Genomic DNA, 54,671 nt, shown 5'->3' with positions numbered 1-54,671 from the left:
ACGTGTCGCCGAAGGCGCATTCCAATCCCTTCCGGCGGCCTCTCAATGCCTCTTGTGGCACACGGAGGTGGAATCCGAGCCCATATCCGTACCGGCCGGTCTGCTGGGCGTGGACACCCCCACCGCGACGGCCGGACTGGAACAGGCCCGCGAACAATTCCGGACGCGCTGTCTGCGCGTCCACCTCGACCTCGCGCCGACTCCGGAATGCCGCTTCTACCACCGCCTGCTCGACATTCCCCTGCGCCGCGGCGGGAACCTGTTGCCCGATGTCCGCGACCATCTCGCCCGGTGCCGCCACTGCCGGCACACCGCCGAGCAACTCAGCCATTTCGACGACGCGTTGGGCATCCTGCTCGCCGAGGCCGTGCTCGGCTGGGGCGCCGGTCGCTACCTCGCCTCCCGCCCCGGCCGCACCGCAGCCGAGGGAGCCCCCGGCGCCCGCCCGACACCGCGCCCGGCCCCCGGTGGTCGCACGGCATGGCGCCCAACCCCCGGCGGCCGTAGGGCATGGCCACCGGCCCCCGGTGACCGCACGGCATCGCGCCCGACCCCCGGCCGCCACCGCGGCCTGCCCGGCACTCCGCTCGCCGTGCTGTCCGGTCGGCGCGGCACGGCCGTGCTCGTCGGCGTCGGACTGACCTCCCTCGCTCTCCTCGCCACCGTCCTCGTGGCTCGCGGTTGGTCCGATGACAACGGTGTCCCGGGACCCTCCGCCACCTGGGGCGCCCCCGTCGGCGGGACCGGCACCCCCGTCGGTTCCGCCACCTCCGCCGCCGCGCAGGGCGCCGACGTCGCCCACGGCAGGCTGCGCGCCACGGCCGACGGGCTGTGCCTCGACACCGAGGGCGGCCGCGCCGAGGCCGGTGCGCCCGCCGTGCTGGCGCAGTGCTCGGACGCCGGGTCGCAGCAGTGGTCGTACCAGGGCGACGGACTGCTGCGCAGCGCCGCCACGCCGACCCTGTGCCTGGCCGCCGACCCCGCCCGCCGCACCGTCGCCCTCGACGGCTGCGTGGTCCACTCGGGCGAGGTCTTCTACGACCTCGCCGTGCGCGGCGAACTGCTGCTGCGGCGCGACAGCGGGCTGGTGATCGCACCGGGGACCGGAGCGGCCCGCGCCCATGCCGTGCTGACGGAACGGGACGGCTCGGCGCAGCAGCGGTGGGCCTTGGACTCGGCACGGGCCGGGGACGGCACCGGCGGCGGTGCGGGAAGCGGGACGGGCGGTGGAGGTGGATCGCCGCAGCCGCGCGGGGCCGGTGCCGGGGCGGCGCCGGGCGGTGGGGGGCTGGTACCGCGCGATGAGGGGCGCGTACCGCGCGGCGCCCCGCGCCTGCCCGAGGCGACGGTTCCGCCGCCCGGTGGCGCGGTCCCGCCCTCCCTGGCCCCCGCGCGGCCCGAGCCGCGGTACAGCACGCGGGTGGCCCAGGTGGACTGCTGCGAGCAGCCTCCGCCGCCGGTCGCACCCGCCGAGGTGCTCGACCCCGTGATCGCGAAGGTGGGGTCGGTGCTCGCGGGCACTGTCCGGACCGCCCGGCAGTGAACCGACCGAGCGAAAAGGACGTCCCCTACAGCGGGTGCCCCGGGGCTACCGGGCGCCCCCCGGCCCGGGCCCGACGGCGGCCCCCGGCAACCCGGTAGGCTTTCCGGGTGCGCCGATCGACCCCGGTGGCGCACACCGGGCAGGGCAAGCGGAGCGACACGGGAGGAACCGGCGGTGCACGTCCAGGAGTGGCTCGACACGGTGCCTCCGGCCGCCGTCTACGCCGTGGTGGGGCTGGTCATCGGCCTGGAGAGCCTCGGTATCCCGCTGCCGGGCGAGATCGTCCTGGTCTCGGCGGCGCTCATGTCCTCGCAGCACTCCGGCGTCAACCCGATCGTCCTCGGCGCCTGCGCCACGGCCGGTGCCGTGATCGGCGACTCCATCGGCTACGCGATCGGCCGCAAGGGCGGCCGGCCACTGCTGGCCTGGCTCGGCAACAAGTTCCCGAAGCACTTCGGCGAGGGCCATGTGGCCACCGCGGAGCGGTCCTTCGAGAAGTGGGGCATGTGGGCGGTCTTCTTCGGCCGGTTCATCGCCCTGCTGCGCATCTTCGCGGGCCCGCTCGCCGGCGTCCTGCACATGCCGTACTGGAAGTTCCTGATCGCCAACTTCCTCGGCGGCGTCTGCTGGGCGGGCGGCACGACGGCCGTCATCTACTACGTGGGCGTCGTCGCCGAGGACTGGCTGAAGAAGTTCTCGTACGTCGGCCTGGGCGTGGCGGTCCTGATCGGCGTCGCGTCGATGCTGATCGTGAAGCGCAGGGCGAAGAAGATGCAGACGACGCCCGAGAAGGACCCCGAGCCCGCGATCGCCGCGGACTGAGCGCGCCCCTGAAGCCGGGGACTGAGCGCGCCCCGGAAAGGGGCGCGCGGAACTGCGCGACCGGCCGAGGACGGCCCTACTCGTGAACGTCCCGATGGGCCTTCGCCAGGTCCGCGTACATCGTCCCGTTCAGCGTGATCCCCTGCCGCTCCTCCTCGCTCAGCTCCCGACGCACCTTGGCGGGAACCCCGGCGACCAGCGATCCCGGCGGCACCACCATCCCCTGAGGCACCAGCGCCTGCGCGGCGACCAGCGAACCCGCCCCGATCACGGCCCCGTTCAGCACGGTCGCGCCCATTCCGATCAGGCAGTCGTCCTCGACGGTCGCCCCGTGCACCACCGCGTTGTGCCCCACGGACACGCGCTCGCCGATGGTCACGGGAAAGCCCGGGTCCGCGTGCAGCGTGCAGCAGTCCTGGATGTTGCTCCGCGCCCCCACCGAGATCCGCTCGACGTCACCGCGCACCACGGCTCCGTACCAGACGCTCGCCCCGGCCCCCAGGGTCACGTCCCCGATCACGGAGGCGTTCGGCGCGACGAACGCGTCCTCGTCGATCCTCGGCTCCTTGCCGCCGATGCCCATGATCAGTGCCCGCTGCGTCATCACCGTCTCCTGTCCGTCCGGGGGTGTCTCCCGCACCGTACGCCACCCGGTAGGGCGAAGATCACAGGGTTTCGGCGTCATGGTCGCCGCGCCCGCTGAGTACGGTGAGCGGGTGCCGAAGCGCAAGAACACGTTCTCATCCTGGCGCCGTCGTCTGGCGCAGCGTGCCGTCCACGCGGGCTGGGCCTGGGTGCAGCGCACGGGTTCCGTGACCGCCGAACGCCCCGGCCGCCTCCGCTTCGGCTCGATCGGCGAGGCCACCCGGCTGGCCTTCCCGCTCGGCACGGTCTTCGGCGAGCCGTGGATCCACCTCGGCTCGTACTGCATCATCGCCGAACAGGTCACCCTGACCGCCGGCCTCATGCCCGACCTGGACCTCGGCCCCGACCCGATCCTGCGCATCGGCGACGGCGTCGTCCTGGGCCGCGGCAGCCACGTCATCGCCGACACGACGGTCACCATCGGCAACGACTGCTACTTCGGGCCCTACGTCTACGTCACGTCCACCAACCACTCCTACGACGATCCGCACCAGCCCATAGGCAAGCAGTGGCCGCGCATGGAGCCCGTGGAGATCGGGCCGGGCTGCTGGATCGGAACCGGTGCGGTGATCCTGCCGGGCGCCCGGATCGGCCGGAACGTGGTCGTGGCCGCCGGGGCCGTGGTGCGGGGGACCGTGCCCGACCATGCGGTGGTCGCGGGCGCGCCCGCGAAGGTCGTACGGCGCTGGACACCCGAGGAGGGCTGGCAGCCGCCGCTGCGCACCCCGGCGCCGGTGCCGATACCGGACGGCGTCACCTCCGATCAGCTGGTCGCGCTCTCGGAGTTGGACGACGAGGCGGTGGCCCGGCTGGCGGAGCTGGGCTGACTCAGCCCGTCGCCAGCAGTACGGTCCCGACCAGCGCCAGGCCCGCCCCCGCCGCCTGCACCGCCCGCAGCCGCTCCCGCAGGAATCCGCGCGCGGCCAGCGCGGTCACCACCGGGTACAGCGAGGCGAGCACCGCGGCCACGGTGACCGGGCCGTGCTGCGCGGCCACCGCGTAGGTGCCGTTCGCCGCCACGTCGGCCAGCCCCACGAAGCCCAGCGCGGGCAGCGAGGCCCACGGGAATCCGCTCTCGGGCAGTACCGCCGTGCCCCGCCGCACGGAGACCAACAGGGCGGTGCCACCCGCGAGCAGGTTCACCGCGCGCTGGACGAACAGGGCCAGGAAGAGACCCGTGACCGTACTGGACGCCTCGGTGACCAGGACGAACACCGTGCCGAAGCCGAGCGCCGCGACCAGGGTGAGCAGGATGGCCCGCCGCTGCACCGGAGCACCGCGCAGCTGGGGCCCGCCCGCGAGGACGACACCGCCGACGGCGACCGCGATCCCGGCGACCTGGACCAGCCCCGGCCGTTCGCCGAGGAACAGCCCGACGCCCACCGGTACGGCCACGCTGAGGGTGGCCAGCGGGGAGACCACGCCCATGGGGCCGAGCGCCAGCGCCTCGTAGAAGCAGAGCAGGGCGACCGGGCCCACCAGGCCCGCCGCGACCGCGAACCACAGGCGCGGTCCCGCCTCGCTCCAGCCGCCGGTCGCCACCACGATCGCGCCGAGCACCACGGCGGCGATGCCCTGGGAGACCACCACCACGGTGAGGGCCGGGACGCGTCGGGTCAGCAGGCCGCCGCCGAAGTCGGCGAGGCCCCAGAGCAGGCTGGTGGCCAGGGCGAAGAATGCTGTCACGGCTCGCCTCGCAGTACAGTTCGGTGCACGATCAGGTGCACCCCACCGTAGTTCAGGACGCTGAACTCTGTCATCCAGAATATTGGACTCCGGAATTGGACGAATCGTGTCGGACCTCGACCTGCTGACCCAGTCCCTGGCGCGCAACGTCAAGCACTGGCGGGCGGTGCGCGGTTTCACGCTGGACGTGCTCGCCACCCGTGCCGGCGTCAGCCGCGGCATGCTCATCCAGATCGAACAGGCCCGGACGAACCCGAGCATCGGCACGATCGTGAAGATCGGCGACGCCCTCGGCGTCAGCATCACCACGCTCCTCGACTACGAGCAGGAGGCGCGGGTCCGGATCGTCACCGACGAGCAGGCCGTCCGGCTGTGGCACACGGACGCCGGCAGCTACAGCAGGCTCCTCGCGGGCGCCGAGGCCCCCAGCCCGCTGGAGATGTGGGACTGGCGGCTGATGCCGGGCGACCGCAGCCCCTCCGACCCCCACCCGGCCGGCACGGTCGAGATCGTGCACGTCCTCTCGGGGGAGCTGACCCTCACCGTCGACGGGACGGACCACCGCGTCCCCGCCGGAGCGAGCGCCTCCTTCGAGGCCAACACCCCGCACGTCTACGGCAATGAGGTCGACGAGCCGATGGCGATGGTCATGGCGGTCTCGGTCCCGCCGGTGCGCTGAGACGCCCCGACCCGGGCCGCCCCACGGCTGTTACGGTGCGGCCATGCGCGCACCGATCGGAGCATTCGACACCGCCACCCCCGCCCCCGACTGCCTCGACGAGCTGACCGCCCCGGTCGCCGACGCCGTCCGCCGCTGGAGCGGCAGCGTCCCCGTCGACCAGATCCTCTACGTCGACACCGACCCGCTGTGGGCCGACACGGCCGTCTTCGTGGAGCACTACGGCCGGGACCTGCTGGAGCGCTCCGCGAACTGCGTGGTCGTGGCCGGCAAGCGGGGCGGCGGGGCCACGCTCGCCGCCTGTCTGGTGCTGTCCACCACGCGTGTCGACGTCAACGGTGTCGTACGGCGCCAACTCGGAGCGCGCAAGGCGTCGTTCGCCCCGATGGACACGGCGACCGGGGAGAGCGGCATGGAGTACGGCGGCATCACCCCGATCGGACTGCCCGAGTCCTGGCCGCTGTTGGTCGACTCGGCGGTCGTCGACCTGCCCTGGGTACTGATCGGCAGCGGGCGCAGGCGCGGCAAACTGCTGGTGCCGGGCAAGGCGTTCGCCGAACTGCCCGGCGCCGTGGTGCTGGAGGGGCTCGGCACGGCCTGAGCCCCGGACGGCGGTTCTACGGGGTGCTGTGGTGCGCCAGCGCCAGGTGCGGGTCCGCCTCGCCCGGTGCGGGCGCCGGATCCGCGTGCACCAGGGCGGCCGTCAGCCGGGGCACGGCGTGCAGCAGGGCGTGCTCGGCGTCCACCGTGATGGCGTGGGCCTGCCGGACCGTCGCCTCGCCGTCCACCACGACCGCCACCTCGGCGCGCAGCCGGTGCCCGATCCAGCGCAGCCGCAACTCGCCCACCGCGCACACCCCTTCGACCTCGCGCACCGCCCGCTCGGCGCGCTCGGTGAGCTCCGGGTCGACGGCGTCCATCAGCCGCCGGACGACCTCGCGCGCCGCGTCCCGCAGCACCAGGGCGATCGCCGCCGTGATCGCCAGACCGACGAGCGGGTCGGCGAGGTGGAAGCCCAGCGCCGACCCCGCGGCGCCCAGCAGCACCGCCAGCGAGGTGAACCCGTCGGTGCGGGCGTGCAGTCCGTCCGCGACCAGTGCGGCCGAGCCGATCTCCCGGCCGACGCGGATACGGTGGCGGGCCACCCACTCGTTGCCGGCGAACCCGACCACGGCGGCCACCGCGACCACCGGAACGTGTTCGACCGGGCGCGGGTCCAGCAGCCGTACCGCCGCCGTCCAGCCCGCGAAGGCCGCGGACGCGGCGATCGTCAGCACGATCGCGATCCCCGCCAGGTCCTCCGCCCGCCCGTAGCCGTAGGTGAAGCGGCGCGTGGCCGCCCGCCGGCCCAGCACGAAGGCGATCCCCAGGGGGACGGCGGTCAGCGCGTCCGCCGCGTTGTGCACCGTGTCGCCGAGCAGCGCCACCGACCCGGACAGGACCACGACCGCCGCCTGCGCGAGCGCGGTCCCGCCCAGCACGGCCAGCGACACCCAGAGCGCCCGCATGCCCCGCGCCGAGGACTCCAGCGCGGAGTCGAGCTTGTCGGCGCTCTCGTGGGAATGCGGGGTGAGGAGGTGCGCGAGCCGGCGACGCGGGCTGAGGGGTTCGTGGGGGTGGCGGTGGTGCGGGTGGGGGTGTGAGTGGTCGTGGTGCGGGTCGGCGGGCTGGTGGGGGTGCCGGTGATCGTCGTGCGGGTCGGCGGGTTCGTCGGGGTGTCGGCGGCCGAGGCGTTGGTCGGCGGGTCCGTGTCGGTACGGGTGATCGTGACGACCGTGGTGGTGCTCGCTCACTGCGCTCCCCTTCCGGTGGGCCCCGGTGGACGTGTTCCCGTCCGCGGCGCCATTATGTGCGTATGAGCGCACGCATGCACCTATCACCTGCGCACGATGCGCACCCGCGCACCCCCGGCGAGGAGCAGCTCGCCCTCGCGGCCGAGATCCTCGCCCTCCTCGGCGACCGCACCCGGCTCGCCCTGCTGCACGCGCTGATGACGGACGAGGCCGACGTGGGCACCCTGACCGAGGCGTGCGGGGCGGCACGCCCGGCGGTCAGCCAGCACCTGGCGCGGCTGCGGCTGGCCGGACTGGTGAGCACCCGCAAGGAGGGACGCCGGGTGATCTACGCCCTGCGCGACGGGCATCTGCGCCGCCTGGTCGACGAGGCGCTGAACGTGGCCGACCACCGCCTCGCCGACCGCCCGGTCCACGACTGAGCCGGGTCGAGGGCGCCGCGGTCAGGGCAGCAGGGGGATCTCGATCGCCGGGCAGCGGTTCATCACCATCTCCAGGCCGGCGGCACGCGTGCGGTCGTAGGCCTCCTCGTCGATCACGCCGAGCTGGAACCACACCGCCTTCGCGCCCTGGGCGACCGCCTCGTCGGCCACGGCCCCGGCGAGGCGGCTGTTCACGAACACGTCGACGACGTCCACGTCGAAGGGGATGTCCGCGAGGGAGGCGTAGCCCTTCTCGCCGTGCACCGACTCCGCCTTGGGGTGGACCGGGACGATCCGCTTGCCGTAGCGCTGGAGCACCTGGGCGACGCCGTACGCCGCCCGGGCGCGGTTCGACGACAGGCCCACCACGGCCCATGTGTCGCCGAGGTCGGTGAGGATCCTGCGGACCGTCGCGTCGTCGCCGTGCACCGGGTGCCTCCTGGGGGCCTTCGTGAAGCGTGCGCTGTCCTCAGGCACAACAGCGGACGGGGGGCCCTTCTTCCGGCGCCGCCGCCTCCCGGCGCGCCGGGGCCGGAAGGGGCGACACGCCCGGACGTGTCCGGAAAACTCGCCGCCCGCCTGCGCCCGGGCCGCCGCGCGCCTACGCTCGGGCCGTGCTCCGCATCACCGATGCCCGAACCGGCGAGACCGTCGCCGCCGCACCCGTCCGCCGGGGCCTCACCCGGGTCGAGGCCCACGCCCCGGCGTACGACACGGGTGCCCTGCGTGTCCTGCTCGTCGCCGACGTCCTCGTCCGCGCCCTGGAACTCGGCGGCACGCCCGTCTGGGCCCTGCTGACCGCGAAACACCATCAGACGGAGCTGCGCGCGGCGGCCGCCGCCCTGGGCATCCGCCCCTTCGAGGACGGCCGGGACGTCGGGAGCGGCCTGGGCGAGGCCCAGTTCGTCCATGTGGCGGCGGAGGGTACGGAGATCCCCGGAGGGACCCTGCTCGCCGTGGCGCCGGTGCTGCCGGGCGAGGGCTCGGCGGCGGGCTCGGCCGAGGGCGATGTGAGGGGCGGCGACGGCTCGGCGTCGGGTGAGGCGTCGGGTGAGGCGAGGCACGACGGTGGCTCGGCGGCCGCCGGCGTCGGCCCGGATGACGTCGGGCGTGGCGGCCGCCCCGGGTCGCTGGTGGTGGTGCCCGACTCCGATCCCTCCGTTCTGCGGCTCGCGCTGCTGGCTCGGCGGCGGGACGTGCCCGTCGTCCTGGACGCCGGCGCCCTGGGCGAGGCGCACGACACCCTTCTACGCTGGCGGGAGGCCGTGGCCGGATGGGCGCGCGAGCCGTCGCGGCCGGTGCCCGACGAGGTGCGCGGGCGGCTGCGCGCCGCCTGGGAGGACGATCTGAACGTGCCGGAGGTGCTGAGCGTGCTGCGTTGGGTGGGGGAGGCGGATGTGCCGCCCGGCGCCCGCTTCGAGACGTACGCCTACGCCGACCGGCTGCTCGGCCTCGACCTGACCAGGGATCTGGGGATGCCGCGATGAGGCCGCCGGGAGTCGGCCGGAGGGGGTCGACGTGGCCGGTGCGGCGGGTTCCGGGGAGGACCACGTGACCGCACGCACGCGTGGGGAGGCCGGGCGATCGGTACGCGCGCGTGGGGAGGCCGGGCGATCGGTACGCGCGCGTGGGGAGGCCGGGCGATCGGTACGCGCGCGTGGGGAGGCCGGGCTGTCGGTACGCGTGCGTGAGGGGGCCGGGTCGTCGCGGCGGCTCGTGGTGCTGCGGCACGCCAAGTCGGCCTGGCCGGAGGGCGTCGCCGACCACGAGCGGCCCCTCGCGGCCCGCGGCCGCCGGGACGCCCCCGCCGCCGGGCGAGCCCTCGCCGCGGCCGGCGCTCTGCCCGACCTCGCCCTGTGCTCCACCGCCGTCCGCGCCCGCCAGACCTGGGAGCTGGCCTCCGCCGAGTGGGACAGCCCGCCTCCGGTACGGCACGACGAGCGGCTCTACGCGGCCGGCGTACCCCAGCTGCTGCGGGTGATCCGCGAGACGCCGCCCGAGGTCGGGACGCTGCTGCTCGTCGGGCACAACCCGGGGCTGGAGGAGCTGGTTCTGGCCCTCGCCGGGGACGGCGTCGGCGACGCACTGGAGGCGGTCCGCGCCAAGTTCCCGACCTGCGCGATCGCCGTCCTCGCCGGGCACGCCCGGACCTGGCCGGAGCTGTCCCCGGGCACGGCCCTGCTGACGTCCCTGACGGTGCCGCGCGGCGGGAAGACGGCGGGGTGAGAGCCCGGCGGCGCACCGCATAGGCTGGCCGGATGCAGGACGAGTACCGCACCGTGGCCCGCGCGGGTGTGCACGAGACCGAGGTCAATCGCTCGCGCTTCCTGTGCGCGCTCGCCCCGGCCGCCACCGAGCAGGAGGCCCAGGACTTCATCGCCTCGGTGCGCAAGGAGCACGCCGACGCCACCCACAACTGCTGGGCCTACGTCATCGGCGCCGACGCGTCCGTGCAGAAGGCCAGTGACGACGGGGAGCCGGGCGGCACCGCCGGCCTGCCCATGCTCCAGATGCTGACGCGCCGCGACATGCGGTACGTCGTCGCCGTCGTCACCCGCTACTTCGGCGGGGTCAAGCTCGGCGCGGGCGGCCTCATCCGGGCCTACGGCGGCGCCGTGGGCGAGGCCATCGACACCCTCGGCACCATCACCCGGCGCCGCTTCCGCCTGGCCACGGTGACCGTCGACCACCAGCGCGCGGGCAAGGTGCAGAACGACCTGCGCGCCACCGGCCGCGAGGTGCGGGACGTGCGCTACGGCGACGAGGTCACCATCGAGATCGGCCTGCCGGACGCCGACGTCGACGCCTTCCGCGCGTGGCTCGCCGACGCCACGGCGGGCACGGCCGGCTTCGAGCTGGGCGGGGAGGCGTACGGCGACGCCCGATAGGCCGGATGAAATGTCCGTAATTCACGCTTTCCGTATGGTTCGTGACGGGGCGATACGGGAGTAACCGCCCGTGCTGTCAGACCCGGCCGTTAGTCTCGGGGATCATGAGGCTGCTGCACACTTCCGACTGGCATCTGGGCCGGGCGTTCCACCGGGTGAACATGCTCGGCGCCCAGGCCGAGTTCATCGGGCACCTCGTCACCACCGCGCGTGAGCGCGAGGTCGACGCGGTGCTCGTGTCGGGAGACGTGTACGACCGGGCGGTGCCGCCGCTCGCCGCGGTCGAGCTGTTCGACGACGCCCTGCACCGCCTCGCCGCCCTCGGCGTGCCTACGGTGATGATCTCCGGCAACCACGACTCGGCCCGCCGCCTCGGCGTCGGTGCCGGACTCATCGACCGCGCGGGCATCCATCTGCGCACCGAGCCGGCCGCCGCGGGCACCCCCGTCGTCCTGGCGGACGAGCACGGCGACGTCGCCTTCTACGGCCTGCCCTATCTCGAACCCGCCCTGGTCAAGGACGAGTTCGGCGTCGACCGGCCGAGCCACGAGGCCGTGCTCGGCGCCGCCATGGAGCGCGTCCGCGCCGACCTCGCCACGCGCGCGCGGGGCACGCGCTCCGTCGTCCTCGCCCACGCCTTCGTCACCGGCGGCGAGCCCAGCGACAGCGAACGGGACATCACGGTGGGCGGGGTGGCCGCCGTGCCCGCCGGCGTCTTCCACGGCGTCGACTATGTGGCGCTCGGCCACCTCCACGGCTGCCAGACCATCAGCGAGCGCGTGCGCTACTCCGGCTCCCCGCTGCCGTACTCCTTCTCGGAGGCCGACCACCGCAAGAGCATGTGGCTCATCGACCTCGACGCCGACGGCTCGGTCGCCGCCGAGCGGATCGACACTCCCGTGCTCCGCCCGCTGGCCCGGCTGCGCGGCACCCTCCAGGACCTCCTCGACGACCCGGACCTGGAGCGGCACACGGACGCGTGGGTCGAGGCCACTCTCACCGACGCCGTCCGCCCGGCCGAGCCCATGGCCCGCCTCGCCGAGCGCTTCCCGCACACCCTCAGCCTCGTGTTCGCGCCCGAGCGCGGCTCCGACGACCCCGAGGCGACCTATGCGAGCCGTCTGGCCGGGCGCAGCGAGCAGCAGATCGCCGAGGACTTCGTCGCGCATGTGCGCGGCGCCGGACCCGACCCGCACGAGCGGGACGTCCTGCGGGACGCCTTCGACGCGGTGCGCGCCGACGAGACGGTCCGGGAGGTGGCGCGGTGAGGCTGCACCGGCTCGACATCACCGCCTTCGGACCCTTCGGCGGCGCCCAGTCCGTCGACTTCGACGAACTGTCCGCCGCCGGGCTGTTCCTGCTGCACGGGCCGACGGGCGCGGGCAAGACATCGGTGCTCGACGCCGTGTGCTACGCGCTCTACGGCGCCGTCCCCGGCGCCCGCCAGAGCGGCCAGGGCCTCACCCTGCGCAGCGACCACGCCGCGCCCGGCACCCGCACCGAGGTCACCCTCCACCTCACCGTGGCGGGCCGCCGCCTGGAGATCACCCGGCAGCCGCCCTGGGAGCGGCCCAAGAAGCGCGGCGCGGGCACCACCCTGGACAAGGCCCAGTCCTGGCTGCGCGAGTACGACCCCGCGCGCGGCGCCTGGAAGGACCTCAGCCGCTCCCACCAGGAGATCGGCGAGGAGATCACCCAGCTGCTCGGCATGAGCCGCGAGCAGTTCTGCCAGGTGGTCCTGCTGCCCCAGGGCGACTTCGCCCGCTTCCTGCGCTCCGACGCCGAGGCGCGCGGCCGGCTGCTGGGCCGCCTCTTCGACACCCAGCGCTTCGCCGAGGTCGAGAAGCGCCTCGCCGAGCGCCGCCGTACCACCGAGTCGCGGGTCAAGGAGGGCGACGCCGCACTGCTGGCCGACGCCCACCGCATGCAGCAGGCCGCCGGCGACGCCATGGAGCTGCCCGAGCTGACCCCGGGTGAGCCCGGCCTCGCCGAGGCGGTCCTCACCGCGGCCGCCGTCGCCCGGGCCACCGCGCGCGAACAGGCCACGATCGCCCACTGCCGCCGCCTCGCCGCCGAGTCCGCCCAGAGCGCCGCCGAGCGCGCCCTGGCCGAGACCCGTGAACTGGCGCGGCTGCAACGCCGGTTCGCCGAGGCGCGGGAGCGGGCCGCGCTGCTCCAGGAGCGGGCCGGGGCCCACCAGGAGGAGCAGGCGCGGATGGACCGGGCCCGCAAGGCCGAGGCGGTGGCACCCGCACTGGAGCTGCGTGAGGCCGCCGACGCCGAACAGCGCCGGGCCGCGGCCGCCGAGGCAGACGCGCGTGCCCGGCTGCCCGAGCGGTTCGCCAACGCCGGGGCCCCGGGGCTCGCCGCCGCCGCCCGCCGGGCCGCCGAGGAACTGGGCGGACTGGAGGCGGCACGGCGCGCCGAGCAGCGACTGGCCGGGCTCGTCGCCGAGCGCGCCGACCTGGACCGCCAGGAGCGCGCCGACGAGGAGATCCTGACCGAGACGGAGAGCTGGCTCGCCGAGTGGGACGCGACCCGCGCCGGCCTCCAGGCCCGCATCGAGACCGCCCAGGAGGCCGCCACCCGGGCCGAGCAGCTCGCCGTGCGGCGCGAGCCCGCCCAGCAGCGCCTGAAGGCGGCCGAACTGCGCGACCGGCTCGCCGTCGACCTCGACGCGGCCCAGCGCCGGGCCCTCGCCTCCGGCGAACAGGCCCTCGCCGCCCGCGCGCACTGGCTCGACCTCAAGGAACAGCGGCTGAACGGCATCGCCGCCGAACTCGCCGCGCACCTCGTCGCCGGCGAGCCCTGCGCGGTCTGCGGCGCCACCGAGCATCCGGCGCCCGCCCGCAAGGTCGCCGGACACGTCGACCGCGAGGCCGAGGAACACGCCCTGGCCGCTCACCAGAGGGCGGACGAGCGGCGCGCCGAGGACGAACGGCGCCTGGGCCTCGTACGGGAGCAGCTGGCCGCCGCCACCGCCGAGGCCGGCGACACCCCCACGGACCGGCTCGCCGCCGAGGCCGAGGAGCTGGAGCAGCGGTACGCGCGCGCCCGGCGGGACGCCTCCGCGCTGCACCCGGCGCACGAGGAGCTGCGGCGCGCCGAGCAGGAGCACGAGCGGCGCACCGCCGTCCAGCGCGAGGCGGCCGTCCGGGTTGCCTCCAGGGTCGGCCACCGAGAGCGGCTCGACCGCGAACGGGCCGCGCTGGAGGAGGAGTTGTCGCAGGCCCGGGGCGAGCTGGACAGCGTGGCCGCGCGAGCCGTCCAGCTGGAGCGGCAGGCCGCGCTGCTCACCGAGGCCGCCGAGGCCGCGCGTCTGGCCGAGGAGAGCGCCGAGCGCCTCAAGGCCGCCGACGGCCGCCTCCACGAAGCGGCCTTCCGGGCCGGCTTCGACACCCCGGAGGCAGCCGCCGAGGCCCTCCTCGACGACGCCGCCCACCGCGAGCTGCAACGGCGCCTGGACGCCTGGCAGACGGAGGAGGCCGCCGTGCGGGCCGTCCTCGCCGAGGCGGACACCGCGGCCGCCGCGCAGCGACCGGCCGCCGACGTCACCGGCGCCGAGGAGGTAGCGCGGGCGGCGGCCGACCGGCTGCGCCGGGCCGCCTCCGCCCAGGACGCCGCCGCCCGCCGTTGCTCCGAACTCGACCGGCTGTCCGCGCGCGCGGAGAGCGGCGTACGACGGCTGGCGCCGCTGCGCGAGGAGTACGACCGGGTGGCCCGCCTGGCCGCCCTCACCGCGGGCACCTCGGCCGACAACGAGCGCAAGATGCGGCTGGAGTCCTATGTGCTGGCCGCCCGCCTGGAACAGGTGGCCGCCGCCGCGACCGTCCGGCTCCGGCGCATGTCCTCCGGCCGCTACACCCTCGTCCACTCCGACGACCGCACCGGACGCGGCCGCAGCGGCCTCGGCCTGCATGTCGTCGACGCCTGGACCGGCCGGGAGCGCGACACGGCGACCCTGTCGGGCGGCGAGACCTTCTTCGCGTCGCTCGCCCTCGCGTTGGGCCTCGCCGACGTCGTCACCGACGAGGCGGGCGGGGTGCGGCTGGACACCCTCTTCATCGACGAGGGGTTCGGCAGCCTCGACGACCAGACCCTGGACGAGGTCCTCGACGTCCTCGACTCACTGCGCGAACGCGACCGCAGCGTCGGCATCGTCAGCCATGTCGCCGATCTGCGCCGCCGCATCCACGCCCAGCTGGAGGTGGTGAAGGACAGAACGGGGTCGGTCGTGCGGCAGCGCGGTCACTGACCGAGCGGGCGCCGGGGGAGGGGCGAGGAGTAGACGACGCTGGTCGTCACCGAGCCCAGGGCGCCGATCTTCCCCGACACCTCCTCCAGGTGGCGCATCGAACGGGCGGCGACCTTGATGACGAAGCAGTCGTCGCCGGTGACGTGATGGGCCTCCAGGATCTCGGGCGTGACGGCGACCAGGTCGTGGAACGGCTTGTAGTTGCCGGTCGGGTAGCGCAGCCGGACGAACGCGAGGATCGGCATGCCGAGGCGCTCGGGGTCCACGACCGCCGCGTAGCCCTGGATCACCCCCGCCTCCTCCAGCCGGCGCACCCGCTCGGTGACCGCGCTCGGCGACATCGACACGGCCCGCGCGAGCTCCGCGAAACTGGCGCGTCCCTCCCGCTGGAGGACATCGAGAATGCGCCAGTCGGTGGCGTCCGGGGAAAACGTGGTCATGGGGCAGGGATAGCAGGGGAATCCCCGGCGCATCAAGGTCCAGACCGTGGAACGGCCCTTCTGGAAGATGATCAACGGCCGTAGATTTCTCGACGTCAGCAAGCGCGTCGTTCGGAAGCAGCGACGATCAGCATCGAAACGAAAGGCCCCGCGATGACCGCCACCGCCACCACGGCCGCCGCCAACCCCGTCCTGCGCGTCGCCCCCGCCTCACCCGCCGACGCCGCCGCCTACTTCCGCGCTAGCCTCGTCTTCCACGCCGACGTGTCCGATGTCGCCGCCGCGCTCGCCGCCGACGGGGACCCGGGCTTCGTCGTCCTCGACTCCCGCTCCACCGCGTCCTGGGACCAGGGCCACATTCCCGGCGCGGTCCACCTGCCGACCGCCCTCATCCCCGAGCAGGCCGAGCAACTGCTCGACAAGTCGGTGCCCGTCGTCACCTACTGCTGGGGTCCGGGCTGCAACGGCGCCACGCGCGCGGCGCTCGCCCTCGCCGAACTCGGCTACCAGGTCAAGGAGATGCTCGGTGGCTTCGAGTACTGGGCCCGGGAGGGCTTCGCGTACGAGACGTGGGAGGGCGGCGCGCAGAAGCAGGCCGATCCGCTGACGGCACCGGTGGACGCGGAGGACTGCGGCTGCTGAACGCTGGGCGGGCCGGCCCGACCCGGCCGAGGGGACAGCACAGAGTGGCCGTCCCCCCGGCCCCTCGTCAGAGCTGCGCCAACTCGTCCACCAAATCATCCAGCCCCAGGGACCCCTGCGACAGAGCCGCCATGTGCCACGCCTTCAGGTCAAAGGCATCGCCGTGCCGCGCACGAGCCTTCTCCCGTCCCAGCAGCCACGCCCGTTCGCCGAGCTTGTAGCCGATCGCCTGGCCCGGGATGGTCAGATAGCGGGTCAGCTCGCTGACGACGAAGTCGGCCGGGCGGCTGCTGTGGGAGCCGAAGAACTCCTGGGCGAGCTCCGGCGTCCAGCGCTCACCCGGATGGAACGGCGAGTCCCCCGGGATCTCCAGCTCCAGGTGCATACCGATGTCGATGATCACGCGGACCGCCCGCATCATCTGCGCGTCCAGATACCCCAGCCGCTGCTCGGGATCGGTGAGGAAGCCCAGCTCGTCCATCAGCCGTTCCGCGTACAGCGCCCAGCCCTCCGCGTTGGCGCTGACCATGCCGATCGACGCCTGGTAGCGGGAGAGGTTCCCGGCGACGTGCGCCCACTGCGCGAGCTGGAGGTGGTGACCCGGGACTCCCTCGTGGTACCAGGTCGAGACGAGCTCGTAGAGCGGGAAGCGGGTGGCCCCCATCGTCGGCAGCCAGGTGCGGCCCGGCCGGGAGAAGTCCTCCGACGGCGGCGTGTAGTAGGGGGCGGCCGCGCTGCCGGGCGGCGCGATGCAGGACTCCACCTTCCGTACCCGCTCGGCGAGTTCGAAGTGCGTGCCGTCGAGCTTGTCGATCGCCTCGTCCATCAGGCCCTGCAGCCACGCCCGGACCTCGTCGACGCCCTCGATGTGCCGGCCGTGCTCGGCGAGGTGCGCGAGCGCCACCCACGGCGTCTCCGCGCCGGGCAGGATCTTCTCGGCCTCCTTCCTCATCTCGCCGAGCAGCCGGTGGTACTCGGCCCAGCCGTAGGCGTACGCCTCGTCCAGGTCGAGATCGGTGCCGTTGAAGTAGCGCGAGGACCGGGCGTACCGCTCGCGGCCCACCGTGTTCGGCGCGCCCTGGATCGTCGGCGCGTACACGTCCCGCATCCAGTCGCGCAGCTCGACGACCGCCGCCGTCGCCGCGCGGGCCGCCTCGTCGAGCTCGGCGCGCAGGGCGTCCGGCCCCGCGGCGGCGAAGTCCTCGAACCAGCCGCGCCCCCTGCCGTCCGTGTCCGACCACTCGGTGAGCTGCTCGACGAAGGTCGCGGTGGGGCGGGGTGCCGCGTACAGCTTGCGCTCCAGGCCGAGCGACAGGGACGCGCGGTATCCCGCGAGGGCCGCCGGCACGGCGCGCAGCCGCTCGGCGATCGCCGCCCAGTCCTCCTCGGTCTCGTTCGGCGTCACGGTGAACACCTCGCGCACATGGTGGGCGGCCGTACCCATGTTGCCGACCGCGCGCAGGCCCTCGTCGGCCTCGTGCACCGCGAGTTCGGCGGTGAGGCGCTCGCGCAGCAGGCGCGCGCACCGGCGCTCGATGTCACTGTCCGCGCCGGGCCGCCGCTCCGCCTCGTCGAGCCGGGCCAGCGTGTCGCGCGCCAGTCGCGCGATCGCCTCCTGTCCTTCGGGCGAGAGGTCGGGCAGGCGGCTGGAACTCTCCCGCACGCCGAGGAAGGTACCGGTGACCGGGTCGAGGGCGACGAGTTCGTCGACGTAGGCGTCGGCGACCTGACGGGGCAGCGGGCTGTTGGTCTGTGACATGCGCACCATCCTGGTACGAGGACGCGCCGCACGTCACGGCGTTTGCGCGGCGGGTGACTGTGTTTGTCCGGTGGGCGGCAGCAGCGGTCCGCAGTCCCAGCGCTGGAAGATCAGCCGTGTCTCGACGCGTGCCACCTCCCGGTGCGCCGTGAACTCGTCGAGCACCAGCCGCTGCAGATCCGCCATGTCCGCGACCGCGACATGCACGAGGTAGTCGTCCGGCCCGGTCAGATGGAACACGGTCAGCGCCTCCGGCAGCGCCCGCACCCGCTCCACGAAGGGCCCCACCAGTTCCCGCCGGTGCGGCCGGACCTGCACCGACAGCAGCGCCTGCAGGCCGCGCCCCAGTTTGGCCGGATCCAGTCGCAGCTGATGCCCGAGGATCACCCCCGACCGCCGCAGCCGCGTCACCCGGTCCAGACACGTCGACGGCGCGATGCCCACCTGTGCGGCGAGATCGCGGTACGTCGTCCGGGCGTCGTTCTGCAACAGCCGCAGCAGATGAAGATCCACCGGGTCCAGTACGACAGATTCGGCCATGCGCCGAACGTAACACGGAGTTTCTTCTCCTGAACCCGGTCGATGTTCACCCTTCCGCCCATGGACTCAGCGAGCACGCACGCGTACGACGGCGTACGCCGCCCCGCAGTGAGAGCACCCCGCGCACTGGCCACCGAAGCCGTGCACGCCGGCCGGGACGATCTGGCCCGCCAGGGCCTGCACGCCCCGCCGATCGACCTGTCCACCACCTACCCCTCCTACGACAGCCGCGCCGAGGCCGCCCGTATCGACGCGTTCGCCACCACCGGCGCCGACCCGGACGGACCGCCGGTCTACGGCCGGCTCGGCAACCCCACCGTCGCCCGCTTCGAGACCGCGTTGGCCCGGCTGGAGGGCACCGAGAGCGCGGTCGCGTTCGCCAGCGGCATGGCGGCGCTCAGCGCGGTGCTCCTGGTCCGCGCCTCGATGGGGCTGCGCCACGTCGTCGCCGTACGGCCCCTGTACGGATGCAGCGACCATCTGCTGACCGCCGGGCTGCTCGGCACCGAGGTGACCTGGACCGACCCGGCGGGGATCGCCGACGCGCTGCGGCCCGACACGGGACTGGTCCTGGTCGAGTCACCGGCCAACCCGACCCTCGCCGAGGTCGACCTGCGGGCCGTCGCCCACTCCTGCGGAAACGTTCCGCTGCTGGTCGACAACACCTTCGCCACGCCCGTGCTCCAGCGCCCCGCCGCGTCGGGCGCGCGGCTGGTGCTGCACAGCGCCACCAAGTACCTCGGCGGCCACGGGGACGTGCTGGCGGGCGTGGTGGCGTGCGACGAGGAGTTCGCCGGACGGCTGCGGCAGGTCCGGTTCGCCACCGGCGGGGTGCTGCACCCGCTGGCCGGATATCTGCTGCTGCGCGGCCTGTCGACCCTGCCGGTACGGGTGCGCGCCGCGTCGGAGACGGCCGCCGAACTGGTTCGCCGCCTGGCCGCCGACCCCCGGGTGGAACGCGTCCACTATCCGCGCATCGGCGGCGCGATGATCGCCTTCGAGGTGCACGGCGACCCGCACGAGGTGATCGGCTCGGTCCGCCTGATCACCCCGGCGGTCAGCCTGGGCAGCGTCGACACCCTGATCCAGCACCCGGCCTCGATCAGCCACCGCATCGTGGACGCGGAGGACCGCCGGGGCGCGGGGGTGAGCGACCGATTGCTGCGCATGTCGGTGGGCTTGGAGGACGTGGAGGACCTGTGGGCGGACCTGGACGCGGCGCTGGCCGCAACGGGCCCGGGCTGTAGTGATATGCGGCTCCGCCGCGTGAGCGCGGCGGGCCACAGCGCCTCCGCACCCGCCGCACAGTCCTCGGGCGCTACGGTGCCTCGGCCCGCCCCAGCACCGGCTGCCCGGTGACGACCGTCGCGTTCAGCCGAGCGGTGATCACCAAGGTGCCCTCCTCGATCTGATAGTCGAGCGGCAGCCCCAGCCCCCGCATCGCGGCGACCATCCCGGTGTTGGACGACTGCGTCACGGCGTACACGCTCTCGCATCCGGCCTCCCGGGCCATGGCGACCAGCCTGCGCAGCAACTCCGCCCCGATGCCCCGCCGCTGCCACTGGTCCTCGACGAGCAGCGCCACCTCCGTCTCGTCGCCGTCCCACAGCAGATGCCCGAGGCCGACGACCCGGCCGGAGGGGGTCTGGACGGCGAGGGTGCGGCCGAAGCGGGGGCTGAGCAGGTGGTTGAGGTAGCGGTCCGCGTCCCCGACGGGGCCGTGGTAGCGCATGCTCAGCGTGCGCGTCGAGCACCGCTCGTGCATGGCCTTCGCGGCCTCCAGGTCGCCCGGCTCGGCCCGGCGCACGGTGATGTCGTTGCCCTCGGGCAGCGTCAGCACGTCGTGGCCGCGCGGAACACGCGGTCCGAGCCGGGCGTCCAGCTCGACCAGGGCCCGGGCCCGGGCGAACTCGGTGGGGGTGAAGGGCAGATACGCCCGCTCCACGGTGATCACTCCGCCTTCCGGTGCCCGCAGGCGCATCACGGTCTCCTCCAGCACCCCTTCCACGGGTACGCCGTCCGTGCCCCGTCCGCCGGCGGCGCTCGGGGCGGGCAGCGAGCGGATCGTGCAGCGGCCCAGCAACTGCCGCAGCGCCAGGGGGAGTTCGGCGGCGTCGAGGGCGGTACGGGTGGCGAGGCCGAGGACCCGGGTGGGCGCGTCGACCAGGTCGTGGGCGTCGGCGCGCTCGATCCAGGTGCCGGAGCCGCCCGCCGCGGCCACGGCGCGGGTGATGTCGGCGCAGGCCAGGTCGCCGGGGGCGCGCAGCAGGAACTCGTCGACGGTGTCGTCGCCCAGCGGATGCGTCTGCAGGCTGAGGATGTCGACGCGGTGCCCGGCGAGCGCCGTGCACAGGGCGGCGAGGGCGCCCGGTTCGTCCCTGACCGTCGTCCGCATCCGCCACAGGCAACTCGGCCCGGTCACGCTCTCCGGCAGGGCGGAGGGCCCGGTCCGCTCCTCGGTGGAGCGCGGCCGGGCATCGGTATCGCTCGTGGGCGGTGCGTGGCCGTGGCGGCGTGACCACCAGGTGTGGAAGCCGGCGGTGGCGGCCAGGGCGGCGGCCGAGGCCCCCAGCAGGGCGGGCCCGTCGGGGCCGTGCCCGACCAGGTTCGCCACCACGTCGGCGACCGCGACCGCCGTGAAGAGGGCGGCGAGTTCGACCACGTCACGGCGCCAGTGGTGCACGGGACGCCCGTCCTTGGCGCGCCTCACATCAGTCATCTTCCGATTCATGCGTCCACTGTGCAGGAAGGGTGTTGCGTGATCACGAACGATATGTGACTGATGGGTAAATGGATATTTTGTCCACTTTGGAATACATGGGACCGCGTGGCCGGGGTACCGCGCACCGGGGGATGACGCCGGTGCGCGGCAGGCGTCCGAGCCTACGGGACCCGGGACTACTGTCCCACCCGCCCCGGCTGGAGCACCTGGGTGAACAGCACCGTGCCGTCCTGTTCGCGCAGGCGGACCGTCAACTCCGCGCTGTCGCCGTCGATCTCGACCTCGCCGAAGAACTGGTAGCCGCCCGCCGGTGAGACGTTCGCCGTGGTCGGGGCCTTCACGAACACCCGCTCCGGGCCGAAGGTGCCGTCCAGCGCGTTCGCCGGGAAGGCGCCCGCGTTGAGCGGACCGGAGACGAACTCCCAGAACGGCTCGAAGTCGGTGAACGAGGCCCGCGACGGCTGGTAGTGCTGCGCCGAGGTGTGATGCACATCCGCCGTCAGCCACACCGTGCCGGTGATCCGGCGGTGCTTGATGAACCGCAGCAGCTCGGCGATCTGCAGCTCGCGGCCCAGCGCGGCGCCCGGGTCGCCCTGTGCGACGGCCTCGAAGTTCGGCTTGCCGTCGGTGCCGTCCGGGACCACCAGGCCGAGCGGCATGTCCGCGGCGATCACCTTCCACACCGCCCGCGAGCGGAGCAACTCGCGCTGCAGCCAGCACAGTTGCTCGGCGCCGAGGATGCCCTGCGGGTCGGTGGTCTGGTCGTCGGGGGAGTTGGCGTCGCGGTAGGTGCGCATGTCGAGCACGAACACGTCGAGCAGCGGCCCGTGGTGGACGACCCGGTACACCCGGCCGTCGGGGCGGCGCAGGGTGGCGAGGGGGAAGTACTCGGAGAACGCCTGCCGGGCGCGGGCGGCCAGGACGTCCACGTTCTTCTCCGTGTAGCGGGTGTCGGCGAAGATCTCCCCGGGGAACCAGTTGTTGGTCACCTCGTGGTCGTCCCACTGGATGATCGAGGGGACCTGGGCGTTGAACCGCCGGAGGTTCTCGTCGAGCAGGTTGTAGCGGAAGTTGCCGCGGAACTCCGCCAGGGTCTCGGCCACCTTGGACTTCTCCTCGGTGGTGATGTTCCGCCACGTGCTGCCGTCGGGCAGCGCGACGGAGGGCGCCACGGGACCGTCGGCGTAGATGTTGTCACCGCTGCACAGGAAGAAGTCCGGGTCCAGCGCGGCCATCGCGTTGTAGATGGTGTAGCCGCCGAAGTCGGGGTTGATGCCCCAGCCCTGCCCGGCCAGGTCGCCCGACCAGACGAAGCGCACCCCGTCGCGCCGCCGCTCGGAGGCCGTACGGAACGTTCCCGTGACCGGCTCGCCGGTACGGCGCGGGTCGTCCGGGTCGGCGAGCAGCACGCGGTAGTGGATCTGCTCGCCCGCCGGGAGCCCCGACAGCCGGGTCGTCCCGGTGAAGTCGGTGTCGGCGCCGAGCAGCGGGCCGTACCAGCGGTGCGCGTTTCTGAACGACTCCGTCGCCGCGGTCTCCACGACCATCCGGGCCGGGCGGTCGGAACGCGCCCAGACGAGCCCCGAGTGCGCGGTCACATCGCCGGTCTGGACGCCCCAGCGCGCCCCCGGCCGTCCGGACAGGGCGAGGGCGGGCGCCGCGCCGATCGCGGTGGGCAGGGTCAGGGCCGCGGACGCGGCGAGCGAGCCGCGCAGGACGCCGCGGCGCCCCGGGAACGGACGGTCGGACATGAGGGGGCCTCCAGGGACGGTTTCCGGCCGGTGTGCAAGGCCACAACTACTGGCGCCCCGCAGCGCGCACGGAAACCACGGGTGAACAACTCACCCCATACGGCCCAGGACTTGCCCCCGGACGGGCGCCCCGCTCAGCGGCAGCCGTCCAGAATCACCCGCGCCACCAGCGCCGGGTCGTCGTTCATCGGGCAGTGGCCGCAGCCCGGGAGCCGGACGAGCCGGGCGTGCGGCATGATCTGCTTGGCCCGGATGCCCTGCCGGCGCACCAGCAGCATGTCGCGGGTGCCCCAGGCCACGGTGACCGGGATCTCCGGAAGCGGGTCGGTGAACCGGACCGTGGTGCCCGCCCGCAGGGTCGCGTCGAAGCCGGTCGCCCGCGCGAGGGCGAGCGTCTCGGCGACCACGGCCTCGGGGGCGCGGCGGGCGGGGCGGGCGTAGATCGTGCTCGTCAGGGCGGTGCGCCCGGCCGCCGTGCGCGACAGGCTCTCGACCAGCGGGACCGGCAGCCGGCGGGAGATGTGTCGCATCGCGGTGAGCACCCCGAAGGCGTAGCGGCGCTCGGCCTCCGACCAGAATCCGGCGGGGGACAGCGCGGTGACGGATCGTACGAGCTTCGTGCGGCCCAGCTCCAGGGCCAGCAGGCCGCCCAGCGAGTTGCCGGCCGCGTCCGGCCGGTCCAGCTCCAGCGCCTCGCACAGCGCGCCCAGGACGGCGTTGGTCGTGGGCAGGTCGTACGGCAGCCCGTCCGGCAGCGACGGGGACTCGCCGAACCCGGGCAGGTCCACGGCGACGACCTCGCGCTCGGCGGCCAGGATGTCCACCACCGGGTCCCACGCCTGGCGGTGGTGCCCGATGCCGTGCAGCAGGAGCAGGGGCGCACCTCTGCCCACGCGCGCGTACGACACGGTCACCGGCTGCGGGCCGTGGGGGGAGGGGACCTTGAAGGACACGGTGGCGGACATGGGGTGCTCCTGGTCTGGGACGGCCGGGCCGGGTGGACGGACGGGCGGACGGACACTGTGAGACAGCTTGTCAGCTGTAGCTACCCACTGGTAGCCCCCAATCGGGTCTCAACGCGCCCTGCGCAGCTCCAGGTTGAAGTCCGCGTGCCCGAAGTGCCGCATGAGGTTCACCCACAGCGGCAGCCACATCTCCATGCCGCGTGACCCCTCGATGCCCCCCAGATCGAGCACTCGCCCGGCCGGCCAGCCGAACTCCCCGAGCAGCGCCGTCACCTGGGCCTTGGCCTCCGCGTCCTCGCCGCACACGAACAGCTGGTGCTCGCCCGGCACCCGCCCCGGATCCACCATCACCTCACAGTTGACGGTGTTCAGCGTCTTCACCACGCGCGCGTGGGGGAACGCCCGCTGGATCTGCTCGCCCACGCTGTCGGAGTCGACGGGCGACAGCCGTGCCGCCCCCTCCTCGAAGGCCAGCGGATTGGAGACGTCGACGATCACCTTCCCGTCGAGGTTCTCCGCCCCGGCCGCCTCCAGCGCGGCGAGCGCCACCCGGCCGCCCACCGCGTTGACGACCACCTCGGCGGCCGCGGCGACCTCCGCGAACGTACCCGCCGTCGCCCGCTCGCCCGCCTCCCGCGCCCACGCGAGCCCCGCCGGATTGTCCTTCGTCCGCGAGCCCATTCCCACCTCGTGCCCCAGCTCGATCAGCTTCGAGCCGAGCGTGCGCCCGACCACGCCCGTGCCCAGTACCGCGTACCGCATGGCGAACTCCCCATTTCCGGACCACTTGTGACGCAGCCATTCTGTCCTGCCCCACCGACAATCGCCTGGACACCCGCGAGCGCGTCGGATGGGATGGCGACGTGATCACAGACACCGCGACCGACGTCTTCGAAGAACACCGCTCCCTTCTGATGGGGGTCGCCTACCGCATGCTCGGCCGGGTGGCCGACGCGGAGGACGTGGTCCAGGACGCCTGGCTGCGCTGGTCCGGCGCCGACCGCGACGACGTGCGCGAGCCGCGCGCGTACCTCGTCCGCGTCACCACCCGCCTCGCCCTCGACCGCCTCAGCCGCCTGAAGACACGCAACGAGGCGTACGTCGGCCCGTGGCTGCCCGAGCCGTACGTCACCGACTTCGGGGACACCGTGGCCGACACCGCCGAGCGCGCCGTGCTCGCCGACACGGTCTCCCTCGCCGTGCTCGTCGTCCTGGAGTCGCTCTCCCCCCTGGAACGGGCGGTGTTCGTGCTGCGGGAGGCCTTCGGCTACCCCTACGCCGACATCGCCGCCATGCTCGACCGAGCCGAGCCCGCCGTACGCCAGCTGGCCGGCCGGGCCCGCCGGCACGTGGAGGAACGGCGCCCGCGCTACGACGTCGACCCGGCCCAGCGCCGCGAGCTCACCCGGCGGTTCCTGGACGCGGCGGGCAACGGCGACCTGGAGGGGCTGATGTCCCTGCTCGCGCCGGACGCCCGCCTCGTCGGCGACAGCGGCGGCAGGACCAAGGCGCCGCTGCGGATCCTGGAGACCGCGGACCACATCGGCCGCTTCCTCGTCGGCGTGGCCGCCCGCAAGAACATCCCCGATCTGTCCTTCCGCGCCCTGGAGGTCAACGGCGGCCCGGCCGTCCTGCTCCTGTCCGGGGACAGGCCGGACTGCGTCATCGCCGTGGACACCGCGGACGGCCGCATCCAGTCCGTCTACGTCATCCGCAACCCGGACAAGCTGCGCTCGCTCGCCGTCTAGAGGCGTTTCCGCTCCGGCCCGGCCCCCGTTTCACGACGGGGGCTTTGCCGTCGCGTCACGAAAACGCCCGCGTACGAACCCCTCATGAACGCTGTGCTGCGGGACGCGCGAAGCGGCGATCAGGGATCGAGGATTGGTCTTGACCAAGGGTGGGGGCCGCCCTATGGTCGCAAAGAAGTGCAACAACCTTTAATAAACAAGGGCGCGAAAACGCCGATGGGCCACGGCGATTGCGGAGGACAGGGTGGGGACCACGCAACTGGAATCGGTGCCGGAACCGAAGTACTGGCATCTCAAGACCGTGCTCAGTGAAGCACTCGACTCCGAGTTCTCGGTGGGCGAGATCCTGCCGAACGAGCGGGAGCTGGCGGCCCGCTTCGGCGTCGCCCGGGCCACCCTGCGCCAGGCCCTGGAACAGCTCGAACTCGAAGGCCGCCTCCAGCGCCGGCGCGGCGTCGGCACCACCGTCGCGCCCCCGCGCGTGGGCGTCGCCGTCGGCGCCGCCGGACAGGTCTGGCCGGGCGCGGCCGACGACGCCTGGCAGCCCGCCGACTGCACCCTCGCCGTCCCGCCCGCGGCCGTCGCGGACGCCCTGGAGACCGGGCGCGACGAGGCCGTGCACACCGTGCGCCGCTCCCGGATGTCGCACGGCCAGCCGGTCGCCGCCGAACTGCTGTACATCCCGCACTCCTCGGTGCCCGACCTCACCGCCATCGACGCCCCGTCCGGCAGCGCACGCGCGCGCGTACTGCTGCGCGAACTCCAGCGGCTGGAACTGGAGGGGCAGGACCGCTCCGTGGAGCTGGGCTCCGCCCGCGCCGACGACGCCAAGGAACTGGACCGGCTGCCCGGCGCCCCCGTCCTCGTCGTCACCACGCGCTTCTTCGCCGCCGCCCGCACCGCCGCGCTCTCCGTCGCCACCTACCGCGCGGACACCTGCCGGCTGACGTTCGGCGACACGGGAGGCGTGGAGATCCACCACGGCCCGGAGCGCCACGCTTCCTGAACCGGGCCAGCCGCCCGCGGTCTCGCGCCTCGGAACTCCTCCGGGGCGCGAGCCGTTTCCCCTACGACGATCCGGTGCCCGGCGTCAGCGCCGTGCCGTCACCGTGCCCTCCACGGCGAAGAGCTGCTCCTCCACGTGGTCCAGCGCGAGCCGCAACGCGCCCGTGGCCACCGCCGCCTCGCCCAGCAGGGACAGCGCGACCTTCGGCGGGCGCAGACAGTAGCGCGCCAACTCGCGCCGCAGCGGCTCCAGCACGCCGTCCAGGCCGGCCGCCCAGCCGCCGATCACCACCAGCTCCGGGTCGAGGGCCAGCACCAGCGCCGCCACATCGTGCACCAGCCGCTGGATGAACCGCTCCACGGCCGCCCGGGCCCGCTGGTCGCCCTCACGCGCCTTGGCGAACACCTCGGCCACGGCCTGCTCGTCCAGCGGGTGCAGCGGCTCGTCCGTGGTCGACAACAACGTCTCCGGCGTGACCTCGCGGCCCAGCAGATGCAGCGCCCCGATCTCCCCGGCCGCCCCGCCGTAGCCCCGGTGCAGCCGACCGCCGATCAGCGAACCGGCGCCCGGGCTCAGCCCGGCCAGCACGAACACCACGTCGTCGGACTCGGTCGCCGAGCCCTTCCAGTGCTCGGCGACGGCCGCCGCGTTCGCGTCGTTCTCCACCAGCACCGGGCACTTGAAGGAGCGGCTCAGCCGCTCGCCCAGCCGCAGCCCCGTCCACTCGGGCAGCGCGGTGCCGAGCCGTACGGTGCCGTCGGCCTCGACGATCCCCGGCGTGGCCGCTCCCACCGCCCGCAGCGAACTGCGCGGAACGCCCGCCCGGCGCAGCAGTTCGGCCACCGCGCCGCGCAGCCGCTCCAGCCGCTCGTCGGCCGACGCGGTCTCGGCGACGTCCTTGGCCTGTGCGCCCAGCACGCGCCCGTCCAGATCGGCGAGGAGCGCGGCCACCCGATGCGGACCGATCTCCAGGCCCAGCAGATGACCGGCCTCCGCGCGGAACCTGAACCGCCGCGCCGGCCGCCCCTGCCGTCGCGCGGCGCCCTCCTCGGCGGCCGTCTCGACGACGAGCCCGGCCGCGATGAGGTCCTCGACGACGCCCTCGACGGTCGGCCGGGACAGTCCCGTCACCCGGGTGATCTCGGTCAGTGTCGCGCAGTCCGTGGAGCGCAGCGCGTGCAGCACCACCGCGGAGTTGATCCTTCGCAGCAGCGAGGGGTCCCCGCCGGTCAGCCGCCCCAACGTAACGTCCTCCCAGCTCGTGCGCGTGTTGGCCGGATCGTACAAGGCGCGGCGGGCACCGGCGAGCGCGGGCACCGCGCCGCCCCGACCGGCAACCGCTTACCCCGGTGCCACGAAGCCCGACTCGTACGCCGCGATCACGGCCTGCGTCCGGTCCCGGGCGCCCAGCTTCGCCAGCACCCCGCTCACATGCGACTTGACCGTCTCCGTGCCGACGACGAGCCGGGCCGCGATCTCCGCGTTGGACAGGCCCCGGGCCATCAGCCGCAGCACCTCCGCCTCACGGTCCGTCAGCCGGGCCCGCTCCAGCAGGTCCCGGGCCGCGCGGTTGCCGCCCGCGTCGCCGTACTCCGCGGCCAGCCGCCGCACCGACGCCGGGAACAGCAGCGACTCGCCCTCGGCGACCAGCCGCACCGCGTGCACGATCTCGGCCGGCCGCGCCCGCTTCAGCAGAAAGCCGTCCGCCCCGGCGCGCAGCGCGTCGTACACGTACTCGTCGTTCTCGAAGGTGGTGACCACGAGGATCTTCGGCGGGTCGGCCACCGTGCGCAGCACCACGCGCGTGGCCTCGATGCCGTCGAGCAGCGGCATGCGCACGTCCATGGCGACGACGTCGGGCCGCAGCTGCCGGACGAGCGGGATGACCGCCGCCCCGTCGGCCGCCTCGCCGACCACCTCGATGTCGGGCTGCGCCTCCAGCACGGCGCGCAGTCCCGCGCGGACCAGGGGTTCGTCGTCGACGAGGAGTACGGTGACCGGCATCCGGCCAGCGTAGATCAGCGCAGCGGCAGCTCCGCGCGCACCTGCCAGTCGCCCGCGTCGGGGCCGGTGGCGGCCCGCCCGCCGAGCAGCGCCGCCCGCTCGCGGATGCCGCGCAGCCCGCTGCCCCGCCCGGGGCCCGGTATCGCGTCCGTCAGCGGATTGCGCACCTCCAGGTTCAGCAGGTCGGCGGTGACGCCCACGCGTACGCGTACCGGCACGGCCCCCGCGTGCCGCAGCACGTTCGTCAGCGCCTCCTGGAGGATGCGGTAGCCCTCGCGCGACACCGGCCCCGGCACCGTCTCCAGCGCGCCCGTCAGCTCGACGTCCACCGTCGCGCCCGACGCGCGCGCCGACTCCAGCAGCCGGTCGGCGTCGGCCAGCGTGGGCCGGCTGCTCACCGGGCGGTCGTGCTCCCGCAGCACACCGAGGACGCGCTCCAGGTCCTCCAGCGCGGCACGCCCGGTCTCCTCGATGGCCTCCAGGGCGCGGTCGGTGAACCGCGGGTCGCCCGCCGCCCGCGCCGCGCCCGCCTGCACCACGGCCACCGTCAGCGCGTGCCCGATGGAGTCGTGCAGCTCGCGCGCGATGCGGGTGCGCTCCAGCAGCTGGTCGGTGCGCTCCTCCAGGGCGCGCATCCGCTCCGTGGCGGACGGGCCGAGGAGGGCGCGGGCAGCCGCGGTGACCAGTGTGCCGAGGGCCACGACCACGCCGTAGAGCGCGAGGAGGGGCAGGGGCGTGAGCAGAGCCCACGCCCAATGGCCGGGCGCGTTCCGCACGAACGGCACGCCGCCCGGGTGTCCCAGCGCGGCGGCGATGAGGTCGTAGACCGTGACGGGCAGCCACACACAGGCGAACAGCGCCGACGCGCCCAGCAGCATGCGCACTTCGAGCCACACCACGGTGCGCGCCCGGTCGCCCCAGGTGGCCGAGGGCGCGAGCGAGAAGCCCGCGTCCCGCTCGCCGGGGGTGAGCAGCCACTGCGCCTGGACACCCTCGCCCGTGCGCACCGCGGGGATCAGCCCGACCGGGATCAGCACCAGGGCCGGCACCCAGGGCCAGGCCGGGCCGATGTACAGCCAGAGGCTCTCGAACAGCATCGGGACCCACAGGTGCAGCAATCGGGTGTACGTCGCCCCCCGGACCAGAGGGCGCAGAAGTCGCGCCATCGGGTCATCGTGCCAGCCGCCACCGACAACCGGCCTCCCCCGGGCGGGGGAGACGATCTCCACCGGCGGGGGAGGCCCCCACCCCGCGCGCGCGGCGAGGGTAGTGCCCATGACCAGCATCGACGTCCAAGACCTGACCAAGGAGTACGGCACCCGCCGGGCCGTGGACCACCTCACCTTCCGCGTCCTGCCCGGCCGCGTCACCGGCTTCCTCGGGCCCAACGGCGCCGGGAAGTCCACCACGATGCGCCTCGTCCTCGGCCTCGACCGCCCCACCTCGGGCACCGCGACGATCGGCGGCCGCCCCTACGCCTCGCTCCACGAACCCCTGCGCCACGTCGGCGCGTTGCTCGACGCCCACGCCGCCCACGGCTCCCGCACCGGCCGCGACCACCTGCTCGCCCTCGCGGCCGCCAACCGCATCCCGGCCCGCCGGGTCGACGAGGTGCTGGAGCAGACCGGGCTCGCGCCCGCGGCCCGGCGCCGGGCGAAGACGTACTCGCTCGGCATGCGGCAGCGCCTCGGCATCGCCGCCGCGCTGCTCGGCGACCCCGAGGTGGTCCTCCTGGACGAGCCGTCCAACGGGCTCGACCCGGAGGGCATCGTCTGGATCCGCGGACTGCTGCGCGGGCTCGCCGGGGAGGGCCGGACGGTGCTGGTCTCCAGCCATCTGATGAACGAGACCGCGTCCTTCGCCGACCACCTGGTGGTCCTGGGCCGCGGCCGGCTGCTGGCCGACACGCCCCTGCGGGACTTCATCGACGCGCGCGTACGGCCCCGGGTGCGGCTGCGCACCACCGACCCCGCCGCCCTGCGCGCGGCGCTCGCCCGCCACGGTCACGAGGCCGAGGAGCAGACCGGGGGCCACTGGACCGTGGACCACGCGCGCGTGGACGACATCGGCCGGCTCGCCGCCGAGGCCGGCGTCCCGCTCCTCGAACTGACCGCCGAGGAAGGCACGCTGGAGCAGGCCTACCTCGATCTGACCGTCGCCGAAGCCGAGTTCGCCGCCCAGCCCCAGGAGGCCTGACCATGGGATTCGCACCCGCTCTGCACGCCGAGTGGATCAAGATCCGTACGCTGCGGTCGCTGACCGGCGCCCTGGGCGCGGTCGTGCTCGTCACCGCGGCCTTCTCCGCGCTCGCCGGGGCCGATGCCTCCGGCGACGACGCCGACCCGCTGTTCTCCGTGTTCTTCGGCGTCAGCTTCGGCCAGATCGCGGCGATCGCCTTCGGCACCACCGCCGTCTCCGCCGAGTTCCACGGGGGCGCGCTGCGGCTGTCCCTGTCGGCGGTGCCCGACCGGGGACGCTGGTTCGCCGCGAAGGCGACGGCCATCGCGCTGCCCGTCCTCGCCGTCGGCCTGGTCACGGGCCTGCTGACGCTCCTCGTGGGCCGGGCCGTCCTCGGGGACGGGGCCGACGGGATGACATGGTCCGAGGGGCTGCGCGGCGCGGTCGGGTGCGGGATCTATCTGACGCTGATGGCTCTGCTGGCCGCCGGGCTGACCACCGTGCTGCGCAGCGGGACCGCCTCGCTCAGCATCCTCATCCCGTTCCTGCTGATCGTGTCCTTCGTCGTCGGCGACATGTCCGGCACCGTGGCCGACTACCTGCCCGACCGGGCGGGGCAGGCGGTCCTGCACTCGTCCACGGACGCCGGCCCCGGGCCGTGGACGGGCCTCGCGGTGACCGCGCTGTGGACGGCGACGGCCCTCGCGGCGGGGGCGTGGCGGGTGCGGCGCAGGGATGCGTGAGCCGGGGGCGGCGGGCGGGGTGCAGGGATGCGTGAGCGGGGGCGGTGGGCGCGGTACCAGGAGGTCCGCATCCCCCACGGCGACTGACGCCCCGCCAATTGTCAGTGGCGACGGCTTTACTGGATCCATGGACATCGCACGGTGCCTGGAGACCATAGCCCTGCTGTGCGCCCGGGACTTCCCCGAGGCGCACGGCAGGACGGACGTGGGCGAGGCGGGGCCCGGCTATCTCACGGCCGAGCTGGCGACCAGCGACGACTTCTGGGAGGACGACGGGACGGCATGGGAGCAGACGGAGGAGCAGTACGAGGCGGACCGGGACGGTCTGACGGAGCGGCTGACCCAGCGCTGGGGGCCTCCGGCTCGCATCAGTCTCGCCGGTGTCCTGATGCGGTCCGCGGAGGGCGAGGACATACCCGAGCCCTGGGACTCGCTCAGCAACCACGTGCCCGATCTGCACCTGTGGCAGCCGCCCGGGACGGAGCGCTGGGTCGCCCTCGGCGTGTCCCAGTGGGACAAGGAGCTGCCGTTCCAACTGCTCGCGGTCGTCACCGACGTCGACCCGCCCTGAGGCGTCAGCCGTCCGCGGCCACCCGCAGCCGGGCGAACTCCTCCGCCATCGTCGCCGCCGTCCAATGGGCGTTGAGTCCGCTGGGGTTGGGCAGCACCCACACGCGCGTCTCCCCGATCACCCGCTCCTGCGGGCCGACCTGGGCGTTCCGTTCCCCGAAGGCGGCCCGGTAGGCGGTCACCCCGACCACCGCCAGCCAGCGCGGCCGCAGCCGTGTCACCTTCGCCGTGAGCAGCCGGCCGCCCTCCCGGTACTCCTCGGCGCTCAGCTCGTCCGCCCGCGCCGTCGCGCGGGCCACGACATTGGTGATCCCGAGCCCGTACGCGGTCAACTCGCTCTGTTCCGCGGGCTTCATGAGCCTCGGGGTGAACCCGGACAGGTGCAGCACCGGCCAGAACCGGTTGCCGGGGCGGGCGAAGTGATGGCCCGTCGCCGCCGTCATCAGTCCCGGATTGATCCCGCAGAACAACACCCGCAGGCCGTCCGCGACCACGTCCGGGACGAGTCGGTCGCGGGCGGCCTCCAGCTCCGCCGGGGTGAAACGGGCCATCGCGCGGTGCTCCTGCCGCCGAGCCCTAGAGGATCGCCCCGGGCGTGTAGCCCGCGGCCTCCGGACGCTGCTTCACGATCTCCTCGACGCGGCCGACGACCGTGGCCACCTGGTCGGCGGCGGCGCCCGTGAAGGAGAGCTTGTCGGCCATCAGGGCGTCCAGCTGGGCGCGGTCGAGCGGGAGCCGCTCGTCGGCGGCCAGCTTGTCCAGCAGCTCGTTGCGCTCGGCGCCCTGCTCGCGCATCGCCAGCGCGGAGGCGACCGCGTTCTCCTTGATCGCCTCGTGCGCGACCTCACGGCCCACGCCCGCGCGCACCGCGCCCATCAGCACCTTGGTGGTGGCGAGGAACGGCAGGTAGCGGTCCAGCTCGCGCGCGACCACCGCGGGGAAGGCGCCGAACTCGTCGAGGACGGTCAGGAAGGTCTCCAGCAGGCCGTCGAGCGCGAAGAACGCGTCCGGCAGCGCGACGCGGCGCACCACCGAGCAGGACACGTCGCCCTCGTTCCACTGGTCGCCGGCCAGCTCCCCGGTCATCGAGGCGTAGCCGCGCAGGATGACCATCAGGCCGTTGACGCGCTCGCAGGAGCGGGTGTTCATCTTGTGCGGCATCGCCGAGGAGCCGACCTGGCCCGGCTTGAAGCCCTCGGTGACCAGCTCGTGCCCGGCCATCAGCCGGATCGTCTTGGCCATCGAGGACGGCGCCGCCGCCAGCTGCACCAGCGTGGTGACGACCTCGTAGTCCAGCGAGCGCGGGTAGACCTGGCCGACGGAGGTGAACGCCTGCGAGAAGCCCAGGTGCCCGGCGATCCGGTCCTCCAGCTCGGCCAGCTTGGCCGCGTCCCCGCCGAGCAGGTCCAGCATGTCCTGGGCCGTGCCGACCGGGCCCTTGATGCCGCGCAGCGGGTAGCGGCCGAGGAGTTCCTCGACCCGGCCGTACGCCACGAGCAGCTCGTCGGCGGCGGTCGCGAAACGCTTGCCGAGGGTGGTGGCCTGCGCGGCCACGTTGTGGGAGCGGCCGGCCATGACCAGCTCGCCGTACTCGGCGGCCAGCTTGGCCAGGCGGGCCAGTACGGCCACCGTGCGGTCGCGCATCAGCTCCAGGGAGAGGCGGATCTGCAGCTGCTCGACGTTCTCCGTCAGGTCGCGGGAGGTCATGCCCTTGTGGACCTGCTCGTGCCCGGCGAGGTCGTTGAACTCCTCGATGCGGGCCTTCACGTCGTGCCGCGTGACCTTCTCGCGCTCGGCGATGGAGGCCAGGTCGACGGTGTCGAGGACGCGCTCGTAGTCGGCGATCGCCGCGTCCGGCACCTCGATCCCGAGGTCCTTCTGGGCGCGCAGCACGGCGAGCCAGAGCTGACGCTCCAGCTTGACCTTGTGCTCGGGCGACCAGAGCGTGGCGAGCTCGGCGGAGGCGTACCGTCCGGCGAGGACGTTCGGGATGCGGGGCTTGGCGGGCGCAGAAGTCACGTGACCGGATTCTACTGGCGATTCGTGCAGGCCAGCGCCATGACCGGGCTTGGCGGAACGTACGAGACCTGCGTCACGGGGTGACGGGGGCCGGGGGAGGCGCAGCGAGACACGGCCCGGCGTGGCCCAGTACGCCTAAGTCCGGCAACGCGCGGCCCGCTAGGCCCGAGCCCGGCAGCCGCGCGGCCCGGTACGCCCAAGCCTGGCAGCCCGCAGCCCAGTGCGCCCAAGCCCGGCACCCGCGCGACTACGCCGGATCCTCGTAAGGCAGCAGGTCGGGACGCTTCGGTGGGCGGCCGTCGCCCGAGGAGCGGCCCGTCAGGCGGCGGCCTATCCACGGCAGCAGGTGCTGCTTGGTGAAGCGGGCGTCGGCCACGCGGCGGGCCAGCCAGCCGGGCGGCAGGGTGGCCGGGAGCGGCGTGTGCCACTCGGTGTCCTCGGGGTCGTAGCCGAGGCGCTGCCAGACCGCCTCCGCGACCCTGCGGTGCCCCTCGGCGGTCAGGTGCAGCCGGTCGACGTCCCAGAGTCGCGGATCGCCCAGTGAGGGGGCGCCGTAGAGGTCGACGACGAGCGCGCCGTGCCGGGTGGCGAGATCGTCGATGTGGGCGAAGAGCTCCTCCATGCGAGGCCGGAACCGGTCGAGGACCGGACCCTGGCGGCCGGGGCTGCGCATCAGCACCAGCTGCTTGCAGGACGGGGCCAGCCGCTCGACGGCCTCGGTCAGCAGGCCCCGGACACGGCCCATGTCGCACTTGGGGCGCAGGGTGTCGTTCAGCCCGCCGACCAGGGTGATCACGTCGGCGCCCATCGCGGCCGCCACGTCCACCTGCTCCTCGACGATCTGCGCGATGAGCTTGCCGCGCACGGCGAGGTTCGCGTAGCGGAAACCGGGCGTCTGGGCCGCCATCCGGCCCGCCAGGAGATCGGCCCAGCCCCGGTACGAGCCGTCGGGCAGGGCGTCCGACATGCCCTCGGTGAAGGAGTCGCCGACCGCGACCAGGCTGCTGTAAGGGGGGTTCGTCGTCATCGCGTCAGCGATGGTAACCGGTGCCCATACCCATCGGTCGGTCGGCCTCCCCGACCCTGAACCCGACCCCGACCTCACCTCACCCCCCGCGGCCACAGCCGCCCAGCCTCACCGCCCGTCCCGCGGGCCGCGCCCGCTCAGGCCGGCTGTCCGAACAGCTCCCGCAGCACGTCCTCCATCGTCACCAGGCCCGCCAGCCGCCCGTCCGCGCCGAGCACGGCCGCCAGGTGCGTCCGGCTGCCCCGCATCGCGGTCAGCACGTCGTCCAGCGGCGTCGTCTCCCGTACGCGCGCGATGGGCCGCATGTCCCGCAGGCGGAACCCGGCGTCCCGGGGCGAGGCGTCGAGCGCGTCCTTGACATGCAGGTAGCCCACGATGCGGCGCTGTTCGTCGACGACGGGGAAGCGGGAGAACCCGGACTCGGCGGACAGCCGCTCCAGCTCCTCGGGGGTGACGCCCACGCGCGCGTAGACGACGCGTTCCAGCGGGACGACGACGTCCCGGACGGGGCGGCGGCCCAGCTCCAGGGCGTCGTGCAGCCGCTCCCGCGCGCGGTCGTCGATCAGTCCGGCCTCCCCGGCGTCCTTGACGATCTGGGCCAGCTCGGCGTCCGAGAAGGTCGCCGTGACCTCGTTCTTGGTCTCGATCCGCATCAGCTTCAGCAGGGCGTTCGCGAAGGCGTTGATCGCGAAGATCACCGGGCGCAGCGCCCGGGACAGCGTGACCAGGGGCGGCCCGAGCAGCAGCGCGCTGCGCGCGGGCTCCGCGAGGGCGATGTTCTTCGGGACCATCTCGCCGAGCAGCATGTGCAGATACGTGGCCAGCACCAGCGCGATCGCGAAGGACACGACGTGCCCGGCGCTCTCGGGCACGCCCAGCGCGTGGAACACCGGCTCCAGCAGATGCTCGATGGCCGGCTCGGCGACGACACCGAGGACCAGGGTGCACAGGGTGATGCCGAGCTGCGCGGCCGCCATCAGCGCGGACACGTGCTCCAGACCCCACAGCACGCTCTTGGCGCGCCGGTCGCCCTGCTCGGCGTAGGGCTCGATCTGGGAGCGGCGGACGGAGATCAGCGCGAACTCGGCGCCGACGAAGAAGGCGTTGACGACGAGGGTCGCCAGGCCGATCAGCAGCTGGATCGCGGTCACTTCGGGGCCTCCTGGCCGGTTTCGTCGTCGAGCGGGGCGCGCAGCAGCACGCGGGCGGCGCGGTGGCCGGACGCGTCGACCACGTCCAGGCGCCATCCGGCGACCTCCAGGCTGTCCCCGACGGCCGGTATGCGGCCCAGCTCGGTGGCCACGAGGCCCGCGAGCGTCTCGTACGGCCCCTCGGGCGCGCGCAGGCCCACGCGGGCGAGCTGGTCCGTGCGGGCGGCTCCGTCGGCGGAGAACAGGGCGTGACCGTCGTCGTCGGCGCCCGCCGGGGCGAGGTCGGGCGTCTCGTGCGGGTCGTGCTCGTCGCGGACCTCGCCGACGACCTCCTCGACGATGTCCTCCAGCGTCGCCACACCGGCCGTGCCGCCGTACTCGTCGATGACGACGGCCATCGTGCGCTTGCCGCCCAGCCGGTCCAGGAGCCGGTCCACGGTCAGCGACTCGGGCACCAGCAGGGGCTCACGCATGATCTCGGAGACCCGTACGCGCGTGCGGCGGTCGGCGGGGACGGCCAGCGCGTCCTTGATGTGCGCGGTGCCGACGACCGCGTCGAGGCCGCCGCGGTGCACGGGGAAGCGGGACAGGCCCGTCGCCCGGGTGGCGTTCGCCACGTCCTCGCAGGTCGCCTGGGCGTCGAGGGCGATGACCTGGACGCGCGGCGTCATCACGTTCTCCGCGGTCAGGTCGGCCAGGTTCAGCGTGCGTACGAACAGCTCGGCGGTGTCCGGCTCCAGGGCGCCCTCCTTGGCGGAGTGCCGGGCGAGCGCGGCCAGTTCCTGGGGCCCGCGCGCGGAGGCCAGTTCCTCGGCGGGCTCCACGCCGAAGCGGCGCACCACGTGGTTCGCGGTGTTGTTGAGGTGGGCGATGAAGGGGCGGAACGCGGCGCTGAACCAGCGCTGCGGGGTGCCCACCCGCTTGGCCACCGCCAGCGGCGCGGAGATCGCCCAGTTCTTGGGCACCAGCTCGCCGACGACCATCAGGAACACCGTCGACAGGGCGGTGCCCAGCACCAGCGCGAGGGAGCTCGCCGTGGAGGCCGACAGCCCGGCGGACTCCAGCGGGCCGGCGATCAGCTTGGCGATGGACGGCTCGGCGAGCATGCCGACCACCAGGTTGGTGACGGTGATGCCGAGCTGGGCGCCGGAGAGCTGGAAGGTCAGATTGCGGGTGGCCTTCAGCGCTCCGGCCGCGCCGCGCTCGCCGCGCTCCACGGCCCGTTCCAGCTCCGAGCGCTCGACCGTGGTCAGCGAGAACTCGGCGGCCACGAAGGCGCCGCAGGCGAGCGACAGCAGGATCGCCACCAGCAGCAGAAGCACTTCCGTCATCGGGTCACCCCCGTCCCATGATCGGGCAGGGCGGGGAGGATCGCGCGGTGTCGCGGACTGGGAGGCTCGCCCATGGGCGGACGCTCACAACCTTTCATCGGAGGGTCAGGAACGAGTGTCCCCCCAATGGTAAAGGATCGGCAAAGGAGTCAGGATGGGTGAGTGGCGTCGCCAGGTCGCCGCGGGCGGCGTCGGTCGTGTCATCCGGGCATGTCAGGTGAGCGGCTTCGTCCAGCGGCGCCACTGCTCCTGCGGCCCGTATCCGGCGGCGCGCCAGGCGTGGTGCGCCGTCTCGTTGCGGGTGAGCACCATGGCGTCGCCGCGCCGCCCGCCCAGCCGGACGAACCGTTCCTCCGCCGCGGCGAGCAGCGCCGAGGCGATGCCCTGCCGGCGGCGCTCCGGGTGTACGGCCAGCCGGTACAGATGGCACCGCCAGCCGTCGAACCCGGCGATCACCGTGCCGACCAGCTCGCCGTCCAGCTCCGCCAGGATCAGCGCCTCGGCGTCCCGGGCGACCAGCCGCTCCACGCCCTCCCGGTCGTCGCTGATGCTCGTCCCTTCCGCGGCGGTCTTCCAGAAGTCCAGCACGGTGTCGAGGTCGTCGGGCGCGGCCGCCCGTATCCGCAGATCAGACATGCGGTGATCACATCACGGGGTGATGCCGGCGGCCCGGAATTCCATCATCCGGACACTCACCGCCCGCGCAGCTCCGCCATCACCGGCCCGAAGGCCTCCATGTACGGCTCCAGCACGGTCAGATACGAGAAGCCGTACCGCTCGCGCAGCCCGAGCACCCTCGCGACGATCTCCTCGTGCGTGCCGACCAGCATGACGGGCAGCTCCACGACCTGCTCGACGGTGAACTGCGGCACCCGCTCCATCATCGGCCGCAGCGCCGCCTCCGGGTCGTCCGTGACGATCACCCACTGGATGAGCAGATTCAGCTCCGCGTCCGCCTCGCGCTCCGCCGCCCGCTTCCGGTACGCGGCCACGCGCTCGTCCAGCTCCTCGGCGGAGAGGGGCGCGAGCCGCCCGCCGTCCACCGTACGCGCGCCCGTGAACGCGGCGATGTCGGCGTGCTCGGCGGCCAGCCGCAGCATGCGGTCGCCGTTGGCGCCGATCAGCAGGGGGACGCGCGCGTCCCGGTCGTCCCGCAGCCGCTCCAGCTCCTCGACCGTGTGCCGCAGACGGGCCACCCGCTCACCGGGCGACCCCCACGGCAGCCCCGCCGCCTCGTGCTCCGCCCGTACGTACCCGGTGCCGAGGCCGAGTTCGAGGCGACCGCCGGTCAGCGCGTCCGTCGTCGCCACCTCACGGGCCAGCAGCGCCGGGTTCCAGAAACCGGCGTTGAGCACGAAGGTGCCCACCCGGGGCCGCTCGGTGGCCCCGGCCGCAGCGACCAGGGCCGGGAACGGCGCCGGCATCCCCAGGTGATCGGGGACCAGGATCACGTCGTAGCCGAGCTCCTCGGCCCGGCGGCACTTGGCACGCCACTCCTCCCCGGGGGCCGACTCCAACAGGTTGATCCCGAAGCGGAACGGACGCGACATGAACTCTCCCCGGCTGCCGACGACTTGAGCGTGCGTCACGATCCCATCACTCGTGCGCGATCGCCGCCAGCACATTCATGCGTGATGCACGCAACGCCGGGAGCAGCGCGGCGACCACACCGACGACCGCCGAGCCGATCACCACCGCGACCATCGTGCCCCAGGGGATCGCCAGCGCCTTCATGCCCTGCAACGCCAGCACCTGCTGGATGCACACGCCCCACACCAGCCCCAGCGCCAGTCCCAGGACCGCGCCGAACACCGCGATCACCACGGACTCCAGCCGGATCATGCGCCGCAGCTGCCGCCGGGCCAGCCCGATGGCCCGCAACAGGCCGATCTCCCGGGTCCGCTCCACCACCGACAGCGCCAGGGTGTTGACCACGCCGAGCACCGCGATGACGATCGCCAGCCCGAGCAGCGCGTACACCAGGTACAGCAGGACCGCGATCTGGTCGTGCACCAGCTGCTTGTAGTCGGCCTGGTCGCGCACCTGCACCTGCGGATACGGCTTCAACGTCCGCTCCAGGCGGGTGCGCAGCGCGTCGGCGTCGGTGCCGCCGGCCGCGTTGACGTAGAGCACGGAGTCCTGGCCGCCGGGGACGTACTTCTCGACCCCCTTGATGCCGAGGAACAGCCCGCCCTGCATGCCGAAGCCCTCGGCGGAGTCCTGGTCGGTGAGCGCGCCGACCCGCAGCTCGGTGTGCTGCCCGCCGGGGAACTCGACCGGGAGCACGCTGCCGATCCGCACGTCGTGGTCATGGGCGAAGTCCACGTCCATGCCGACGCTGCCGTCCGCGAGGGCGGCGGCCGAGTCGCCCCGCACATACGTGATGTGCGCGATGTCGTCGACCCGGGGGTCGTAGCCCGCGGCGGTCGTCTTGACCCGCTTGCCGTCCGGCAGCCGAACCGCCAGCGGCGCGAACCGCTGCCGTACGACGAGACCGACGCCCTCGGTGCCGCGCACCGCGTCGGTGACCTCCTGCGAGAACGGGGTGAAATTGGCGTTCTGGATCACGAAGTCGGCGCCCAGCGTCGAGTCGATCTGTTCGTCGAAGGACTTCGTCATGGACGCGCTCGCCACCGACATGCCGCCCACCAGCGCCAGCCCCACCATGAGCGCGGCCGCCGTGGCCCCCGTACGGCGGGGATTGCGCAGGGCGTTGCGCTGGCTCATCTTGCCGACCGGTCCGAACAGGGCCGGGAAGGCCCCGCCCAGCACCCGGATCACCGGACGCACCAGCAGCGGGCCGGCGATCACCGTGGCGATCAGCGTGAGCACCACGCCGAGGCCCAGCAGCGAGGCCGCCGAAGCGGTCCGCGACGAGGCCGCGCAGCCCGCGAGCGCGGCGACGCCGAGCGCCCCGACGACGGAGCCGGCCACCGCGCGCACCCTGAGCGGCCGCCCCACACCGGCGATCTCGGCGTCCGCGAGGGCCGCCATCGGGGAGACGCCGGCGGCGCGGCGGGCCGGCAGATAGGCGGCCACGAAGGTGACGCCGACGCCGACGACGTAGGCCGCGACGGGCGTCCCCCAGCCGATGACCATCTCGGTGGTCTTGAGGTTCATGCCGAACGCGCTCATCAGCTTGATCAGGCCGGCCGCGAGCGCGATACCTGTGGCGAGGCCCAGGGTGGAGCCGACGAGGCCGAGCAGCAGCGCCTCGGCGAGCACCGAGCGGCGCACCTGGCGGCGATCGGCGCCCAGGGCGCGCAGCAGGCCGAGTTCCCGGGTGCGCTGGGCGATCAGCATCGAGAAGGTGTTGACGATGAGGAACATCCCGACCAGGACGGCGATCCCGGCGAAGCCCAGCATCACGTACTTGATGACGTCGAGGAATCCGCCGAGTTCCTCGGCCGCCGACTTGGCCTGCTCGTCGGCCGTCTTCACGTCGTAGGCGTTCGTGCCGAGCGCGGCCGTGACGCGCTGCTTCAGCACGGCGTCCGACACGCCCGGCGCGGCGTCCACGGAGATGCCGGTGGCGCGGTCCGCCGAGCCCAGCAGCTCGGTCGCGGCGACCTCGGGGTCGAGGAAGACCAGGGCGGCGCCCGGGTTGGTGGTGGTGAAGGTGGCGATGCCGACGATCTCGACCTTGAAGGAGCCCGGCTGGGCCATCACGGTGAGCGTGTCGCCGATCCGCACGTGCTTCTTGTCGGCGGTGTCCGCGTCCAGCAGGGCCTCACCGGCGCCGTGCGGGGCGTGGCCGCTGGTCAGCTTCACGGGGCTGCGGTCGGTGACGTACCAGTCCAGCGCGATCGTGGGGGCGCCGGTGGTCGGGCCGACGGACTTGTTGTCGGCGTCGACGACGGTGATGTTCTGCACGGCCACGTCGGCGTGCGCCGAGGCGACGCCCTCGACGCCGCGCACCGGGCCGACGAGCGAGGCGGGCACCGTCTGGACCGCGCCGGTCGGCACCGAGGAGTTCAGGTCGTCCTTCGGCTCCACCGTCACATCGGCGGAGGTGGACGCGAAGAGCCGGTCGAACGTCCGGGACACCGTGTCGGAGAAGATCAGGCTGCCCGCGACGAACGCCACCGACAGCACGACGGCCAGGGCGGACAGCAGCAGGCGCCCCTTGTGCGCGAGAAAGCTTCTCAGCGTCGCCTTCAGCACGGACTCAGCCCTCCCGCGCCGCGTCGGCGTCGCCCTGCGCCGGTTCAGCCGATGGCTGCGGCGGTTCGTCTGTGGTCCGCTCCGGTCCGTCCCCGTTCCGTGTCGGCTCGACCGCCGCGTCGAACTGGCTGCGGATCACGTCGAACCGTTTCATCCGTTCGAGCACCGCCTCCGCCGTCGGATGCTCCATCCGGTCCACGATCCGCCCGTCCGCGAGGAAGAGCACCAGGTCGGCGTGGGCGGCGGCGCCCGGGTCGTGGGTGACCATCACGACCGTCTGCGCGAGATCGTCCACCGCCTTCCGCAGGAAGCCGAGGACCTCCAGACCGGCCCGAGAGTCCAGGTTGCCGGTCGGCTCGTCCGCGAAGATCAGCTCGGGCCGGGACAGCAGCGCCCGCGCGCACGCGACGCGCTGCTGCTGGCCGCCGGAGAGCTGGGTGGGCCGGTGCTTGAGACGGTCGCGCAGCCCGAGCGCGTCGATGACCTCCGCCAGCCACTTCTCGTCCGGCTTCTGGCCCGCGATATCCATGGGCAGGGTGATGTTCTCGACCGCGTTGAGCGTCGGGATCAGATTGAACGACTGGAACATGAAGCCGATCCGGTCCCGCCGCAGCCGCGTCAGCTGGCGCTCCTTCAGGCCCGTGATCTCCGTGTCGCCGAGCCACACCTGACCCGCCGAGACGGTGTCCAGGCCGGCCAGGCAGTGCATCAGGGTGGACTTGCCCGAGCCGGAGGGGCCCATGACGGCGGTGAAGCGCCCGCGCGCGATGTCCACGTCCACCGAGTCCAGGGCGAGGACGGCGGTCTCGCCCGTCCCGTACGCCTTGGTCAGGCCGCGGGCGCGGGCCGCGGTGCCGTCGGCCGGGGCCGGGCCGGGGGCGTGCCCCGCAGCAGGTGTGGACAAGACTGCCTCCTCGCGCGCGTGGACCGATGGATCGCTCGGTTTCCGGTCGAGCCTAATGTGACCCGGCGCACACCCGGTATCTCTTTTCGCCCGCGTCCGGCCTTGCCGGTGCTAGCACCGCGGCGCTAGCGTCGAAGCATGGCCAAGACCCAGCTGAACGTTCGCGTCGACGAGGGCACCGCCCGCGCGGCCCGCGAACGGGCCCTCGCGCGCGGCATGAGCGTCAACCGCTACATCGAGGAGCTGGTCAGACAGGACACGGGAGAAGCCGGCCACACCTTCGTCGAGGCCGCCGCCGACTTCATGAAGCAGTACGAGGCCGTCTTCGCCGAGGAATTCGGCGCGGACCGCGAAGGCTCGCGCGAAGGTCGCCGCTGAGACCTTGGAGAACCTGAAGATCGACCTCGCCTGGCTGCTCCTGCTCGCCGAGCAGAGGATGCCGGGAGACCCCCGGGTCACCGACTGGGGCGCACTGGTCGCCGCCGTCGCCCGGCACCAGGCGGAGGTGCTCGACCTCCCCGTCTACGACACCCCGCAGGCCCGGGCCGCCTCCCTGCTGCAACTCCTCATCCACGTCCCGGCGTTGGAGCGCTCCAACGCGCTGTTCGCCTCCGCGGTCGCCTACGCCTACCTGGTCGCCAGCGGCCTGAAGGTCGTCACCTCTCCCGAGCGGGTACGGGATCTGGCGCGGCTGGTGAAGGACGGGGAGGCGTCGGTGGACGACATCGCGCGGGAACTGCGCCAGTGGAGCCTGTGAGGCACCGCGGCAGGGGACCCTACGTGCCCTCCCTGTCCTTCGCCGCCGCCTCGGTCGTCTCCTCCGCCTCGGCCTCCACCGCCCCCGGCGCACGCTCAGCGGCAGGTTCCGCGGGGCGTCGTGCCATGCCGAGCACGCAGTACGAGCTGGGCGTCCGCGGCCCCTTCTCCGGCACCAGCAGCCGCCGGTACGGGCCGAGTTCGAAACCCGCGCGGACGATCTCGGCCAAGGGATCGCGGTCCACGTGACAGCCGCCGAACAGCCGTGGCCAGACCGTGCGGTCCAGGGTCCGCTGGGTCAGTCGCATGGCGCTGCCGCCGCCCCGCCCGTGTTCGAGGAACCGCAGTTCGGCGCCCGGCCGCAGGACCCGCCGGATCTCCCGCAGCGCCCGCTGGGCGTCCCGCACACTGCACAGCACCAGTGACACCACGGCGGCGTCGAACGCCTCGCTCTTGACCGGCAGCGCCTCGGCCGCGCCCGGCGCCACATCCACCGGCACATCGGCGTGGCTCGCGGCGGTCAGGGCCAACTCCCGCAGGGTGCGCTCCGGTTCGATCGCCACGACCTCGGAGACGGCGCGCGGATAGTGCGCGAAGTTCAGCCCGTTGCCCGCGCCGATCTCGATGACGCGCCCCGACAGCCCGGCGAGCAGCTCGTCGCGCAGCGGGCCGACGGCGCGCTCGGCCGTCACGCTGAAACGCGCGTAGAAACGGGCGAAGAGGGGGTGATGGACGGCGTCCTTGGTGGCGGCCGGCGAGGACATGGCGGACCTCCTGTCCGTGATGTGCCTTACCGGGATTGTCCCCCGTGGGCGCCGTCCGCACCCCCGCGCGTCGGGCCGTCAGGACACGAAGTCGCGGACCTGCTGGTAGGCGCCGTGGTCGTTGTTCATGTTGTCGTGCGAGATGCAGCCGACCCCGACGTTGGTGGCGCCGCTGAGGACCGCCGTGGTGTCCGGGTTGAGCGCCTCGTCGCAGTTGGACCAGTAGCTGGCGTACGACACGGCGCCCGGCGTCTCGTCACCGGAGTTCAGCGAGGTCAGGAACGAGCTGCCGGTGTACATCTCCGCGCAGGAGGTGTACAGCCACGCGCACCAGCCGGCGACCGTCGTGCCGTGGTTGACGCCGGCCGTCGAGACGAAGTCGTCGACGTACGCCGTTCCGCCGAGGTTCTTCAGGTAGTAACGCGAGCTGAGCGCACCCATGGAGTGAGTGACGATGTCGACCTTGGACGCGCCGGTGCGCGCGAGGACCTTCTTGATCTCGGTGGCCAGCTGCTGGGCGGTGGTCGCGTTCGACTGCGACCAGCTGTACGTCCAGGCGTCCAGCTCGGACGCGCTGTAGCCGTCCGCCTTGAAGTCCGCGATCCAGTCGTCCCAGCTGCTGGAGTCGCTGCTGATGCCGTGCACGAACACGATCGGGTTGTGGGTGGCGGCGTGCGCCGCGGGGGCGGAGAGCGAGAGGGACAGAAGGAGTGATGCCAGTACGGCGGAGAGTGCCGTGGCGATACGACGCCGGTGGCGCTGCATGGGGCCTCCTGGAACGGGTGGGGTCGCCAGGAGTGTCCGGCGCGGGCTCCGCGCGCCGCATCGGTGAAATCGCCGGGGTCTTTACGGTTCAAGTAACCCGCCAGTAACGTGAAAAGCGTGGTGACTCCGGTGAACCCCCCACCTCTGGAACGAACTTCGCCACCGCCGCGGCCCGTCTGTGAACTCCCCGAGGGCGTCCGCGTACGGACGCTGCGTCTCGTATACGGCGATCAGCGGGCCGCCGACGAACTGGCGGCGCGGCTCACCTCCCGTCAGGCGGCCGGCCTGGACCCGCTGCCGACCGAACCCTGCGAGGTGGCCCCGAGGTTGCTGGGCGCCCGGCGCCGCGAGGTGCGGGCGCTGCCGGACGACACACGGCTGCTGCTCCTGCTCGCGGCGGCCGACCAATACCCCGTGGCCACCCACGCCTTCCTGCGCGCGGTCGCCGCCGCCGGGCTCGACACGCGGCCCCTCGAAGCGGCGGAGACGGCCGGCGTCGCCTGCGCCACCGCCGGCGGCGTCGCCTTCCGCGATGCCTGGACCCGTGTCGCCGTCTACGACACGGCCGCCCCCGCCGACCGCCGCGACGCGCACCGCCTGCTGGCCCGCGTCCTGCACGGCCCCGCCGAGGCACCGGGCCGCGCCTGGCACCGGGCGGCGGGCGCGCTGGGCCCGAGCTCCCGGCTCGCGGCCGAGCTGACGACCGCCGCGGACCAGGCCCGCGCGGCGGGCGACCGGTCACTGGCCCGCGCCCTCACGGAACGCGCGGCGGCGCTGTCACCGGAGCCGGACCGGCGGACCCACCTCCTGGCCCTGGCCGCCTCCGACGCCTGGCACGCGGGCGACGGCGACCGCGCCCGACACCTGGCGGCCCGCACGGACACGGATGCCTTGTCCGGGATCCTCGCCCTGCGCACGGGCAACGCCACCGACGCCTTCGACGCGCTCCTGGCGTGCGCGTTGCGGGAGGGATGCGACACGGGTGCCGGCGGGGGCGGCGCGGGAGGTGTCGGTGAGCCCGGCGCTGGCTCTGGGGGCGGGTCGGGTCTTGTCGGCCAGGCCGGCGTCGGCCCTTGGGGCGGGGCGGGACGTGTCGGTGAGCCTGCCGCCGGCCCAGCGGCCGGGGCTGGACGTGTCGGTGAGCCCGGCGCCGGCTTTGGGGGCGGGGCGGGACATGCCGGCCCAGCGGGCGGGGCCGGACGTGTCCGTGAGCCCGCCGCCGGCCCAGTGGGCGGGGCTGGACGTGTCGGTGAGGCCGTCGCCAGCCCACTTCTCGCCCGCGCCACCGAGGCCGCCATCTACACCGGCCACTTACGCCGCTGCCGGGAAGCCGTCGCCGCCGCGCGGTGGCTCGGGGTGGCGCCGCCCGGTTCGCTCGGCGGGATCGCGGCCGCTGTCGACGGGCGGTACGAGGACGCGAGGGTGCTGCTGGAGGCCGCCGCCGAACGCTGCGGGCCGGGGGAGGATCCCGCTCTCCTCCTGCACGCCGGGATCGCGGCGCTGCTGCTCGGCGACCACACCCGCGCCGCCACGGCCACCGTCCGCGCCGCCGCCGCTTTCCGGGCGCGCGGCGAGCCGGCCGGTGTCGTGCAGGCCATGGAGTTCCGCGCGTACGCCGACTTCGGGACCGGCCGCCCGCGCGCCGCCGAGACCGCCGCCCTGGACGCCCTGCACCAGGCGCACGCCACCGGACAGGACAACGGGGCGTGTCATCTCCAGGCCGCCCTCGCCCTGTTCGCCGCGCTCACCGGCGACGCCGAGCTGTGCCGTGAACGCGCCGCGACCGCCCGCTCGTACTCCCTCGCCCACGGCCTGGGCCTGGCCGCCGCCCTCGCCCAGTGGGCCCTCGCCGTGCTGGACCTCGACGCCGGACGGCACGACGCCGCGGCGGCCCGGCTGCGCGCCCTCGCCGGCTTCGGACCCGGCCACGGCCACCGCGCCATCCGCCACCTGGCGACCCCGCACTACGTCGAGGCGGCCGCCCGCGGCGACGACACCCGCATCGCGCGCGCCGCCCACGCCGACTACGACCGCTGGGCCCGCGCCGTGCGCAACCCCGACGACCTCGCGCTCAGCGCCCGCTGCCGCGCCCTGCTCACCCCCGGCGCCGACGCCGTCGAGCACTACCGGACGGCCCTCGGCCTGCACGAGCACGGCACCCGCGACTTCGAACGCGCCCGCACGGAGCTGCTGTTCGGCGGCGCGCTGCGCCGGCTGCGGCACCGGGGCGAGGCCCGCGAGCGGCTGCACAGCGCGTGGGAGGCGTTCGGGTCCTTCGGCGCGCCGCACCTCGCGGACCGGGCCCGCGCCGAGCTGCGGGCGCTGGGGGCACCGGCCCGCGACGCGGAGCGACCCGCGGCCGGTCTGACCGCTCAGCAGATGCGCGTGGCCCGGATGGCGGCCGACGGGGCGACCAACCGCGAGATCGCCGTCCGGCTCGCGCTCAGTCCGCGCACGATCGATCACCATCTGCGGGGCGTCTTCACGCGCCTGGGCATCCGCTCACGCATCGAACTGGTAAGACTGCTGGGCGAGTTGGAGGACGCGTGAGGCTCGGGCCCCGACGGTGGATGTCATCCGCCGAGGCGCCGGGGCCGTCCGCGCGGTTCCTCGCGCCCGTTGGATGTCATCCGCGCGAGGCGCTGGGGCCGTCTGCGCGGTTCCTCGCGCCCGTTGGATGTCATCCGCGCGAGGCGCCGGGGCCGTCTGCGCGGTTCCTCGCGCCCGTTGGACGTCATCCGCCGGGGCCTCGGGGCCGCTCGCCCGGCCCCCCGCCCCCTTTCAGGGCGCGGCCAGCGCCCGGAACTCGTCCGCCCGCCACGTGCCCTCCAAGCGCGGTGCCAGCCAACCCGGTGCCGCCGCGCGGAAGTCGGTGGGTGGCAGCGAGCCCGCGCCCTGCGGGAGCGCCCCCAGCAGCGGGGCGCCCGCGACCTCGGGCAGATCGGTGACGTTGCACCGCATCGCCAGATCCGGGGAGTCCGGCCAGCTGCCGATCACCACGCCCAGCAACTCCAGCCCCCGCGAACGCAGTTCACGCGCCGTCAGTTCCGTGGTGTTCAGCGTGCCCAGGCCCGCCGACGCCACCACCAGCACCGGCGCCCGCAGCGACTGCGCCGCGTCGGCCAGCGTGCCGCCCGTCTCGTCGAACCGTACGAGCAGCCCGCCCGCGCCCTCCACGAGGACCAGGTCGTGCTCCCCGGCCAGCTTCTGCGCCGCCTCCGCCACGTCGGCGGGGCGTACACAGGCCCGCCCGGCCCGCCGCGCGGCCGTACCGGGCGCCAACGGGTCGGGGTATCGGGCGAGTTCGGCCGTCGTCACCGGCCCCGCCAGCCGCGCGACCTCGTCGGCGTCGCCGCGCTCGTCCGGCCGCACGCCCGTCTGCGCGGCCTTGAGCACGGCCACCGACCGGCCCGCGGCGAGCGCCGCCGCGGCGACGGCGGCCGTCGTGACCGTCTTGCCGACCTCCGTACCGGTTCCCGTGATCACCAGGATCGGCATGCTCAGGCACCTCCCGTCGTGGACTCGCCCGCCGCCGCGCACACCGCGCGCGCGATCCGCGCCACGTCCGCGTCACCCGTGACGTACGGCGGCATCGTGTACACCAGATCGCGGAACGGCCGCAGCCACACGCCCTCCCGCACCGCCGCCCGCGTCGCCGCCGCCATGTCGACGGCGTGGTCGAGCTGGACGACCCCGATGGCGCCGAGGACCCGGACGTCCCGTACGCCGGGGATCTCCCGGGCCGGCGCCAGGCCCTCCAGGAGCCCCGCCTCGATCCGCTTCACCTCGGAGCGCCAGTCCTGCCCGAGCAGCAGTTCGATCGACGCGCAGGCCACGGCCGCCGCCAGCGGATTGCCCATGAACGTCGGCCCGTGGGCCAGCACCGGCACCTCGCCCCGCGAGATGCCGTCGGCCACCCGCGACGAGCACAGCGTCGCCGCCATCGTCAGATAGCCGCCGGTCAGCGCCTTGCCGACACACATCACGTCCGGTGCCACCGCCGCGTGGTCCGCCGCGAACAGCGCGCCGGTGCGGCCGAACCCGGTCGCGATCTCGTCGAACACCAGTAGCACGTCGTGCGCGTCGCACGCCTCGCGCAGCACCCGCAGATAGGCGGGGGAGTGGAACCGCATCCCGCCCGCGCCCTGCACCACGGGTTCGACGATGACCGCGGCCAGCTCACCGGCGTGGCGTTCGATGTGGGTCCGCAGATGATCGGCGTACACCTCGTCGTACTCCGTGCGCGGCGCGTCCGCGAACACCTGGCGCGGCAGGATGCCGGTCCACAGTTCGTGCATGCCGCCGTCGGGGTCGCACACGGCCATCGGCTGCCAGGTGTCGCCGTGGTAGCCGCCCCGCCAGGTCAGCAGCCGCCGCTTCTCCGGACGGCCGAGCGAGCGCCAGTACTGCAGGCACATCTTCACGGCGACCTCGACCGACACCGAACCGGAGTCGGCGAGGAAGACATGCTCCAGACCCTCGGGCGACAAGTCGACAAGGAGCTTCGCGAGCCGTACGGCGGGCTCGTGGGTGAGCCCGCCGAACATGACATGGCTCATCCGGCCCAGCTGCTCGCGCGCGGCCTCGTTGAGCACCGGGTGGTTGTAGCCGTGGATCGCCGACCACCAGGACGACATGCCGTCGACCAGCTCGCCCGAGCCGTCCGCCAGCCGCAGCCGGACCCCGCTCGCCGCCTCCACGACGAGCGGTTCGGCCCGGCCGGGCATCGGACCGTAGGGATGCCACACATGCCGCCGGTCGAGGTCCAGCAGCTCGGGCACGCTCAGGTCAGGCATTGGGCGCGAGGTCCGTTCCGGCACCCCGCCGGCGTACGGCGACCAGGTCCGGGCGTGCCTCGTTCGCCGGCGCCGCGGCCGCCGTACCGCAGATGCCGCCGCCCGCGTGCGACCCGCAGCCCGCGTCCTCGTGGGAGCCGCACCCGGCGCTCTCGTGCGAGCCGCAGCCGGCGCTCTCGTGCGAGCCGCAGCCAGCGCCCGCCCGGTGCTCCGGCAGCGTCACCTGGTCGGTGCCCTCCACCTCGAACCCGGCGTCCGCGATCATCTCCAGGTCCGCCTTGCCCGCCTGGCCCTCACTGGTGAGGTAGTCACCCAGGAAGATCGAGTTGGCCAGGTGCAGCGCGAGGGGCTGCATCGTGCGCAGATGGACCTCGCGGCCGCCCGCGATGCGCACCTCCGCGTCCGGGCAGACGAAGCGGACCATCGCCAGGATGCGCAGACAGCGCTGCGGGGTGAGGTTCCACTCCTTGGCCAGCGGGGTGCCCTCGAACGGGATGAGGAAGTTGACCGGCACCGAGTCCGGGTCCAGCTCGCGCAGCGAGAAGACCACGTCGACCAGGTCCTCGTCCGTCTCGCCCATGCCCGCGATCAGACCCGAGCACGCCGACAGACCCGCCGCGTGCGCCTTCTGCACGGTGTCGACACGGTCGGCGTAGGTGTGCGTGGTCGTGATGTCCCCGTACGTCCCCTCGGACGTGTTGAGGTTGTGGTTGTACGCGTCGGCGCCCGCCTCGCGCAGCCGCTCGGCCTGGCCGTCGGAGAGCAGACCGAGACAGGCGCACACCTCGACGCCCTCGTTCTGGTCCTTGATGGCCTTGATGGTCTCCGAGACCCGGTCCACGTCCCGGTCCGTCGGACCGCGCCCGCTCGCCACCAGGCACACCCGCTTGGCGCCGCCCGCGAGCCCGGCCGCCGCGGCCTGGGAGGCCTCGTCGGGCTTGAGCCAGGTGTACTTCAGGATGTCGGCCTTGGAGCCGAGCCGCTGGGAGCAGTAGGAGCAGTCCTCCGGGCACAGGCCCGACTTCAGGTTGACGAGATAGTTCAGTTTCACCCGCCGCCCGAACCAGTGGCGGCGCACCTTTCCGGCCGCGGCCACCACGTCGAGCAGGTCGTCGTCGGACGTGGCCAGTACGGCCAGCGCCTCCTGGCGGGTCGGCAGCTCGCGCCGAAGCCCCTTGTCCACCAGCGTGTTCAGCAGGTCCATGGAAGCCGATCCTGCCTTGCGGACCCGCCTCGGGCCAAGGTAGGGATCGCACAACACACCCGCTTTGACGTGTGGGTATTGCCACACCCTGGGTGACCGACCGGCCCGCTAGGGTCTGTCCGCTACCTACAAAGCACCGGAGGACCCATGGCGTTCGGCTGGATCGACGAGCAGGCTGAGGCGCGCCGCCGCGCCGGACTGGTCCGCACCCTGCGCCCCCGTCCCGCCGACTCGCCGCTGCTGGACCTGGCGAGCAACGACTACCTGGGCCTCGCCCACCACCCCGAGGTCGTGGCGGGCGCCGCGGCGGCGGCCCGCACCTGGGGCGGTGGGGCGACCGGGTCCCGCCTCGTCACCGGCACGACCGAGCTGCACACCGAGCTGGAGCGCGAGCTGGCCGATTTCTGCGGTACCGAGGCGGCGCTCGTCTTCTCCTCCGGCTACGCGGCCAACCTCGCCGCGGTCACCGCGCTGGCCCCGCACGGCTCCCTGATCGTCTCGGACGCCGGCAACCACGCCTCGCTCATCGACGGCTGCCGACTGGCCCGCGCCACCACCCAGGTCGTGGCGCACGCCGACCCGGACGCGGTCCGCAAGGCGCTCGGCACGCACGACGGGCCCGCCGTCGCGGTGTCCGACACGGTGTTCTCGGTCGACGGCGACGCGGCCCCGCTCGTCGGGCTCGCGGCGGCCTGCCGGGAGTACGGCGCCGGCCTCGTCGTGGACGACGCCCATGGGCTCGGCGTCCTCGGCGCCCGGGGCCGGGGCGCGCCGTACGCGGCGGGGCTCGCGGGCGCCGACGACGTGGTCGTCACCGTCACGCTGTCCAAGTCGCTGGGCAGCCAGGGCGGGGCCGTCCTCGGCCCGGCCCGGGTGATCGACCACCTCGTCAACGCCGCACGAACGTTCATCTTCGACACCGGCCTCGCCCCCGCGGCGGCGGGCGCGGCCCTGGCCGCCCTCCGACTGCTGCGCCGCGAGCCGGAGCGGGCGGCGCGGGCGCGCGCGGTGGCCGGCGAACTGCACGACCGGCTGACGGCCGAGGGTCTGACGGCGGTCCGTCCGGACGCCGCGGTCGTCTCGGTGCGCGCGCCCTCCCCGGAGGAGGCCGTGCAGTGGGCGGCCGACTGCCGTACCGCGGGGCTGGCCGTGGGCTGCTTCCGACCTCCTTCCGTACCCGACGGCGTCTCGCGGCTGCGGCTGACCGCCCGAGCGGACCTCACCGAGGCCCAACTGGATCGCGCTGTACGTGTGATCGGGGCGACACGACCATGAGTCGGCGTGACACGGCCGTGCTCACCGCGGGCCGTGCGCTCAGGCCAACGCGGCCGTGAAGCCCGCCCAGCTCTCGGGGGAGAAGAGCAGCGCGGGTCCGGCCGGGTTCTTCGAGTCGCGAACGGCGAGCAGTCCGGCCCAGGGACCGGAGTCCGGGCGGGCCGTCTCGACACAGTTGTTGGCTCCCGTGCTGTAGCTGCTGCGCAGCCAGCGCATCTCGGGCAGCCAGGATGTGGAGGGTACGTTGCGAGGTACGTCACGAGGCAGTGCGGTCATGGTGCCTCCTTACGCGCCGTCACCTATTGCGGCGATGTAATCCAGCGAATCCTCGGGCGAAAGGGCGTGCATCTGAAGGGCGTTGAAGGCCTCGGTGTAGGCCTGGAGGTCTTCTTTCCGTTCGAGATAGAGGCTACTCGTCAAGTGGTCGAGAACAACCACATCCAGATCAGAAGTGCTCGAAAATGAGAAGATAACGAAAGGCCCGGTCACGCCGATGTGTGCCCCCGCGGCGAACGGAAGGACCTGGAGCCTCACTTGGGGAAGCCGGGCGGCCTCCGTCAGCCGGTGCAGCTGGCGGGCCATCACCTCCGGTCCGCCCACCTCCCGCCGCAGCACCGCCTCGTCCAGCACCGCGCTCAACTCCAGCGGCCGCTCCGACCGCAGCACGTCCTGCCGGGCCAGCCGCACCTCGACCAGGGTGTCGAGGCGGTCCTCGTCCAGTCCCTCCACGGCGGCCCTGGTCACCGCCCGGGCGTACTCCGGCGTCTGGAGCAGCCCCGGGATGACGGTCGTCTCCAGGGTCCGCATCCCGCTCGCCTGCGACTCCAGGCTGATGAAGTCCCGGTAGGTCGGCGGCAGCACCCCGCGGTAGGCGTGCCACCAGTGGTCACGCCCGAGGCCGTCGTCGGAGCCGGACAACACCAGCATCAGCTCCCGCAGTTGCGGGTCGACCACCCCGTAGGCGTCGAGGAGTAACCGCACATCTGCCGGTTTCGCACCGCTCGTGCCCGTCTCGATCCGGCTCACCTTCGACTGGTGCCACCCCACGAGCCGGGCCGCCTCGCCACTGGTGAGTCCGGCGCGGGCACGCAGCGCGCGCAGTTCGGCGCCCAGTTTCCGGCGGCGGACCACGGGACCGTGTTGCATGGCCCCCTCCTTACTCCTTCCGAGCCGCCCAAAAACGCTCTGTCGTAGCAGAGTTCACCGCTTCGAGCGACAGATATATGCATATCTTGGTGGATCGCCACCCGTGACCGGCGCTGAAATGGCACGCTGGCGAAGTAGCACCAGTCCGGGACCGTACTCGAACCATCCGCACCGTGTCGGACCCCGGTCCCATGGGAAAGGGACGACGTCGCCATGGCAGACCACCTGGAAGCATCCGTCACTCTGCCGAGCGATCCCGCCTCGGTCTCCGCGGCCCGCACATTCACCCTCGGCACCCTGGGGGAGTGGGGTCTGCCGGCGGACGCCGAGCTGGCCGACACCGTCCGTCTGATCGTCTCCGAACTGGCCACCAACGCCGTACAGCACACCTTCGGCCAGTCACCCACCTTCACGGTGGACCTCGTCCTCGACCGGGACGAGAACCTGCGGATCGGCGTCACCGACAGTCACCCGCGCTTCCCCAAACGACTGCCGGCCGCCGTCCAGCAGGACAACGGCCGTGGCATGGTGATCATTCGCTGGCTGACCGCCGAGTGCGGCGGCAGAGTGCGGGTGCGGCCGACCCGGGAGGGCGGCAAGACGGTCTTCATCGAGGTCCCGTGGACGGCACCGGCCGTTCCGGCCGAGCCGGTGGCGACGGCGGGCCAGCAGGAGCCGTAGCGGCCGTACGCGGCCCGCGGGAGCTGTTTCAGGGGCCCGGGAGCCCCGGAGCGGCCGACGGCGTGTCAGGGGCGCCACCGGCCGCTCCGGGAGCGTCAGCTGACCCGGCCGTACCAGACGCTCTTCGTCCAGATCTTCTGGAGCTTCACGACGTCCCCCGTCTTCGGCGAGTGCCAGATCTTGTTGTTCCCGGCGTAGATGCCCACGTGGTAGACGCTCGAACCGGAGTGGAAGAACACCAGGTCACCGGCCTTGCGGTTCTTCGAGGAAATGTGCTTCGTCTTGTTGTACTGCTGGGCCGCGGTGCGGGGCAGCGTCTTGCCCGCCTTCTTGTACGAGTAGAGCGTGAGCCCGGAGCAGTCGAACCGGTGCGGACCGGCGGCGCCGTACTTGTACGGCGAGCCCTTCTTCGAGGCCGCGACCTGGAGTGCCTTCGTCGCCGGCGTGGCGGCCGCGGCGTCGGTGGCGACACCCGGAACCACGATCGAGCCGCCCACCGCGGCGATGGCGAACGCCGAGGCCGTGCCGGCCCGGGCCATGAGCGACGGGACACGATTGAGCGCAGTCATGCGCAACCCTTCGTCAGCCGCCTGTGAAGGATGACCTGTCGGATTCGGGCTGGCGAAGTTGCCCGGCCGCTGACGCGGCTTCACCCCAAGGGCTGCTCGACCCGGCGTCTCCTCGCGGAGCCGACCGTGCCGGCGACCCGTCGTGCTTGGGTCCTCCACTCCTGCCGAACCATCCTGTCGACCGGTCATCCGGGCGGCGGCAGGACTCGGCGTCCGCCCGGACCGCCCCGCCGCTTGTGGCGGGGGCTTGTCGTCAGACAGGGATCTTGACTCACGGATGTCCGAAAATCCCAATGGAATCGGCGATTTGTGGGGTTA

General features: G+C 73.6%; 54 protein-coding genes and 1 riboswitch (1 of these 55 running past the window's edge). Of the genes, 23 read left to right on the top strand and 31 right to left on the bottom strand.

Annotation, left to right across the window (positions count from 1 at the left end; translation table 11 throughout):
• Positions 1 to 1,543: the 3' portion of an RICIN domain-containing protein gene (locus tag ACZ5NW_RS32270; protein ID WP_468747540.1), read on the top strand. It extends 410 nt beyond the left edge of the window; the window shows 1,543 of its 1,953 coding nt (coding positions 411–1,953); the start codon falls outside the window, past its left edge; its stop codon occupies positions 1,541 to 1,543.
• A gap of 174 nt (positions 1,544 to 1,717) precedes the next feature.
• The gene (locus tag ACZ5NW_RS32265; RefSeq protein ID WP_468747539.1) at positions 1,718 to 2,365 is read left to right on the top strand and encodes a DedA family protein; all 648 of its coding nucleotides are present in this window, start codon (positions 1,718 to 1,720) and stop codon (positions 2,363 to 2,365) included.
• Positions 2,366 to 2,441: 76 nt separating this feature from the next.
• Here the strand turns inward: ACZ5NW_RS32265 and ACZ5NW_RS32260 are convergent, their stop codons facing one another.
• Complete coding sequence (locus ACZ5NW_RS32260) at positions 2,442 to 2,969, bottom strand: gamma carbonic anhydrase family protein (protein WP_468747538.1); 528 nt, start codon at positions 2,967 to 2,969, stop codon at positions 2,442 to 2,444.
• Between the two features lie 79 nt (positions 2,970 to 3,048).
• On the opposite strand from ACZ5NW_RS32260, the gene ACZ5NW_RS32255 reads away from it, so the two are divergent.
• On the top strand, positions 3,049 to 3,837 hold the full coding sequence (locus ACZ5NW_RS32255) for an acyltransferase (RefSeq protein WP_468747537.1): 789 nt from the start codon (positions 3,049 to 3,051) through the stop codon (positions 3,835 to 3,837).
• Position 3,838: 1 nt separating this feature from the next.
• Here the strand turns inward: ACZ5NW_RS32255 and ACZ5NW_RS32250 are convergent, their stop codons facing one another.
• Positions 3,839 to 4,696 carry a DMT family transporter gene (locus tag ACZ5NW_RS32250; protein WP_468747536.1) on the bottom strand — a complete coding sequence of 286 codons (858 nt, stop codon included), beginning with the start codon at positions 4,694 to 4,696 and terminating at the stop codon, positions 3,839 to 3,841.
• 106 nt (positions 4,697 to 4,802) lie between these two features.
• On the opposite strand from ACZ5NW_RS32250, the gene ACZ5NW_RS32245 reads away from it, so the two are divergent.
• Positions 4,803 to 5,375, top strand: a complete 573-nt coding sequence (locus tag ACZ5NW_RS32245) for a helix-turn-helix domain-containing protein (RefSeq protein ID WP_468747535.1) — start codon at positions 4,803 to 4,805, stop codon at positions 5,373 to 5,375.
• Positions 5,376 to 5,418: 43 nt separating this feature from the next.
• Positions 5,419 to 5,976 carry a YbaK/EbsC family protein gene (locus ACZ5NW_RS32240; protein WP_468747534.1) on the top strand — a complete coding sequence of 186 codons (558 nt, stop codon included), beginning with the start codon at positions 5,419 to 5,421 and terminating at the stop codon, positions 5,974 to 5,976.
• Positions 5,977 to 5,992: 16 nt separating this feature from the next.
• On the opposite strand, the gene ACZ5NW_RS32235 is transcribed toward ACZ5NW_RS32240, so the two are convergent.
• Positions 5,993 to 7,168 (bottom strand): cation diffusion facilitator family transporter, encoded by a 1,176-nt coding sequence (locus ACZ5NW_RS32235; RefSeq protein ID WP_468747533.1) that lies wholly within the window; start codon positions 7,166 to 7,168, stop codon positions 5,993 to 5,995.
• A 62-nt stretch (positions 7,169 to 7,230) separates the two neighbouring features.
• On the opposite strand from ACZ5NW_RS32235, the gene ACZ5NW_RS32230 reads away from it, so the two are divergent.
• Positions 7,231 to 7,590: an ArsR/SmtB family transcription factor gene (locus tag ACZ5NW_RS32230; RefSeq protein ID WP_468747532.1), complete on the top strand. Its 360-nt coding sequence runs from the start codon at positions 7,231 to 7,233 to the stop codon at positions 7,588 to 7,590.
• A 21-nt stretch (positions 7,591 to 7,611) separates the two neighbouring features.
• On the opposite strand, the gene ACZ5NW_RS32225 is transcribed toward ACZ5NW_RS32230, so the two are convergent.
• On the bottom strand, positions 7,612 to 8,019 hold the full coding sequence (locus tag ACZ5NW_RS32225) for a CoA-binding protein (RefSeq protein ID WP_468747531.1): 408 nt from the start codon (positions 8,017 to 8,019) through the stop codon (positions 7,612 to 7,614).
• A 185-nt stretch (positions 8,020 to 8,204) separates the two neighbouring features.
• Between ACZ5NW_RS32225 and ACZ5NW_RS32220 the strand changes: the two genes are divergently transcribed.
• The 5 genes from ACZ5NW_RS32220 to ACZ5NW_RS32200 all read left to right on the top strand — a co-directional run bounded on the left by ACZ5NW_RS32220 (position 8,205) and on the right by ACZ5NW_RS32200 (position 14,733).
• Positions 8,205 to 9,077, top strand: a complete 873-nt coding sequence (locus ACZ5NW_RS32220) for a hypothetical protein (protein WP_468747530.1) — start codon at positions 8,205 to 8,207, stop codon at positions 9,075 to 9,077.
• A 196-nt stretch (positions 9,078 to 9,273) separates the two neighbouring features.
• On the top strand, positions 9,274 to 9,816 hold the full coding sequence (locus ACZ5NW_RS32215; RefSeq protein ID WP_468747529.1) for a SixA phosphatase family protein: 543 nt from the start codon (positions 9,274 to 9,276) through the stop codon (positions 9,814 to 9,816).
• A gap of 32 nt (positions 9,817 to 9,848) precedes the next feature.
• Positions 9,849 to 10,478, top strand: coding sequence for a YigZ family protein (locus ACZ5NW_RS32210; protein WP_468747528.1), 630 nt, complete (start codon positions 9,849 to 9,851; stop codon positions 10,476 to 10,478).
• Positions 10,479 to 10,582: 104 nt separating this feature from the next.
• Positions 10,583 to 11,746, top strand: coding sequence for an exonuclease SbcCD subunit D (locus ACZ5NW_RS32205; protein WP_468747527.1), 1,164 nt, complete (start codon positions 10,583 to 10,585; stop codon positions 11,744 to 11,746).
• Complete coding sequence (locus tag ACZ5NW_RS32200) at positions 11,743 to 14,733, top strand: AAA family ATPase (protein ID WP_468747526.1); 2,991 nt, start codon at positions 11,743 to 11,745, stop codon at positions 14,731 to 14,733. Before ACZ5NW_RS32205 ends, ACZ5NW_RS32200 begins: the two co-directional genes overlap by 4 nt.
• Here ACZ5NW_RS32200 and ACZ5NW_RS32195 read toward each other — a convergent pair.
• The gene (locus ACZ5NW_RS32195) at positions 14,727 to 15,173 is read right to left on the bottom strand and encodes an Lrp/AsnC family transcriptional regulator (RefSeq protein WP_468747525.1); all 447 of its coding nucleotides are present in this window, start codon (positions 15,171 to 15,173) and stop codon (positions 14,727 to 14,729) included. The genes ACZ5NW_RS32200 and ACZ5NW_RS32195 overlap by 7 nt on opposite strands.
• Positions 15,174 to 15,326: 153 nt before the next feature.
• Here ACZ5NW_RS32195 and ACZ5NW_RS32190 point away from each other — a divergent pair, with 153 nt between their 5' ends.
• Positions 15,327 to 15,815: a rhodanese-like domain-containing protein gene (locus ACZ5NW_RS32190; RefSeq protein ID WP_468747524.1), complete on the top strand. Its 489-nt coding sequence runs from the start codon at positions 15,327 to 15,329 to the stop codon at positions 15,813 to 15,815.
• Positions 15,816 to 15,882: 67 nt separating this feature from the next.
• Here ACZ5NW_RS32190 and ACZ5NW_RS32185 read toward each other — a convergent pair whose 3' ends face one another.
• Positions 15,883 to 17,574, bottom strand: coding sequence for a DUF885 domain-containing protein (locus ACZ5NW_RS32185; RefSeq protein ID WP_468747523.1), 1,692 nt, complete (start codon positions 17,572 to 17,574; stop codon positions 15,883 to 15,885).
• 33 nt (positions 17,575 to 17,607) lie between these two features.
• Positions 17,608 to 18,114, bottom strand: coding sequence for an Lrp/AsnC family transcriptional regulator (locus ACZ5NW_RS32180; RefSeq protein ID WP_468747522.1), 507 nt, complete (start codon positions 18,112 to 18,114; stop codon positions 17,608 to 17,610).
• 60 nt (positions 18,115 to 18,174) lie between these two features.
• Here ACZ5NW_RS32180 and ACZ5NW_RS32175 point away from each other — a divergent pair, with 60 nt between their 5' ends.
• Positions 18,175 to 19,473: a trans-sulfuration enzyme family protein gene (locus ACZ5NW_RS32175; protein ID WP_468747521.1), complete on the top strand. Its 1,299-nt coding sequence runs from the start codon at positions 18,175 to 18,177 to the stop codon at positions 19,471 to 19,473.
• Here the strand turns inward: ACZ5NW_RS32175 and ACZ5NW_RS32170 are convergent.
• The 4 genes from ACZ5NW_RS32170 to ACZ5NW_RS32155 all read right to left on the bottom strand — a co-directional run bounded on the left by ACZ5NW_RS32170 (position 19,433) and on the right by ACZ5NW_RS32155 (position 24,314).
• Entirely contained in the window at positions 19,433 to 20,797 is a 1,365-nt protein-coding gene (locus tag ACZ5NW_RS32170; protein WP_468747606.1) for a GNAT family N-acetyltransferase, read from the bottom strand. The two genes, ACZ5NW_RS32175 and ACZ5NW_RS32170, sit on opposite strands and share 41 nt — an antisense overlap.
• Before the next feature lie 215 nt (positions 20,798 to 21,012).
• A complete protein-coding gene (locus ACZ5NW_RS32165; protein ID WP_468747520.1) occupies positions 21,013 to 22,587 on the bottom strand; it encodes an alkaline phosphatase D family protein in 1,575 nt (524 codons plus the stop codon).
• Between the two features lie 134 nt (positions 22,588 to 22,721).
• Positions 22,722 to 23,552 (bottom strand): alpha/beta fold hydrolase, encoded by an 831-nt coding sequence (locus tag ACZ5NW_RS32160; protein WP_468747519.1) that lies wholly within the window; start codon positions 23,550 to 23,552, stop codon positions 22,722 to 22,724.
• Positions 23,553 to 23,660: 108 nt separating this feature from the next.
• On the bottom strand, positions 23,661 to 24,314 hold the full coding sequence (locus ACZ5NW_RS32155; RefSeq protein ID WP_468747518.1) for an NADPH-dependent F420 reductase: 654 nt from the start codon (positions 24,312 to 24,314) through the stop codon (positions 23,661 to 23,663).
• Between the two features lie 101 nt (positions 24,315 to 24,415).
• Between ACZ5NW_RS32155 and ACZ5NW_RS32150 the strand changes: the two genes are divergently transcribed.
• Together ACZ5NW_RS32150 and ACZ5NW_RS32145 are read left to right on the top strand one after the other, a co-directional pair.
• Positions 24,416 to 25,300: an RNA polymerase sigma-70 factor gene (locus tag ACZ5NW_RS32150; RefSeq protein WP_468747517.1), complete on the top strand. Its 885-nt coding sequence runs from the start codon at positions 24,416 to 24,418 to the stop codon at positions 25,298 to 25,300.
• 244 nt (positions 25,301 to 25,544) lie between these two features.
• On the top strand, positions 25,545 to 26,306 hold the full coding sequence (locus ACZ5NW_RS32145; RefSeq protein WP_468747516.1) for a GntR family transcriptional regulator: 762 nt from the start codon (positions 25,545 to 25,547) through the stop codon (positions 26,304 to 26,306).
• An 84-nt stretch (positions 26,307 to 26,390) separates the two neighbouring features.
• On the opposite strand, the gene ACZ5NW_RS32140 is transcribed toward ACZ5NW_RS32145, so the two are convergent.
• From ACZ5NW_RS32140 to ACZ5NW_RS32130, 3 genes are all read right to left on the bottom strand, one after another.
• Positions 26,391 to 27,548: an ROK family transcriptional regulator gene (locus ACZ5NW_RS32140; RefSeq protein ID WP_468747515.1), complete on the bottom strand. Its 1,158-nt coding sequence runs from the start codon at positions 27,546 to 27,548 to the stop codon at positions 26,391 to 26,393.
• Between the two features lie 99 nt (positions 27,549 to 27,647).
• A complete protein-coding gene (locus ACZ5NW_RS32135) occupies positions 27,648 to 28,310 on the bottom strand; it encodes a response regulator transcription factor (RefSeq protein WP_468747514.1) in 663 nt (220 codons plus the stop codon).
• Positions 28,311 to 28,324: 14 nt separating this feature from the next.
• Complete coding sequence (locus tag ACZ5NW_RS32130; protein WP_468747513.1) at positions 28,325 to 29,476, bottom strand: sensor histidine kinase; 1,152 nt, start codon at positions 29,474 to 29,476, stop codon at positions 28,325 to 28,327.
• Between the two features lie 109 nt (positions 29,477 to 29,585).
• Here ACZ5NW_RS32130 and ACZ5NW_RS32125 point away from each other — a divergent pair, with 109 nt between their 5' ends.
• From ACZ5NW_RS32125 to ACZ5NW_RS32115, 3 genes are all read left to right on the top strand, one after another.
• Positions 29,586 to 30,506, top strand: a complete 921-nt coding sequence (locus ACZ5NW_RS32125) for an ATP-binding cassette domain-containing protein (protein WP_468747512.1) — start codon at positions 29,586 to 29,588, stop codon at positions 30,504 to 30,506.
• Between the two features lie 2 nt (positions 30,507 to 30,508).
• Positions 30,509 to 31,231 carry an ABC transporter permease gene (locus tag ACZ5NW_RS32120; RefSeq protein WP_468747511.1) on the top strand — a complete coding sequence of 241 codons (723 nt, stop codon included), beginning with the start codon at positions 30,509 to 30,511 and terminating at the stop codon, positions 31,229 to 31,231.
• A gap of 127 nt (positions 31,232 to 31,358) precedes the next feature.
• Entirely contained in the window at positions 31,359 to 31,802 is a 444-nt protein-coding gene (locus ACZ5NW_RS32115; protein WP_468747510.1) for a hypothetical protein, read from the top strand.
• Positions 31,803 to 31,806: 4 nt separating this feature from the next.
• Here ACZ5NW_RS32115 and mug read toward each other — a convergent pair whose 3' ends face one another.
• The 9 genes from mug to ACZ5NW_RS32070 form a co-directional block, all read right to left on the bottom strand.
• Positions 31,807 to 32,352 carry a G/U mismatch-specific DNA glycosylase gene (gene mug, locus ACZ5NW_RS32110; RefSeq protein ID WP_468747509.1) on the bottom strand — a complete coding sequence of 182 codons (546 nt, stop codon included), beginning with the start codon at positions 32,350 to 32,352 and terminating at the stop codon, positions 31,807 to 31,809.
• A 25-nt stretch (positions 32,353 to 32,377) separates the two neighbouring features.
• Positions 32,378 to 33,820, bottom strand: a complete 1,443-nt coding sequence (gene purB / locus ACZ5NW_RS32105; protein WP_468747508.1) for an adenylosuccinate lyase — start codon at positions 33,818 to 33,820, stop codon at positions 32,378 to 32,380.
• A gap of 247 nt (positions 33,821 to 34,067) precedes the next feature.
• Positions 34,068 to 34,847 (bottom strand): SGNH/GDSL hydrolase family protein, encoded by a 780-nt coding sequence (locus tag ACZ5NW_RS32100; protein WP_468747507.1) that lies wholly within the window; start codon positions 34,845 to 34,847, stop codon positions 34,068 to 34,070.
• A 137-nt stretch (positions 34,848 to 34,984) separates the two neighbouring features.
• Positions 34,985 to 35,998, bottom strand: a complete 1,014-nt coding sequence (locus ACZ5NW_RS32095; protein ID WP_468747506.1) for a hemolysin family protein — start codon at positions 35,996 to 35,998, stop codon at positions 34,985 to 34,987.
• Positions 35,995 to 37,329, bottom strand: coding sequence for a hemolysin family protein (locus tag ACZ5NW_RS32090; protein WP_468747505.1), 1,335 nt, complete (start codon positions 37,327 to 37,329; stop codon positions 35,995 to 35,997). The genes ACZ5NW_RS32095 and ACZ5NW_RS32090 overlap by 4 nt, the downstream gene beginning before the upstream one ends.
• A gap of 213 nt (positions 37,330 to 37,542) precedes the next feature.
• A complete protein-coding gene (locus tag ACZ5NW_RS32085) occupies positions 37,543 to 37,965 on the bottom strand; it encodes a GNAT family N-acetyltransferase (protein ID WP_468747504.1) in 423 nt (140 codons plus the stop codon).
• Between the two features lie 56 nt (positions 37,966 to 38,021).
• The gene (locus ACZ5NW_RS32080) at positions 38,022 to 38,879 is read right to left on the bottom strand and encodes an LLM class F420-dependent oxidoreductase (protein WP_468747503.1); all 858 of its coding nucleotides are present in this window, start codon (positions 38,877 to 38,879) and stop codon (positions 38,022 to 38,024) included.
• Positions 38,880 to 38,925: 46 nt separating this feature from the next.
• Positions 38,926 to 41,493: an ABC transporter permease gene (locus ACZ5NW_RS32075; RefSeq protein WP_468747502.1), complete on the bottom strand. Its 2,568-nt coding sequence runs from the start codon at positions 41,491 to 41,493 to the stop codon at positions 38,926 to 38,928.
• 4 nt (positions 41,494 to 41,497) lie between these two features.
• The gene (locus ACZ5NW_RS32070) at positions 41,498 to 42,397 is read right to left on the bottom strand and encodes an ABC transporter ATP-binding protein (protein ID WP_468747501.1); all 900 of its coding nucleotides are present in this window, start codon (positions 42,395 to 42,397) and stop codon (positions 41,498 to 41,500) included.
• 138 nt (positions 42,398 to 42,535) lie between these two features.
• Here ACZ5NW_RS32070 and ACZ5NW_RS32065 point away from each other — a divergent pair, with 138 nt between their 5' ends.
• Positions 42,536 to 42,775 carry a toxin-antitoxin system HicB family antitoxin gene (locus tag ACZ5NW_RS32065; protein ID WP_468747500.1) on the top strand — a complete coding sequence of 80 codons (240 nt, stop codon included), beginning with the start codon at positions 42,536 to 42,538 and terminating at the stop codon, positions 42,773 to 42,775.
• 4 nt (positions 42,776 to 42,779) lie between these two features.
• Positions 42,780 to 43,154, top strand: coding sequence for a fic family toxin-antitoxin system, toxin component (locus ACZ5NW_RS32060; RefSeq protein ID WP_468747499.1), 375 nt, complete (start codon positions 42,780 to 42,782; stop codon positions 43,152 to 43,154).
• A gap of 19 nt (positions 43,155 to 43,173) precedes the next feature.
• Here ACZ5NW_RS32060 and ACZ5NW_RS32055 read toward each other — a convergent pair whose 3' ends face one another.
• Together ACZ5NW_RS32055 and ACZ5NW_RS32050 are read right to left on the bottom strand one after the other, a co-directional pair.
• The gene (locus ACZ5NW_RS32055) at positions 43,174 to 43,917 is read right to left on the bottom strand and encodes a class I SAM-dependent methyltransferase (RefSeq protein ID WP_468747498.1); all 744 of its coding nucleotides are present in this window, start codon (positions 43,915 to 43,917) and stop codon (positions 43,174 to 43,176) included.
• A gap of 78 nt (positions 43,918 to 43,995) precedes the next feature.
• Entirely contained in the window at positions 43,996 to 44,682 is a 687-nt protein-coding gene (locus tag ACZ5NW_RS32050; protein ID WP_468747497.1) for an esterase/lipase family protein, read from the bottom strand.
• Positions 44,683 to 44,802: 120 nt separating this feature from the next.
• On the opposite strand from ACZ5NW_RS32050, the gene ACZ5NW_RS32045 reads away from it, so the two are divergent.
• On the top strand, positions 44,803 to 47,232 hold the full coding sequence (locus ACZ5NW_RS32045) for a helix-turn-helix transcriptional regulator (protein ID WP_468747605.1): 2,430 nt from the start codon (positions 44,803 to 44,805) through the stop codon (positions 47,230 to 47,232).
• A gap of 231 nt (positions 47,233 to 47,463) precedes the next feature.
• Here ACZ5NW_RS32045 and bioD read toward each other — a convergent pair whose 3' ends face one another.
• The 3 genes from bioD to bioB are packed head-to-tail and all read right to left on the bottom strand — an operon-like array spanning position 47,464 to position 50,682.
• Complete coding sequence (gene bioD, locus ACZ5NW_RS32040) at positions 47,464 to 48,180, bottom strand: dethiobiotin synthase (protein WP_468747496.1); 717 nt, start codon at positions 48,178 to 48,180, stop codon at positions 47,464 to 47,466.
• Positions 48,181 to 48,182: 2 nt separating this feature from the next.
• The gene (locus tag ACZ5NW_RS32035) at positions 48,183 to 49,478 is read right to left on the bottom strand and encodes an adenosylmethionine--8-amino-7-oxononanoate transaminase (RefSeq protein WP_468747495.1); all 1,296 of its coding nucleotides are present in this window, start codon (positions 49,476 to 49,478) and stop codon (positions 48,183 to 48,185) included.
• Positions 49,471 to 50,682: a biotin synthase BioB gene (bioB, locus tag ACZ5NW_RS32030; RefSeq protein WP_468747494.1), complete on the bottom strand. Its 1,212-nt coding sequence runs from the start codon at positions 50,680 to 50,682 to the stop codon at positions 49,471 to 49,473. Before bioB ends, ACZ5NW_RS32035 begins: the two co-directional genes overlap by 8 nt.
• Positions 50,683 to 50,829: 147 nt before the next feature.
• Here bioB and ACZ5NW_RS32025 point away from each other — a divergent pair, with 147 nt between their 5' ends.
• Positions 50,830 to 51,957 carry an 8-amino-7-oxononanoate synthase gene (locus tag ACZ5NW_RS32025; RefSeq protein WP_468747493.1) on the top strand — a complete coding sequence of 376 codons (1,128 nt, stop codon included), beginning with the start codon at positions 50,830 to 50,832 and terminating at the stop codon, positions 51,955 to 51,957.
• A gap of 39 nt (positions 51,958 to 51,996) precedes the next feature.
• Here ACZ5NW_RS32025 and ACZ5NW_RS32020 read toward each other — a convergent pair whose 3' ends face one another.
• Positions 51,997 to 52,233 (bottom strand): DUF397 domain-containing protein, encoded by a 237-nt coding sequence (locus ACZ5NW_RS32020; protein WP_468747492.1) that lies wholly within the window; start codon positions 52,231 to 52,233, stop codon positions 51,997 to 51,999.
• Positions 52,234 to 52,242: 9 nt separating this feature from the next.
• Positions 52,243 to 53,103, bottom strand: a complete 861-nt coding sequence (locus ACZ5NW_RS32015; RefSeq protein ID WP_468747491.1) for a helix-turn-helix domain-containing protein — start codon at positions 53,101 to 53,103, stop codon at positions 52,243 to 52,245.
• A gap of 213 nt (positions 53,104 to 53,316) precedes the next feature.
• Here ACZ5NW_RS32015 and ACZ5NW_RS32010 point away from each other — a divergent pair, with 213 nt between their 5' ends.
• Positions 53,317 to 53,784 (top strand): ATP-binding protein, encoded by a 468-nt coding sequence (locus ACZ5NW_RS32010; RefSeq protein WP_468747490.1) that lies wholly within the window; start codon positions 53,317 to 53,319, stop codon positions 53,782 to 53,784.
• 95 nt (positions 53,785 to 53,879) lie between these two features.
• Here the strand turns inward: ACZ5NW_RS32010 and ACZ5NW_RS32005 are convergent, their stop codons facing one another.
• Positions 53,880 to 54,353 (bottom strand): C40 family peptidase, encoded by a 474-nt coding sequence (locus ACZ5NW_RS32005; RefSeq protein WP_468747489.1) that lies wholly within the window; start codon positions 54,351 to 54,353, stop codon positions 53,880 to 53,882.
• Positions 54,354 to 54,356: 3 nt separating this feature from the next.
• Positions 54,357 to 54,498: riboswitch (cyclic di-AMP (ydaO/yuaA leader) on the bottom strand.
• Between the last annotated feature and the right edge of the window lie 173 nt (positions 54,499 to 54,671).

The sequence above is a fragment of the Streptomyces sp. NPDC032126 genome, from assembly GCF_055580085.1.
The sequence above is the reverse complement of the archived record's forward strand: the minus strand, read 5'-3'. Positions and strand labels throughout refer to the sequence as shown.

What these genes read in the sequence shown, in the direction of transcription:
- ACZ5NW_RS32155 (WP_468747518.1), bottom strand. Translation starts at nt 24,314, where the DNA reads ATGCGGTACGCGGTACTGGGCACGGGCGTGGTCGGGCGCACGCTCGGC.
- ACZ5NW_RS32090 (WP_468747505.1), bottom strand. Translation starts at nt 37,329, where the DNA reads ATGACGGAAGTGCTTCTGCTGCTGGTGGCGATCCTGCTGTCGCTCGCC.
- ACZ5NW_RS32080 (WP_468747503.1), bottom strand. Translation starts at nt 38,879, where the DNA reads ATGTCGCGTCCGTTCCGCTTCGGGATCAACCTGTTGGAGTCGGCCCCC.
- ACZ5NW_RS32050 (WP_468747497.1), bottom strand. Translation starts at nt 44,682, where the DNA reads ATGCAGCGCCACCGGCGTCGTATCGCCACGGCACTCTCCGCCGTACTG.
- ACZ5NW_RS32195 (WP_468747525.1), bottom strand. Translation starts at nt 15,173, where the DNA reads ATGACCACGTTTTCCCCGGACGCCACCGACTGGCGCATTCTCGATGTC.
- ACZ5NW_RS32210 (WP_468747528.1), top strand. Translation starts at nt 9,849, where the DNA reads ATGCAGGACGAGTACCGCACCGTGGCCCGCGCGGGTGTGCACGAGACC.
- ACZ5NW_RS32160 (WP_468747519.1), bottom strand. Translation starts at nt 23,552, where the DNA reads ATGTCCGCCACCGTGTCCTTCAAGGTCCCCTCCCCCCACGGCCCGCAG.
- ACZ5NW_RS32035 (WP_468747495.1), bottom strand. Translation starts at nt 49,478, where the DNA reads ATGCCTGACCTGAGCGTGCCCGAGCTGCTGGACCTCGACCGGCGGCAT.
- ACZ5NW_RS32165 (WP_468747520.1), bottom strand. Translation starts at nt 22,587, where the DNA reads ATGTCCGACCGTCCGTTCCCGGGGCGCCGCGGCGTCCTGCGCGGCTCG.
- ACZ5NW_RS32260 (WP_468747538.1), bottom strand. Translation starts at nt 2,969, where the DNA reads ATGACGCAGCGGGCACTGATCATGGGCATCGGCGGCAAGGAGCCGAGG.
- ACZ5NW_RS32135 (WP_468747514.1), bottom strand. Translation starts at nt 28,310, where the DNA reads ATGCCGGTCACCGTACTCCTCGTCGACGACGAACCCCTGGTCCGCGCG.
- ACZ5NW_RS32120 (WP_468747511.1), top strand. Translation starts at nt 30,509, where the DNA reads ATGGGATTCGCACCCGCTCTGCACGCCGAGTGGATCAAGATCCGTACG.
- ACZ5NW_RS32085 (WP_468747504.1), bottom strand. Translation starts at nt 37,965, where the DNA reads ATGTCTGATCTGCGGATACGGGCGGCCGCGCCCGACGACCTCGACACC.
- bioB (WP_468747494.1), bottom strand. Translation starts at nt 50,682, where the DNA reads ATGGACCTGCTGAACACGCTGGTGGACAAGGGGCTTCGGCGCGAGCTG.
- ACZ5NW_RS32055 (WP_468747498.1), bottom strand. Translation starts at nt 43,917, where the DNA reads ATGTCCTCGCCGGCCGCCACCAAGGACGCCGTCCATCACCCCCTCTTC.
- ACZ5NW_RS32020 (WP_468747492.1), bottom strand. Translation starts at nt 52,233, where the DNA reads ATGACCGCACTGCCTCGTGACGTACCTCGCAACGTACCCTCCACATCC.
- mug (WP_468747509.1), bottom strand. Translation starts at nt 32,352, where the DNA reads ATGGCCCGTTTCACCCCGGCGGAGCTGGAGGCCGCCCGCGACCGACTC.
- ACZ5NW_RS32115 (WP_468747510.1), top strand. Translation starts at nt 31,359, where the DNA reads ATGGACATCGCACGGTGCCTGGAGACCATAGCCCTGCTGTGCGCCCGG.
- ACZ5NW_RS32015 (WP_468747491.1), bottom strand. Translation starts at nt 53,103, where the DNA reads ATGCAACACGGTCCCGTGGTCCGCCGCCGGAAACTGGGCGCCGAACTG.
- ACZ5NW_RS32175 (WP_468747521.1), top strand. Translation starts at nt 18,175, where the DNA reads ATGGACTCAGCGAGCACGCACGCGTACGACGGCGTACGCCGCCCCGCA.
- ACZ5NW_RS32125 (WP_468747512.1), top strand. Translation starts at nt 29,586, where the DNA reads ATGACCAGCATCGACGTCCAAGACCTGACCAAGGAGTACGGCACCCGC.
- bioD (WP_468747496.1), bottom strand. Translation starts at nt 48,180, where the DNA reads ATGCCGATCCTGGTGATCACGGGAACCGGTACGGAGGTCGGCAAGACG.
- ACZ5NW_RS32100 (WP_468747507.1), bottom strand. Translation starts at nt 34,847, where the DNA reads ATGACGACGAACCCCCCTTACAGCAGCCTGGTCGCGGTCGGCGACTCC.
- ACZ5NW_RS32010 (WP_468747490.1), top strand. Translation starts at nt 53,317, where the DNA reads ATGGCAGACCACCTGGAAGCATCCGTCACTCTGCCGAGCGATCCCGCC.
- ACZ5NW_RS32025 (WP_468747493.1), top strand. Translation starts at nt 50,830, where the DNA reads ATGGCGTTCGGCTGGATCGACGAGCAGGCTGAGGCGCGCCGCCGCGCC.
- ACZ5NW_RS32005 (WP_468747489.1), bottom strand. Translation starts at nt 54,353, where the DNA reads ATGACTGCGCTCAATCGTGTCCCGTCGCTCATGGCCCGGGCCGGCACG.
- ACZ5NW_RS32190 (WP_468747524.1), top strand. Translation starts at nt 15,327, where the DNA reads ATGACCGCCACCGCCACCACGGCCGCCGCCAACCCCGTCCTGCGCGTC.
- ACZ5NW_RS32180 (WP_468747522.1), bottom strand. Translation starts at nt 18,114, where the DNA reads ATGGCCGAATCTGTCGTACTGGACCCGGTGGATCTTCATCTGCTGCGG.
- ACZ5NW_RS32230 (WP_468747532.1), top strand. Translation starts at nt 7,231, where the DNA reads ATGAGCGCACGCATGCACCTATCACCTGCGCACGATGCGCACCCGCGC.
- ACZ5NW_RS32255 (WP_468747537.1), top strand. Translation starts at nt 3,049, where the DNA reads ATGGTCGCCGCGCCCGCTGAGTACGGTGAGCGGGTGCCGAAGCGCAAG.
- ACZ5NW_RS32065 (WP_468747500.1), top strand. Translation starts at nt 42,536, where the DNA reads ATGGCCAAGACCCAGCTGAACGTTCGCGTCGACGAGGGCACCGCCCGC.
- ACZ5NW_RS32240 (WP_468747534.1), top strand. Translation starts at nt 5,419, where the DNA reads ATGCGCGCACCGATCGGAGCATTCGACACCGCCACCCCCGCCCCCGAC.
- ACZ5NW_RS32185 (WP_468747523.1), bottom strand. Translation starts at nt 17,574, where the DNA reads ATGTCACAGACCAACAGCCCGCTGCCCCGTCAGGTCGCCGACGCCTAC.
- ACZ5NW_RS32205 (WP_468747527.1), top strand. Translation starts at nt 10,583, where the DNA reads ATGAGGCTGCTGCACACTTCCGACTGGCATCTGGGCCGGGCGTTCCAC.
- ACZ5NW_RS32130 (WP_468747513.1), bottom strand. Translation starts at nt 29,476, where the DNA reads ATGGCGCGACTTCTGCGCCCTCTGGTCCGGGGGGCGACGTACACCCGA.